Below are 57,671 nucleotides of genomic sequence, written 5' to 3'. Positions count from 1 at the left end.
CAAACGGTAAATCCTGATGCTCCTGTGCCGCCAATGCGGTTTGCCGGACTCGCGCCAGCAACTCAGTCACGGTCAGTTCACCCGATAAATCCATACGCAATGCCAACGTATTGACAAAGAAGCCAATCAATGGCTCCACTTCCTGACGACTACGGCCTGCGCTCGGGGTGCCAATCACCACCTCTTCCTGACCTGACAAACGTGACAGAACCACCGACCAAGCTGACAACAGCGTCATAAATAAGGTGACGCCGTGCTGCTCACTCAGGCGTTTCAGAGACGTCGTTAGCGCCACATCCAGGTTAATCGGCACGGCCTGTCCGGCAAACGACTGCTCCGGCGGACGGGGCCGGTCAGTAGGCAAATCCAGCAAGACTGGCGCGTCGGTCAACATCGCACGCCAATAGTCAGACTGAACCTGAATACGCTCAGCCGACAGCCACTGACGCTGCCAGGCGGCGTAATCCGGGTATTGAATCGCCAACGGCGGCAACGGATCTGATTGCCCTTCCATAAATGCCGTATAGAGCGTGTTCAGTTCCTGTATTAGCACATTGGCAGACCAGCCATCGGAAATAATGTGATGCAAAGTCAGCAAAAACTGATATTCGTCATCAGTGAGCCGGATGAGAGCAGCACGGATAAGCGGGCCGCTTTCAAGGTCAAATGACGCGTGGGCTTCCTCCACGCTCAGACGCTCAAGAACAATATCAGCATCTGGGATCTTGCGCAGGTCATATTGAGATAACAGTAAGCCGCTATTCGGCGCCAACAACCGCACTTGCGGTTGACCATCAATAGAGACAAAGACAGAACGTAACGCTTCATGGCGAGCAAATAAGGTATCCAGCGCCTTCTGCCAAGCCGCAATATCCAGTTGACCACACAAACGCAGGGCCATTGGGATATGATAAGTCTCACTGACGCCCTCAAGCTGCGCCAGAAACCACAAGCGCTGTTGAGCAAATGACAATGGTAATTCCCCTTCACGGGATATCGGCACGATAGCGGGCAGGATAGTATCCGGTTGCTCCTGCCGAACCTGCATGACCTCAGCAAATGCTTTTAACGAAGGGGATTTAAACAGGGTGGTTAATGGCAGTTCAACACCCAAAGCAGCTACCCGGTTCATCACTCGCACCGCCAGCAACGAATGGCCGCCCAGAGCAAAGAAATTGTCGTACCGGCTGATCTGCTCAATCCCCAGGACTTCACGCCAAATCGCCGCCAGAGCCATTTCCGTTTCTCCCTGAGGCGCTTCGTAAACCTGACGGGCAACGGCTTCATTGTCCGGCGCCGGTAACGCTTGACGATCCAGCTTACCGTTCGGCGTCAATGGCAATACGTCCAGCCGCACAAAGACCGCCGGCACCATGTAGTCAGGTAATTGAACACTCAGATGTTCACGTAAACTGTTAATCAACCCTTCGTGGGCTTCTGCCGCCACATAGGCCACCAGCCGTTTTTCCTGCCCATCCCCTTGCGCCAATACCACAGATTCACTCACCGCCGGATGTTCTACCAACCGGGCCTCAATTTCCCCCGGTTCGATGCGGAAACCGCGAACTTTAACCTGCTGATCATTTCGGCCCAAAAATTCCAGATTGCCGTCCGGCAAATAACGGGCTAAATCTCCGGTGCGATACATCCGGGCATCCGGCGCATCACTAAACGGATCAATCAGGAAACGTTCCGCCGTCAAGTCTGAGCGATTGAGGTAGCCACGCGCCACTCCCGCGCCGCCGATATAAATCTCCCCCACCACGCCCAACGGCGCCGGTTGACCATACTCGTCCAACAAGTAAAGACTGGTGTTGGCTATCGGACGGCCGATACTTTCAATGATTCTGTCGCCCCGCTGTATCGGCAACCAAGCAGAATAGGTTGTCGTTTCAGAAGGTCCATAAAGATTACACAACCGCTGTATTTGCGTTTTTTCGAAAATCTGTTCAATTAAGGCGCCTTTAAGCGGTTCCCCCGCCAGATTGACAGTATGAACCGACGCCATCAGCGCCTGAGCCTGCAATAACGGTTTCATTGCCGACGGAACTGAGTTGATTAAGGTCACCGGCAAGGCATGCTGCATTAATGATAGGGCATCATCCACCAGATAAATCGCCGCCCCACGAGACAACGGCACGAAACATTCAAAAATGGACAGGTCAAAATTCATTGACGTTGAGAAAAGTACTTTACGAATCTCTTCCGTCTCAAAAGCCTGCTGAGTCCAATGCAAGAAGTTAACCGTATTCCGGTGCTCAATCATCACCCCTTTAGGCGTTCCCGTAGAACCGGAGGTGTAAATCACATAGGCCAGATGACGAGAAGTCAGCCCAGATATCTGTGGATTACTATCCGGTTGATCAGGCAAGGCATTCGGGTCCAGTACCGTTAATCCAGCCAGCGCTTCCTCGCTTAGTGCAACCCTGCCGGCCTTATCCGCCAGCACAACAGCCGGAGCAGCATCATGTAGGATATGTGCCAAACGTCCGCCAGGATAAGTCGGGTCTAGCGGCACATAAGCCCCGCCCGCTTTCATCACCGCCAGCAATCCCACCACCATCGCCGGTGAACGCGACACGCAAATCGCCACCCGTTGATCCGGCTTTATCCCTAATGTAATAAGCTGATGGGCCAACCGGTTAGCATGAGCATTTAATTCAGCATAGCTGAGAGTCTGCCCTTCACACACTAAGGCTTCCGCTTCTGGCGTTTTCGCTGCCTGTTGTTCAAACAATTGATGAACACATAACGTCTCAGGGTAGGCTGTTGCCGTGGCGTTCCAAGTTTCCAGCAACAATTTGCGCTCTGCCGGAGAAAGGATATCCATTTCTCTGACCGGCTGTTGGGGATTAGCCGCCATCGCTTTCAGCACCGCATGCAGATATTCCACCTGCCGTTCCATTGTCGATGGATCAAACAGAGCCGTAGCATAACTCAATGTACCAACAATCCCGCCTTCCTCTTCTAACAGGTTAAGCTCAAGATCAAACTTAACAACATCAACGGCTTGATCGACCGGCGACACCGCCAGCCCCGGTAATCCCCATTCCGTAGTTTCATTGTTCTGCCAGGCAAACATCACCTGGAATAACGGGGTATGCGCCAGTCGGCGCGGTGGTTGCACGATTTCCACCACCTGTTCAAACGGTAAATCCTGATGCTCCTGTGCCGCCAATGCGGTTTGCCGAACTCGCGCCAGTAATTCCGTCACGGTCAACTCACCTGATAAATCCATGCGCAACGCCAGCGTATTGACAAAGAAGCCAATCAACGACTCAACTTCCCGACGGCCACGGCCTGCGCTCGGTGTGCCAATCACCACATCGTCCTGACCTGACAGGCGCGATAGGACTATCGCCCAAGCTGACAACAACGTCATAAATAAGGTGACGCCCTGCTGCTCACTCAAGCGCTTAAGGGCGGTCGTTAACGCCACATCCAGGTTAACCGGCACGGCTTGTCCGGCAAACAACTGCTCCGGCGGACGAGGCCGATCAGTAGGCAAATCCAACAGAACCGGCGCATCAGCCAACATGGCACGCCAATAGTCAGATTGAGCCTGAATACGTTCAGCCGACAGCCACTGACGCTGCCAGGCGGCATAATCCGGGTATTGGATCGCCAACGGCGGCAATGGATCTGACTGTCCGGCCATAAACGCCGTATAGAGTAAATTCAGTTCCTGTACCAGCACATTGGCAGACCAGCCATCGGAAATTATGTGATGCTGAGTTAGCAAAAATTGATATTCGTCATCGGCGATCCGGATAAGACAGGCGCGGATAAGCGGACCACTTTCAAGGTCAAATGACGCATGGGCTTCCTCCACGCTCAAGCGTTCAAGCACCCCATCCGCATCCGGAACCCCACGCAGATCATATTGAGATAACAGTAAGCCGCTATCTGGCTCCAACAGCCGCACTTGTGGCTGACCATCTACAGAGACAAAGACAGAACGTAATGCTTCATGGCGAGCAAATAAGGTATCCAATGCCTTCTGCCAGGCCATGATATCCAACTCACCACACAAACGCAGGGCCATCGGAATATGATAAGTTTCACTGACGCCCTCAAGCTGTGCCAGGAACCATAAGCGTTGTTGAGCAAATGATAACGGTAACGCCCCATCACGGGATATCGGCACAATGGCTGGCAGAATAGTATCCGGTTGCTTCTGCCGGGTCTGCATAGCCTCAGCAAATGCCCTTAACGAAGGGGATTTAAACAGGGTGGTTAACGGCAATTCAATACCCAAACCAGCTACCCGGTTCATCACCCGCACTGCCAGCAACGAATGGCCGCCCAGAGCAAAGAAATTGTCATACCGGCTGATCTGTTCAACGCCCAGAACTTCACGCCAAATCGCCGCCAGCGCCATTTCCATTTCTCCCTGAGGCGCTTCATAAACCTGACGGGCAACGGCTTCATTGTCCGGCGCCGGTAGCGCTTGACGATCCAATTTACCGTTCGGCGTTAACGGAAACGCATCCAGACGCACAAAAGCTGACGGTACCATATAATCCGGTAACATGGCACTCAGGTAGGTATGTAGACTATTTACCAGCCCCTCATGGGATTCCGCCACTACATAGGCAACCAGCCGTTTTTCCTGCCCTTCTCCCTGCGCCAATACCACAGACTCACTCACTGCCGGGTGTTCCACCAACCGGGATTCAATTTCACCCGGTTCAATGCGGAAGCCGCGAATTTTAACCTGCTGGTCGTTACGGCCCAGAAATTCCAGATTGCCGTCCGGCAAATAACGAGCTAAATCCCCAGTGCGGTACATGCGGGCATCAGGTTTATCACTAAACGGATCAATCAAGAACCGTTCCGCCGTCAAGTCAGGACGATTGAGGTAGCCACGCGCCACTCCCGCGCCGCCGATATAAATTTCCCCCACCACGCCTAACGGCACCGGTTGACCATACTCATCCAGTAAGTAAAGGCCGGTGTTGGCTATCGGACGCCCGATACTTTCAATGATCCGGTCACCCCGCTGTATCGGCAGCCAGGCAGAATAGGTTGTCGTTTCAGAAGGTCCATAGAGATTACACAACCGCTGTATTTGCGTTTCTGCGAAAATCTGCTCAATTAAGGCGCCTTTAAGCGGTTCCCCCGCCAGATTGACCGTATGAACCGACGCCATCAGCGCCTGAGCCTGCAATAACGGTTTCATCGCCGATGGAACTGAGTTAATCAAAGTCACCGACAGAGCATGCTGTATCAATGACAGGGCATCCTCCACCAGATGAATCGCCGCGCCACGGCACAACGGCATAAAACATTCAAAAACAGACAGGTCGAAATTCATCGACGTTGAGAAAAGCACCTTACGGATCTCTTCGGTTTCAAAAGCCTGCTGAGCCCAGTACAGGAAGTTAACCGTATTGCGGTGCTCAATCATCACCCCTTTGGGCACTCCTGTAGAGCCGGAAGTGTAAATCACATAGGCCAAATGCTGGGAGGTCAGCCCAGATACCTGTGGATTACTATCCGACTGATCAGGCGAGATATTCGGGTCCAGTACCGTGAGCCCAGCCAGCGCTTCCTCACCCAGTGCAGACCAACCGGCCTTATCCGCCAGCACCACGGCCGGAGCAGCATCAGTCAGAATATGAGCCAGACGCGTGCCAGGATAAGCCGGATCTAACGGCACATAAGCCCCGCCCGCTTTCATCACCGCCAGCAATCCCACCACCATTGCCGGTGAGCGTGTCACACAAATCGCTACCCGCTGGTCGGGTACGACGCCTTGTGCGATAAGTTGATGAGCCAGACGGTTAGCACGGGTATTTAATTCGGCATAACTGAGAGTTTGTTCTTGATACACTAACGCTGGCGCGTCCGGGGTTTGCTCCACCTGTTGTTCAAATAATTGATGAATGCACAACTGGTCAGGATAGGCGACTTCCGTGGCGTTCCAAGTTTCTAACAACAAGGTACGCTCCGCTTCCGGTAGAATTTCCAACTGTCGTACCGGCATTTCCGGGGCCTGTTCCAGCGCTGTCACCAAGCTCTCCAGCGCCTGCTGCATATAACCGCATAGGCTTTCCGGATCAAACGGCTGCACTACCTGAGCCGTCAGCCCTAGAGCATCGCCAAAATCCTCCACCGATAGCATTAATGGATAGTTGGTCCGCTCCTGCGCGCCAAGAAACTCAATACCGCTTATCAAATCACCTGACGTTACCGGCAAAGTATTGTGCCGATAGTTCAATAAGCTATTAAACAGAGGGATCTCACCCTGCACACCGCTGCAACGCTGGGCCAGCGCCAGTGACGCATGTTCATGCGCTAATAATCCGGCCAATCGGGTATGGGCGGTCTGTACACTGTCCTGTACTGGGGTATCATCCATATTCAACCGCAACGGCAAGGTATTAATAAACAGCCCCATGCCATTGTCAGCCCCGTCTCCCGCTGCCATACGGCCAAACAGCACAGTACCGAACACCACTTGATCTTGCCCGCTAGTACGCGCCAATACCTGCGCCCATGCCAAATGACACAAGGTCGCCAGACTCACACTCAAACGTCGAGCCTGACTACGCAAACGATTATTAAGCTCAGACGCTAACATCCGGTGAGATTCAGCCACCTGAGTGCCATCACGATGCACTTCCGTTAACCCAAACGGTAACGTGGGTTCATCTACCTCCGCTAACATGTCAGTAAAGAAACGGGTATGTTCTTCCTGACTCATCCCCAACCGAGCTTGCGCCACCAGATTACGGAAAGGCGCCGGCGCAGGCAGACTCGCCTCCTGACCTGTCAGGTACGCCTGCACTTCACGGTGCATCACTTCCATCGTTTCATGGTCGCCAATCAGGTGATGTAGCAATTGCAGCAGGACCCAACGGCCATCAGTTTCTTGCGCTGCCACAAAACGTAATAACGGGGCTTCCTTCAAATCAAGGCGATGACGACGCGGATCAAAACGCCGGGTTAACTGGTCGCTGATCGGACCATCAGCCGAGTTTAGTGTCAGTTCCGTCACCGATAAAGTAGCCTGACGCCAGACTACCTGTGCCGGAATTGACAATCCCTGCCAGATAAAAGCGGTACGCAGAATATCATGGCGATCAACCACCCCCTGAACCGCTGTCAGATAACGATCCAACAGATTCCGGTCAGCAAAGGCCATCTGACTGATTAACAGATAGGGATCACCTTCATTCTCCAGCAAATGGTGGAACAAAATACCATCCTGCAATGGCGACAGCGCATAGATGTCCTGAATATTGGCTACCCCTCCCGGCACCTGTCCGACGATGCAATCAATATCAGCTTGAGTCAAATCAATCAGCGGCAACATTGCCGGTGTCAACTCTGTGGTTGCTGGCGTAATGACGTTAGGCGGCACTATCACTGCCTGATGCTGTCCTAACGTTTGCGCCAAGTCTGACAGCACCGGCGACTGGAACAGATCACGCGCCGTCAATGTCAATCCCAGGTGACGCAAGCGTCCAATCATACGCACAGCGAGCAGCGAATGACCACCCAGAGCAAAAAAGCTGTCATACCGACTTATCTGCTCAATCCCCAGTAATTCACGCCAAATCGCCGCCAATGCGATTTCTGTTTTCCCCTGAGGCTCGGCATAAACCTGACGGGCAACCATTTCATTGTCCGGCGCCGGTAGCGCCCGATGATCCAACTTACCATTCGGGGTCAACGGAAAAGCATCCAACCGCACAAAGGCCGTTGGTACCATATAGTCAGGTAAAATGGTACTCAGGTGAGTATGCAAGCTGTCCACCAGACCGTCATTCTCTGATTCCACCACATAGGCCACCAGCCGTTTGTTCTGTCCTTCCCCCTGTACCAACACCGCAACCTCACGCACCGTTGGATGCTCGGCCAACCGGGCCTCAATTTCCTTTGGTTCAATGCGGAAACCGCGGATTTTAACCTGCTGATCATTGCGGCCTAGGAACTCCAGATTGCCGTCCGGCAGATAGCGCGCCAAATCCCCGGTGCGGTACAGACGGGCATCCGGGTTATTACTGAACGGATCGACAAGGAAACGTTCAGCGGTCAATTCAGGCCGATTAAGATAACCACAGGCCACCCCATCGCCACCCACATAAATCTCTCCGACCACCCCCAACGGCACCGGTTGACCATAAATATCCAACAAATAAACCCGCGTGTTGGCTACCGGTCGGCCAATCGGGATGTTGGTCGCTCCCGGCGCTACTGCATTGATACGGTATGTGGCCGTAAAGGTGGTGCCTTCACTCGGCCCATAGCCATTTAATAGCTGTTGTGGCGGATTCGTGCGCAATACCTGACCGATAACATGAGGATCAAGAGCATCTCCGCCAACAATCAGGAGCCTTATCTGCGGCAAAACCGGAGACAATTCCTCTGCCAACTGGTTAAACAATCCGACACTCAACCACAGAACAGTAATTCGTTGAATCTGTAAAACCTGTACAAACTCTAGCGGCGTCAGCAAAGTGGCGTGATCGACAACCACTAATGCGCCGCCATTGAGCAACGGCGCCCAGACTTCAAACGTGCTGGCATCGAAAGCCGGATTAGCGGCAAAGGCCACTCGGTCATCTGGTTCAATTTCAGCGTAGCCATTGTTGATGACCAGCCGGACCACCGCACGATGCGGCACCAGAACCCCTTTGGGTATCCCAGTAGAACCGGAAGTGTACATAATATACGCCAACTCAGTGCTGGAACGCGGTAAGTCAATATTAAGGCGATCTTCTTCGCAGCCCGTATCTGCCTCATCTGAGAGATGAAACAGCGGTACAGCCAGATCCGCCGGGATATCTCTTTGTGTATCGGTGAGCAGTAATTTGGCGGAACAATCACCTATTAGCCAATTTTTCCGCTCATCCGGCATATTGGGATCTATCGGCACGTAAACAGCGCCGGCTTTGAGAATCGCCAATTGGGCCATCACCAGTTCTATTGAACGCGCTAGCAGGAGCGCGACATGATCGCCGGAACATACCCCTTGTGCAATGAGCTGACGAGCCAATCGGTTAGCACGGGCATTTAATTCGGCATAACTGAGAGTCTGTCCTTCACACACTAATGCTATCGCGTCAGGCGTTTTCTCCGCCTGCTGTTCAAATAACTGATGGATACATAACTGATCAGGGTAGACGGTTTCCGTGGCGTTCCAGGTTGTCAGCAACAAGGTACGCTCCGCTTCCGGCAGAATTTCCAATGCCCGAACCGGCATCTCCGGGGCTTGCTCAAGGGCCTCCGCCAGACTCTCCAGCGTCTGTTGCATATAGCCGCATACCCGTTCCGACTCAAACGGTTGCACTACCTGAGCTGTCAGTCCCAGCGCATCGCCAAAATCCTCCACCGACAGCACTAACGGGTAGTTGGTTCGCTCTTGTACGCCAAGAAATTCAATACCGGCTATCAGCTCATCTGACGTTGCCGATAAGGCATTATGCCGATAGTTCAACAGAGCGCTAAAGAGCGGCGTACCGCTGGCAACCCCACTGCAACGCTGAGCCAGCGCCAGTGACGCATGCTCATGCGCTAATAATCCGGCGAGTTGGGAATGAGCAATCTGTACACTCTCCCGTACCGGGGTTTCATCGATACCCAACCGCAACGGCAAGGTATTAATAAACAGCCCCATACCATTGTCAGCGCCATCCGCTGCCTGCATCCGCCCAAACAGTACGGTGCCAAACACGACTTGTTCCTGCCCACTGGTACGCGACAACACCTGCGCCCAAGCCAAATGACATAACGCCGCCAGACTGACGCCCAAACGCCGAGCCTGACCGCGCAGACGCGCATTCAATTCAGGCGTCAACATCCGGTGGAATTCCGTCACCTGTGAGCCGTCGCGGTGCACCTCTGTCAGCCCGAATGGCAGCGTCGGTTCATCCACCTCCGCCAGCATTTCGGTAAAGAAACGGGTATGTTCCTCCTGACTTACGCCCAGCCGAGCCTGCGCCACCAAATTGCGGAAAGGTACCGGCGCAGACAGGTTCTCCTCCTGACCCGTTAGATATGTCTGCACTTCGCGGTGCATCACTTCCATTGTTTCATGGTCGCCAATCAGGTGATGCAGCAATTGCAGCAAGATCCAACGGCCATCCGTTTCCTGCGCCACGACAAAACGCAATAATGGCGCTTCGCTCAGGTCGAGACGATGCTGACGTGGATCAAAGTGCCGGGTTAGCTGGTCACTAACGGGTCCATCAACCGGGTTTAGTGTCAATTCAGTCACCGACAAGGTAGCCTGACGCCAGACCACCTGCGCCGGGACAGACAATCCTTGCCAAATAAAAGCGGTACGCAGAATATCGTGCCGATCAACCACCCGTTGAACCGCCGCCAGATAACGATCCAGCAGAATCCGATCAGCAAAAGCCATCTGCCCCGTCAACAGATACGGGTCGCCTTCGTTTGCCAGCAAGTGGTGGAATAAAATACCGTCCTGCAACGGCGACAGGGCATAGATATCCTGAATATTAGCGATCCCGCCCGGCACCTGCCCGACGATGCGATCAATGTCAGCCTGAGTTAAATCAATCAGCGGCAACATCGCCGGCGTCAGCGCCGTAGTTGCCGGGGTGATGACGTTAGGCGGGACTATCACAGCCTGATGCTGTCCCAATGTTTGGGCCAAGTCTGACAACACCGGCGATTGGAACATATCACGCGCCGTCAATGTCAATCCCAGGTGACGCAGGCGTTCAACCACCCGTATCGCGAGTAGCGAATGACCACCCAGAGCAAAAAAGCTGTCATACCGGCTGATCTGCTCAATCCCCAATAATTCACGCCAAATCGCCGCCAGCGCTATTTCTGTTTCTCCCTGAGGCGCGGCGTAAACTTGACGGGCAAAGGCTTCACCATCCGGTGCCGGTAGCGCACGACGATCCAATTTACCATTCGGCGTCAATGGAAAGGCATCCAGCCGCACAAAGGCTGACGGTACCATGTAGTCAGGCAAAATAGCTTGCAGATGATCACGCAGGCTGTTCACCAACCCGTCACGAGCTTCCGCCGCCACATAGGCCGCCAGCCGTTTTTCCTGACCATCTCCCCATGTTAACACCGCCGCTTCACGCACCATTGGGTGCTCTGCTAACCGAGTTTCGATTTCTCCTAACTCCACGCGGAAGCCGCGGATTTTAACCTGCTGATCGTTTCGGCCCAGGAATTCCAGATTACCGTCCGGCAAATAACGCGCCAAATCCCCGGTGCGGTATAGACGAGCATCCGGGTTATCACTGAACGGATCGACAAGGAAACGTTCAGCGGTCAATTCAGGCCGATTAAGATAACCACAGGCCACCCCATCGCCACCCACATAAATCTCTCCGACTGCCCCTAACGGTACCGGCTGACCATAGGCATCCAACAGATAAACCCGTGTGTTAGCTACCGGTCGGCCAATCGGGATGTTGGTCGCTCCCGGCGCTACTGAATTGATTCGGTATGTTGCCGTAAAGGTGGTGCCTTCACTTGGCCCATAACCATTTAATAGCTGTTGTGGCGGACTGGTATTCAGTACCTGACCGATAACATGGGGATCAAGAGCGTCTCCGCCGACAATCAGCAGCTTTATCTGCGGCAAAACCGGAGATAGTTCCGCTGCCAGCCGGTTAAACAATCCGACACTCAACCACAGAACGGTTATTTGCTGAACCTGTAAAGCCTGTACAAACGCCTGCGGCGTCAGCAAAGTAGCGTGCTCAACAACCACTAACGCGCCGCCATTAAGCAACGGCGCCCAGACTTCAAACGTGCTGGCATCAAAAGCCGGATTAGCGGCAAAAGCCACCCGATCATCCGGTCCAATTTCAGCATAGCCATTATTAATAACCAACCGGACCACCGCACGATGCGGCACCAATACCCCTTTGGGCGTCCCGGTAGAACCGGAGGTGTACATAATATACGCTAACTCGGTGCTGGAACGCGGTAAGTCAAGGTTAAGGTATTCTTCCTCGCGACCTATGTCTGTCTCATCCGAGAGATAAAACAGCGGCACAGCCAGATTAGCCGGAATATCCGCCTGTGTATCGGTAAGCAACAATCTGGCGGAACAATCACTTATTAGCCAGTTTTTCCGCTCATCCGGCACACTGGGATCAATCGGTACGTAAACGGCCCCGGCTTTGAGAATCGCCAATTGGGCGACGACTAGCTCCATCGAGCGTGCTAGCAGAAATGCAACATGATCACCGGGACACACCCCTTGAGCAATGAGCTGACGAGCTAACCGATTGGCGCGGGTATTCAGTTCCATATAACTGAAGATTTTATCTCCCGCTATCAGTGCCGTTGCCTCCGGTTTTTTCTCTACTTGCTGTTCAAACAACTGATGGACACATAACGCCTCAGGATAGGCGGTTTCCGTGGCGTTCCAAGTTTCCAATAACAGCTTGCGTTCAGCCTCAGGTAATAAATTAAGCTGTCCAATGGGGATTTCATCACTCATCCTTTTTGATGACGCCAGCACCTGCAAATGCTCACTCATCCGCAGAATAACTTCTGGACTCAAGCGATTTTCATCATAGATCCAGCGAAAACCGCCCTGCGCATTCATTTGGAACGTCAGCAATTCGCCGGATACCGTCTGATCACACGATTTGTCATCCTGTATCACAGAAACGGCGATCTGCCACGGCTGGCTTGTTCTTAATTCCGGGATAGCCCGCAGTGAAGGAGAACGGGAGAGAAGATCTCGACTAAATGTGCGGTGCCGTGCCAATCGAGCAAGTTCATCATCAACCCAATCAGCTACCACAGACCACGGCTTATCAAACGCCGCCTTAACAACCATCGGCGCCACCGATGACAACCCGGTCAATATATCTGGTTTATCGTTTGCCTCATCCACACACCAACCGATTTGCAGTTCAGTCTGCTGAGTCAAACGCGCAAGATAGATAACGAATACCTGCAACAATGCCTGTAATGGATCTTCTCCAGCGTTTTTTAGCAATGGAGGCTGCCAGGGACTCATTCCCCATCGGGGTTCTGCCTGTTTCCCAATGATTTCAAAAGGTAACTGGAGGGGTTGTAACGAGGCAAGACGCTTATACCAAAATGGTTCACTGGGTGCGAGTGTTTGCAGGGTATCTTTTACATTCTGCGCTTGTTGTGAGGAGAGCAAAGGAAGCTGTTTGCCCGGCCTAAGTTCCGATATATCGGCAAGTTCTTTGGCAGACAACAAATGACCTTCAAGGGTAGCGAATCCCCCGATCCGCACATCCTCACTGCTGGTCGTCACCTGCCAGGCATCCTCCTCCACACTAATCAACGTACCGGGTATCCCCTGAGAGCATGTGTTCAACCGCTCAAGCCAGGAAATTTGTACCGGGCCATGCCTCAGTAACAGTTTCGGGCAACCCAATGGATTTAAATAATTTTCCCCAAAATCCAATGCTCGCACTAAAGCTGACAGGACTTCTGCCGACTGCTCCCAACACAAATATCCCCCCCAATCGGGACGACGCGACTGAGCATAAAAACTCCGTTGCGAGAGATCTTGAGGATAAGTCACCAGTGCGTCGCGCCCCAGATTTTTTAGTAGTTCAACAAATCCTTTCTGAGCCGCTTGATAACACTTCAGATTCAACGAGAAAGCGTTATCCTGTTCTTCAATTGATACTGGCCATTGCACAGCAATATCGCCGGCATCTACACCGCCTTCAATGCAGTGCCAAGAAATAGCGTAATGGGTCTCTCGGGCTAACAACGCCCAAGAAGTCGCATGACTGCCCGCATAACGTGGTAGTGGGCTATTGTGATAATTAAAAGCCCCGCTACGAATTTGTTTAATTAGTGATTCTGGCAAAATGATTGGGTTGACGATTGAAAAAAGCCAATCGACAGGCTGTGACGTGATTTGTTCTTGTAATGCCTCAACCGAATTCACACAAGCAATCCCTTGCTGGGCAGCCCACGTTTGTAGAACATTATCAGTAGGTAGCACTGCTTGTATGGTATGCCCAGCCGCCAGAATTTGCTCGGCGCAAAACACCGCAAGGGTTGTTCCCCCCACCACAACGCATTCTCGTGGTGGAATCGATGTATCATACGTATTATGAGTTATATTTTCACATGACATCTGAGAGAGAGCTTCATCTTTAAGAGCATTTCCCGCTGTAGCAATGTTACCTTTCATTTATTACCTCAACGAATCTGTTAGAAATTTGAAAACTGTCATACCTGACAGCCATCACCAATATTTCTTTCTTACTTCTTGCCCCCAAGAAATAAAAACGGACATATCCGAAATCAATTCAAAATATTAAGACACTTTGCCATCATTCGATTAATAACGGCCAATTGATCATTTTTTATGCCAATCCCCCTAGTAACCGAACAAATAACCAACATTAATTACACAAATAAAAAACTCTATTCTTAATCCTACAAGGGAATTATTATATCCAATACCATAAAGAAACATTACAAATTACAATTAATATCACTACGTATTATTTCAAAATAATAAAATAATGTGACATGTATAATAGTTAACGCAATAAAATATTGATTGTAACGAGATGTATTCCAATTAGAGCGTTTTGTGATGTTATTTTTCTGATGCCCCGCAATATTTACCAACACGTGATGCAAGACAGGATAAATCTTAATATTATTCAATTAGATACTCCTCCCAACATATACATTTACTGCCTATCAAAGAGGGCTATTTTTTTGCTATTTTTTGCCATAAGCGAGGCGAATCACCCCTCACACACTGCGTGTATACGCTGGGTTTTCCGCACTGTCCGTGTTTGCTGTTCATTTATACCCGTCATCTTTCAAGTTGCCTCTTTGTTGGCTGCACTCGCTCACCCCGGTCACATAGTTATCTATGCTCCCGGGGATTCACTCCCTTGCCGTCGCGATGCATCTTGAAATCTATAAGGTATATAAGAATAGCCAGCAACAATTATCTCTAATAGGTAAGGCTTTTAATTATCACAGGTATTTAAAATAAACCTAATATATTCTAGAGCGAGATCATGAAATTAAGGATAATTAAAGCATCCTATATCACTACCCAAAAACACATTGCCATGATCATATCTTCTATTATCTTCTCATAATTATCTATCACAAGAAATATTCCCAACAATAACACTACAATTAAAAATATAATTTTGATACCAAGGCAATCAATAAAACAAAATAAAATCAACAATAAAATCCGTTTGAGATCACACAATATAAAATAGCAACAATAATAACAAAAAAACCTAAAAAAATAACTTATATGTAAATGATAACTTCCCTTATTCTATTTTAATGCATAAAAAATCCGGTATAATAAATACATACCGGATTTTCACACCATAACTAAATAATTGAGTACCTCCTTAATATATCAGTATTACGAAGTCTCCTCGTCATAGTTGGTTGTCAACGCCCTACTCAAAATCTGAGCTAAAGCGGTTCTATTTTCATCATCCTCCAATAAACTAAAATGGTTACCCGGAATAGCAATCAACTGGAGTAAAGTGTCGGGCATTATCCGCCCCCAACCTAATGATGGTTCTATGCTCACAGACTCTGGCTTTTCATCTGCCACAAAAGAGATAGCTGGAGAAGGTTCTACCGCATAGAACTGATGCAGCGTTATTGCTAATGCTGGCGGCTCATAATCCGTAACGATTTGTGTATAACGTTCGATCTGCTGCCAACGTTTTGCGATCACATCAGCACGCAGGTTTGCTGGATATAACGTCAACTCTTGCGCCGCAGCAATAAACTGAACCAAATTCAATTCATCAATTCGCCGGTATAGCGCCGCAATCTCTTCTTTGCACGCCTTCCCTGACTGCCGGGCCAGCTCAGTAAAGAAATGATGTTTGGATTGCATGGCCTCTTTGCCAAAATAATGAGGAGCAGGCGTGTCAATCAACCCCAGGAAATTGACTCGTTCTCCAGTACTCAAAAGTTGCTGAACAATGGCATAAGCCAATATCCCACCGGAAGAGTAGCCGCTTATCCGGTATGGGCCCGCCGGTTGAACAGCTTTCATCAAAGCGATCATTCTGGCAGCTTGCTCTTCCATCGTTAACATCGATTCTTCAATGATGGATGGCCAAGGCAGCGCATAAATCGGATAGCCCGACGGAATATGATTAGCCAGCCCGAAGACATAAGAATAATCACCCATGCCGCTGGGAACAAAGAACAATGGCAATCCGGCGCCATCAGGTCGCACCAATACAGCGCTGCTTTGCGGCTGAGACAATAAATCTGAGGTGATTTTTGCGGCCAGTTCGGACAATCCTGGAAATTGGAACAACGTATTTAACGTAAAAATCAATCCCTGACCAGCGGCAAGATTCATCATTCGCATAGCAAGCAGCGAGTGACCGCCCAACGCGAAGAAATTGTCATACCGGCTAACCTGCTCAATCCCTAACAATTCGCACCAAATCGCCGCTAATACGGTTTCCGTTTCTCCTTGCGGCGCCTCGTAAACCTGACGAACAAACGCTTCACTGTCCGGCTCCGGTAACGCATGACGATCCAACTTACCGTTTGGCGTCAATGGAAAGGCGTCCAGACGCACAAAGGCTGACGGCACCATATAGTCAGGTAAAATGGCGCTCAAGTGGGTACGCAAGCTATTCGCTAACTTCTCATCCGCTTGCGCCGCCACATAAGCCACCAAGCGTTTGTCCTGCCCTTCACCCAATGCCAGCACCACAGATTTACTGACCGCAGGATGCTCTACCAAGCGGGCCTCAATTTCACCCGGTTCAACACGGAAGCCCCGAATTTTCACCTGATGATCATTACGTCCCAGGAATTCCAGCTTGCCATCCGGCAAGTAACGAACCAAATCCCCAGTTCGATACATCCGTGCATTTGGATTATCGCTAAACGGATCGGTAAGGAAGCATTCAGCCGTCAGTTCAGGACGGTTGAGATAACCCCGTGCTACACCAACGCCCCCGATATACAACTCTCCCACCGCTCCTAACGGCACTGGCTGCCCCTGAATATCCAGCAAGTAAACACGTGTATTCGGCAGCGGACGGCCAATGATATTAGCCTGCCCCATCCCCTCGTTTAGGCAGGATGTCGTCGTGGTAATCGTGGCCTCTGTAGGACCGTAGCAATTAGCGAGAACTGGGTATTCACCGTGAGCCGATAACCAACGTTGTAACTCATGATCCGATATCGCTTCCCCACCAATACAAATCGTCCTTAAGCCTTTATAGATATCGCCTTCATTGACATTTGATATTATCCGCCAGAATTGGGCCGGTATCGCAATGTAGGTAATTTGATAAGACTCACATAGACGCCAGAACTCCTGCGCACTCAGAAGCCATTGATTTGTCCTCAAGACTAATTGCGCCCCCTGTGTTATTGCACAAAATATTTCTGATGCGCAAACGTCAAAAGAAGGGTTGCAAAACTGTAATAGACGGTCAGATGCGTTAAACAACCACTTCGTGTTCAGCGAAGTAATTTGACTAACCAGTTGCTTATGTTCAACCATCACCCCCTTCGGCGTGCCGGTCGAACCGGAGGTGTAAATCACATACGCCAGATGTCGTGAGGTCAATTCAGGTCTCTGTGGATTGCTGTCTGGCAGGTCAGGCAATGTATTCGGATCAAGCACTGTCAACCCGGTCAGCACGTTCTCGCCCAAAGCGGTACGCCCAACAGTATCAGCCAGTAAAATAACCGGTGAAACATCGGCCAAAATATGCGTCAGACGTTCGCCCGGATAATCCGGGTCCAACGGCACATAAGCCGCGCCAGCTTTCAGCACCGCCAACAATCCCGCCACCATCGCCGGAGAGCGCGCCACGCAAACCGCCACCCGTTGATCCGGTTCTACACCTAGCGCAATTAGTTGATGAGCTAACCGGTTAGCACAGGCATTCAGTTCCGCATAGCTGAGAGATTGTTCTTCATACACTAACGCTATCGCGTCAGGGGTGTTCTCCACCTGTTGTTCAAATAACTGATGAATACATCCCGGATTAGTATATGGGAGTCCCGTTGTCGCATTCCAAGTTTCCAGCAATAAGGTACGTTCCGTTTCCGGCAGGATGTTCAATGCCCGTACTGGCGTTTCGGGGGTCTGTTCCAATGCCTCCACCAGACTCTCCAACGCCTGTTGCATATAACCGCATACTCGTTCCGACTCAAACGGTTGGACAACTTGAGCCGTCAGCCCCAGTGCGTTCCCAAAATCTTCTACCGATAAAGCGAACGGATAGTTGGTAAATTCCTGTGCGCTAAGGAATTCAACACCGCTCATCATTTCATCCAAAAGATCCGGCTGATCATTATGTCGGTAATTCAACAGAGCGCTAAACAGTGGAATGCCATCCTGTACACCGCTACAACGTTGAGCCAACGCCAGTGACGCATGTTCATGTTCCAACAACCCCGCCAACCGATTATGCGCCGCCAGTACACTATCACGCACCGACGTATCGTCCATGTCCAGCCGCAACGGCAAAGTATTGATAAACAGCCCCATACCGCTGTCAACCCCTTTCCCCACTGCCATACGCCCAAATACAACGGTACCGAACACCACCTTTTCCTGCCCGCTGGTATGTGACAACACCTGTGCCCAAGCCAGATGGCACAAAGCAGCCAGACTCACCCCCAGACGCCGGGCTTGACCACGCAAACGGTCATTCAGCTCAGGCGCCAGCATCCGCTGCGATTCCGTCACCTGTGAACCATCACGATGCACCTCTGTCAATCCAAACGGCAACGTGGGTTCATCCACCTCCGCCAGCATCTCGGTAAAGAAGCGGATATGCGCTGCCTGATTCACCCCGAGCCGAGCCTCAGCCACCAGATTACGGAAAGAGACTGGAGGCGGTAGGTTCTGCTCCTGTTCGGTAAGATACGCCTGAACTTCATTATTCATCACGTCCAGCGTGGTATGGTCGCCAATCAGATGATGCAGCAATTGCAGGACAATCCAACGGCCGTCCCTTTCCTGTGCCGCCACAAAGCGCAATAACGGCGCTTCGCTCAGATCCAGACGATGATGACGGGGATCAAAACGTTCAGTCAATTGTTCGCTAACCGGTCCATCGGCCGGGTTTAGCGTCAGCTCAGTCACCGACAAGGATGCCTGACGCCAAACCACTTGAGCGGGTACTGACAACCCTTCCCAGATAAAGGCTGTGCGCAGGATATCGTGTCTATTAATCACCTGTTGCACCGCCGCCAGATAACGGTCCAACAGAGTCCGCTCAGTAAAGACCATCTGGCCGGTTAACAAATACGGGTCCCCTTCGCTTGCCAGTAAGTGGTGGAACAAAATACCGTCCTGCAACGGCGACAAGGCATAGATATCCTGAATATTGGCAACCCCGCCCGGCACTTGCCCGACGATGCGGTCAATATCAGTTTGAGTCAAATCAATCAGCGGTAACATCGCCGGCGTCAGCACCGTAGTTGCCGGTGTAATGACATTCGGCGGCACAATTACAGCCTGATGCTGTCCCAACGTCTGCGCCAAATCTGATAGCACCGGAGACCGGAACAGATCACGCGCCGCCAATGTCAACCCTAAGTGACGCAGGCGTTCAATCATGCGTACAGCGAGCAGTGAATGGCCGCCCAGCGCAAAGAAACTGTCATACCGGCCAACCTGTTCAATCCCCAGTAATTCACGCCAAATCGCCGCCAGCGTCATTTCCGTTTCACCTTGCGGCGCTACGTAAACCTGACGGGCAACAGCTTCACTATCTGGCGCTGGCAGCGCCCGACGATCCAACTTACCATTCGACGTCAACGGAAACGCCTCCAGACGCACAAAGGCGGACGGCACCATATAATCAGGTAAGATTTTACTCAGGTGAGCACGCAAGTTATTCACCAGATCATCATCTTCGGCTGCCGCCACATAGGCCGCCAGCCGTTTCTCCGCCCCATCACCTAACGCCAACACCGCCGCCTCACGCACCGCCGGGTGCTCTACCAGACGCGCCTCAATTTCTCCCGGTTCAATTCGGAATCCTCGGATTTTAACCTGTTGGTCATTACGGCCCAGAAATTCCAGATTACCGTCCGGCAAATAGCGGGCCAAATCCCCGGTGCGGTACATGCGCGCCTCCGGGCTATCACTGAACGGATCGACAAGGAAACGTTCGGCGGTTAACTCAGGACGATTGAAATAACCTTGAGCGACCCCATCGCCACCGACATAAATTTCACCGATCACCCCCGGCGGTACTGGCTGACCATAAGCATCCAGCAGATAAACCCGCGTATTGGCTATCGGCCGACCAATGGGGATTCGGGTCGCTCCCGGTGGTAACGCCTCGATAGGATACATAGTGGTAAAGGTGGTTCCCTCACTCGGACCATAAGCCTGCAATAATTGCTGTGGCGGACGATTATCCAGAACCTGAGCAATCACCTGTAAATCGGGTATATCTCCGCCGAAAATCAGGATTTTAATTTGCGGCAAAACCGGAGATAACTCTGCCGCCAACCGGTTAAACAACCCGATAGTCAGCCACAGCACCGTGATACGGCGCTCCTGTAAAGTCAGTACTAACTCCTGTGGCGTCAATAAGGTGGCGCGATCGATAACCACTAAAGCACCACCGTTAAGCAACGGCGCCCACACTTCAAACGTGCTGGCATCGAAAGCGGGATTAGCGGTAAAAGCAACTCGATCCTCCGGTCCGATGTTGGCATAGCCATTATTGATGACCAGACGGACCATAGCACGATGCGGCACCAAAACCCCTTTCGGTGTGCCGGTAGAACCGGAGGTATACATGATATACGCCAAGTCGGTGCTGGAACGCGGCAAATCAGGATTGACACGATCTTGCTCTCTGTTCGCACTTTTCTCATCCGAGAGACGCAGTAACGGAATAGTCAAGTTAGCCGGAATATCAGTCCGAGTATCGGTAAGCAACAACCGGGCGGAACAATCACTTATCAGCCAGTTTTTCCGCTCATCCGGCATACTGGGATCAACCGGCACGTAAACAGCGCCGGCTTTGAGAATCGCCAATTGGGCCACCACCAGCTCCATCGAGCGCTCTAACAGGATCGCAACATGGTCATCCGGGCGAATCCCCTGTTCGATTAGCTGATGAGCCAACCGGTTAGCACATGTATTCAGTTCTGTATAGCTTAAGGTTTTATCTCCCGCTATCAGCGCCGTCGCTTCTGGGGTTTTCTCTACCTGCCGCTCAAACAGTTGATGAATACATAACGCATCAGGATAGGCGGTTTCCGTGGCGTTCCAGGTTTCCAGCAACAACGAGCGTTCCGTTTCAGGCAGGATGTTCAACGCTCGTATCGGTGTCTCCGGCGCTTGCTCCAAAGCTTCTACCAGACTCTCCAGCGCCTGTTGCATATAACCGCATAGGCTTTCCGGATCAAACGGTTGCACTACCTGAGCCGTCAGCCCCAGAGATTCACCAAAATCCTCCACCGACAATACAAATGGATAGTTGGTTCGCTCCTGTCCGCCCAGAAATTCAATACCGCTGATAAGTTCATCTGACGTTGCCGATAAGGCATTATGTCGATAGTTCAACAGGGCGCTAAAGAGTGGCGTACCGCTGGCAACCCCACTGCAACGCTGAGCCAGTGCTAATGAAGCATGTTCATGCGCTAATAATCCGGCGAGTCGAGTATGGGCGGCTTGCACGCTGTCCCGTACTGGGGTCTCATCGATATCCAGCCGTAACGGCAAAGTATTGATAAACAACCCCATGCCATTGTCAACACCATCCCCCGCTTGCATACGCCCAAACAGCACCGTACCAAACACGACACTCTGCTGACCACTGGTACAGGATAACACCTGTGCCCAAGCCAGATGACACAGCGCCGCCAGACTGACACCCAAACGCCGGGCCTGACTACGCAAACGGTCATTTAGCTCAGGAACCAACATCCGATGGGATTCCGTCACCTGTGAACCATCGCGATGTATCTCCGTCAGCCCGAATGGTAACGTCGATTCATCCACCTCCGCCAACATCTCGGTAAAGAAACGGGTGTGCTCTTCCTGACTGACGCCCAATTGGGCCTGCGCCACTAAATTGCGGAAAGGAACCGGCGCCGGCAAGCTCTCCTCCTGCCCCATCAGATACGCCTGCACTTCGCGGTGCATCACTTCCATCGTTTCATGGTCACCAATCAAGTGATGATGCAATTCCAGTAACAACCAGCGACCATCAGTTTCCTGCGCGATAACAAAACGCAGTAACGGGGCTTGACTCAGGTCGAGACGATACTGAGCGGGATCAAAACGCTGAGTTAACTGGTCACTGACCTGACCGTCAGCCGGGTTCAACGTCAGCTCCGTCACGGACAGTGGGGCCTGACGCCAGACCACTTGTGCCGGCATTGACAATCCTTGCCAGATAAAGGCGGTACGCAGAATATCGTGCCGCTCAATAGTTCGCTGAATCGCCGCCAAATAACGATCCAACAGCGCCCGATCAGCAAAAACCATCTGGCTGATTAACAGATACGGATCACCTTCCTTCTCCAACAGATGGTGGAACAAAATACCATCCTGCAACGGCGACAAGGCATAGATATCCTGAATATTCGCCACTCCGCCCGGTACCTGTTTGACGATATGGTCAATATCAGCCTGAGTTAAATCAATCAGCGGCAACATTGCCGGTGTCAGCATCGTCGTATCCGGTGTAATACGGTTGTCAGGCACCCGGATTTCATCATGCTGAACCAGAGACTGGGCCAGAACACGAAGTGTTGGATATTGGAATAGCGTTTGTACCGATACACCCAAACCGATACGCCGCAATCGTTCAATCATACGCACAGCGAGCAGTGAATGACCGCCCAATGCAAAGAAACTGTCATGCCGACTAATCTGCTCAACGCCCAATAATTCACACCAGACAGCCGCCAGCATCGTTTCTATCTTCCCTTGCGGAGCTTCATAGACCTGACGAGCAAACGCTTCCTCCCCCGGTGCTGGCAACGCCCGGCGATCCAGCTTGCCATTCGGGGTCTGCGGGAAGCTATCCAACCGCACAAAGGCCACCGGTATCATATAATCAGGTAAAACGGCACTCAGATGTTCACGCAAACCGGCAGCTAACCCCTCATTCGCTTCCGCCGCCACGTAGGCAACCAGCCGTTTGCCCTGTTCATCATCCAGCGCCAGCACCGCCGCCTCTTGCACCGCCGGGTATTCCACCAGCCGGGTTTCAATTTCCCCTAACTCAACCCGGAAGCCACGAATTTTCACCTGTTGGTCGTTACGACCGAAGAATTCCAACTCACCGTTCGGCAGGAAGCGGGCTAAATCTCCAGTGCGATACATCCGTGCATCGAACATCGGACTAAAGGAATCTGGCAGAAAACGTTCCGCGCTCAATGTCAGCCGGTTCAGATAACCTCGCGCCACCCCCACGCCGCCAATATACATTTCGCCTACGCAGCCTAATGGCACAGGTTGGCCGTGTCTGTCCAGTAAGTAGACGCGAGTATTCCTAATCGGCCGACCGATAGAACGATCATCTGCTGGAGATAATATTTCCTTACAAGTCGCCGTCACGGTATTTTCCGTCGGACCATAAGCGTTCAATAGCTGAGGTCGGTGGCCTGCTTGTCTAAACCAGTCCTGAATGGCGTTTCTTTTGACCGCCTCACTGCCAATAATGATGAGTCTGAGATCATCCGGCAGCGGTAATCCATCGTCTCTGGCCGCCAATTCAGACCAGAATAAGGTCGGCAAAAACATCACCGTGATACGGTTCTGCCGGGCTAAAGCAATAAATTCCGGCATCGACGCCAGCCAGCTATCATCGCGAATAATCAGCGTAGCCCCGTTGCATAACGTCGAGAAACACTCTTCTACTGAAACATCGAATGCAAAAGCAGCAAATTGCAATACCCGGTCTTGCGCGGTGATAGCATAGTGTTCATTCACCCCCATATGACGTTGATAGACCGCCTGATGTTCCACCATCACCCCTTTCGGCTGCCCAGTAGAGCCGGAGGTGTAAATCACATAGGCCAGATGCTGCGGCGTCAACGCCAAAACCTGCGGGTTGCTGTCCGGCTGGTCAGGCTGGCTATTCGGGTCAAATATCGTCAGCCCGGCCAGCGCTTCGTCACCCAGCGCAGCCTGTCCAATCGCATCAGCCAATACCACTGATGGGGCAGTGTCATTCAGGATATACGTCAGACGTTCCGCCGGGTAGGTTGAATCCAGCGGCACATAGGCCCCGCCAGCTTTCAGCACTGCCAACAACGCCACCACCATCACCGGGGAACGCGCCACGCAAATCGCCACCGGCTGATTTGGTATTACGCCGAACGCGATCAGTTGATGAGCAAGACGGTTAGCACGGGTATTCAGTTCCGCATAACTCAGCGTCTGATCTTGATACGCCAGTGCTGTAGCCTGCGGGGTTTTCTCCACCTGTTGCTCAAATAATTGATGAATACATAACGCCTCTGGATACGGAGTCTCCGTGACGTTCCAAGTTTCCAGTAACAACGCGCGTTCCGTTGCAGGCAGGATGTTCAATGTCCGTACCGCTGTTTCTGGCGTTTGTTCAAGGGCTTCAACCAAACTCTCCAGCGCCTGCTGCATATAATTGCATAGTCTTTCCGGATCAAACGGCTGCACCACATGAGCGATCAATCCCAATGTAGCGCCATCGTCTTCCACCGACATCCCGAAGGGATAGTTGGTGCTTTCCTGCTCGCCCAAGAATTCAATCCCGTCTATCATTTCATCCAAAGGATCTGACTGATCATTATGCCGGTAGTTCATCAAGGCGCTAAAGAGCGGCGTACCGCTGGCAACCCCACTGCATCGTTGAGCCAGCGCCAGTGAAGCATGCTCATGTTCCAACAATCCCGCCAACCGGGCATGTACAGCCTGTACACTATCTCGTACCGGCGTATCATCCATATCCAGCCGTAGCGGCAGGGTATTGATAAACAGCCCCATACCATTGTCAGCTCCTTCTCCCGCCGCCATGCGCCCAAACAGCACGGTGCCAAACACCACCTTCTCCTGACCACTGGTACAGGACAACACCTGCGCCCAGGCCAGATGACACAACGCCGCCAGACTGACGCCCAAATGCCGGGCTTGGCTACGCAGACGGTCATTCAAGTTGGCCGTTAGCATCCGGTGAGACGCCATTTCCTGAGACCCATCACGATGTACGTCCGTCAGCCCGAATGGCAGAGTGGGTTCCTCTACCTCCGCCAACATCTCGGTAAAGAAACGGGTATGCGCTTCCTGATCCCCCCCTAGCCGGGCCTGAGCCACCAGATTGCGGAACGGTACTGGGTCAGGCAGGCTATTACCTTGTCCGGCAAGCAACGCCTGCACTTCACGGTTCATCACTTTCATTGCGGTATGGTCGCCAATCAGGTGATGTTGCAATTCCAGTAACAACCAGCGGCCATCGCTCTCCTGCGCCACCACAAAACGTAACAGCGGCGCCTGCCCCAAATCCAGACGAGAATGACGGGGATCAAAACGTTGGGCCAGTTGATCGCTAATCGGCCCATCAACTGGGTCCAGCATCAATTCAGTCACGAATAAGGAAGCTTGACGCCAGACTACCTGAGCTGGCACCGACAACCCTTGCCAGATAAAAGCGGTACGTAGAATATCGTGGCGATCAACCACCTGTTGCACAGCCGCTAAATAACGGTCTAGCAAAGACCGATCAACAAAAGCCATCTGACTGACTACCAGATACGGATCACCTTCATTTGCCAGTAAGTGGTGAAACAAAATACCGTCCTGCAACGGTGACAACGCATAGATATCCTGAATATTGCCCACTCCGCCCGGCACCTGCCCGACGATACAATCAATCTCAGCCTGAGTCAGATCAATCAGCGGCAACATTTCCGGGGTGATTTTCGTCGTCGCTGACGTAATCACATTCGGCGGCACCACCATAATCGGGTGTCGCCCCAGTGTTTGCGCCAATTCAAACAACACTGGCGACTGGAACAGGTCACGTACCGCCAGCGTTAAACCCAAGTGACGCAGGCGTTCAACCATCCGCACCGCGAGCAGCGAGTGACCACCCAACGCAAAAAAGCTGTCATATCGGCTGACCTGTTCGATCCCCAGTAATTCACGCCAGATTGCTGCCAGCGCCATTTCCGTTTCGCCTTGCGGCGCAGCGTAAACCTGACGAGCAAAAGCCTCATTGTCCGGTGCCGGCAATGCCCGGCGATCCAACTTACCATTCGGGGTCAATGGAAACCCATCCAGACGCACAAAGGCTGTCGGCACCATGTAATCCGGTAAAATAGCACTCAGGTGATCACGCAGACTAATCGCCAGTCCCTCATGGGCTTCCGCCGCCACATAGGCCACCAGTCGTTTGTCCGGCCCATCGCCTAACGCCAATACAGCCGCCTCACGTACCGCCGGATGCTCCACCAGACGCGTCTCAATTTCTCCCGGTTCAATGCGGAAACCGCGGATTTTAACCTGTTGGTCATTACGGCCCAGGAATTCCAGATTGCCATCCGGCAGATAACGGGCCAAATCCCCGGTCCGGTACATGCGGGCATCCGGTTGATCACTAAATGGATCTGTCAGGAAACGTTCAGCCGTCTGGTCAGGGCGATTAAGATAGCCGCAAGCAACCCCATCTCCCCCCACATAAATCTCACCGATCGCACCTGACGGTACTGGCAGACCGTAAGCATCCAGCAGATAAATACGTGTATTGGCTATCGGTCGGCCAATGGGGATTCGGGTCACGCCCTGCGCTAATGCCACGATAGGATACATAGTAGTAAACGTGGTTCCCTCACTCGGCCCATAAGCCTGCAAGAGTTGTTGTGGCGGGCGATTATCCAGAACCTGAGCAATCACATGTAAATCGGGTATGTCTCCCCCGAAAATCAGGATTTTAATCTGCGGAAGAACCGGGGATAACTCTGCCGCCAGCCGATTAAACAAGCCGATAGTCAGCCACAGCACTGTGATGTGGTTAACCTGTAAAACCTGAACTAACTCCTGTGGCGTTAATAACGTGGCACGATCAATAACCACTAATGTCCCGCCATTGAGCAGTGGCGCCCAGACTTCAAATGTGCTGGCATCGAAAGCCGGGTTAGCCGTAAAAGCAACCCGATCATCCTGGCCGATTTCAGCATAGCCATTATTGATAACCAACCGGACCACCGCACGATGCGGTACTAACACCCCTTTTGGGGTACCGGTAGAACCGGAGGTGTACATGATATATGCTAAATCGGCGCTGGAATGCGGTAAATCAGGATTGAGGCAATCTTTCTCTTTGTTCGTATCTGTCTCATCCGAGAAACGAAGCAGCGGAACAGCCAAGTTAGCCGGAATATCCGTCTGTGTATCGGTGAGCAGCAACCGAGCGGAACAATCATTTATCAACCAGTTTTTCCGTTCATCCGGCACGCTGGGATCAACCGGCACGTAAACAGCGCCGGCTTTAAGAATCGCCAATTGGGCCACCACCAACTCTATCGATCGCTCTAGCAGAAGCGCAATATGATCACCGGGACACACCCCTTGTTCGATTAACTGACGAGCCAGCCGATTAGCACGGGTATTCAGTTCTGTATAGCTCAGAGTTTTATCTCCTGCTATCAACGCCGTCGCCATTGGGGTTTTCTCCACCTGTTGTTCAAACAACTGATGGATGCATGACTGATCAGGATAGACGGTTTCCGTGGCGTTCCAGGTTTCTAACAACAAGGTACGCTCTGCTTCCGGCAGGATGTCCAATACCCGAACGAGCATTTCCGGGGTTTGCTCCAGCGCTTCCACCAGACACTCCAGCGCCTGTTGCATATAACCGCATAGGCTTTCCGGATCAAACGGTTGCACTACCTGAGCCGTCAGCCCCAGTGTAGAACCTCCGTCCTCCACTGACAGTACAAACGGATAGTTAGTTCGCTCCTGTTCACCCAGAAATTCAATCCCGGCCATTGTTTCATCCAAAGGATCTGGTTGCTCATTATGGCGATAGTTCAACAGGGCGCTAAAGAGCGGCACACCGCTGTCAACCCCACTGCATCGTTGAGCCAACGCCAACGGAGCATGCTCATGCTCCAACAATTCAGCCAGTCGCAGATGCGCCTCTCGCACACTGTCCCGTACCGGAGTCTCATCCATATCCAGCCGCAGCGGCAGAGTATTGATAAACAACCCCATTCCTTCCCCCACGGCCATGCGCCCAAACAGGACGGTGCCAAACACCACTTTTTCCTGTCCGCTGGTACGCGATAACACCTGCGCCCAGGCCAGATGACACAACGCCGCCAGACTGACGCCCAAACGCCTAGCTTGACTGCGCAGACGGTTATTTAGCTCAGGAACCAACATCCGGTGGGATTCCGTCTTCTGAGATCCATCACGATGAACGCCCGTCAGCCCGAACGGCAACGTTGGCTCCTCCACTGCCGCCAACATATCGGTGAAGAAGCGGGTATGCGCTGCCTGACTCACTCCCAACCGGGCCTCAGCCACCAGATTGCGGAATGGCACCGGTACCGGCAGATACTCCCCCTGTCCGGCAAAATAGGCCCGTACTTCACGGTGCATGACTTCCATCGTTTCGTGGTCGCCAATCAAGTGATGCTGCAATTCCAGTAAAAACCAGCGACCATCGGTTTCCTGGGCGATCACAAAATGCAGTAGCGGCGCCTGACTCAAGTCAAGACGATACTGAGCGGGCTCAAAACGTCGAGTTAACTGATCAATGACTGGGCCGTCAGCCGGGTCTAACGTCAGTTCCGTCACAGGCAATCGTGCCCGACGCAAGACCACCTGCGCCGGGACTGACAATCCTTGCCAAATAAACGCCGTCCGTAAGATATCATGGCGATCAATCGTCTGTTGTACCGCCGCCAGATAACGCTCCAACAAAGAACGGTTAGCAAAAGCCACTGGATAGAGCACCAAATAGGGATCACCTTCCTGTTCCAACAGGTGGTGGAACAGGATACCGTCCTGTAACGGCGACAACGCATAGATATCCTGAATATTCGTTATCCCACCCGGTGCCTGCTCGACGATGCGGTCAATGTCAGCCTGAGTCAAATCAATTAGCGGCAACATCTCCGGCGTCAACGCCGTGATTGTCGGCACGATGACGTTAGGCGGGACTATTACAGCCTGATGCTGTCCTAACGTTTGAGCCAATGCTGACAGCACCGGCGACTGGAACAGATCACGCGCCGTCAGTGTCAAACCTAGGTGGCGCAAACGCTCAATCATCTGCACGCCGAGTAGGGAATGACCACCCAACGCAAAGAAACTGTCATGCCGGCTTATTTGTTCAATACCCAATAATTCACGCCAGATGGCCGCCAGGGTGATTTCAGCCTTCCCTTGTGGGGCTTCATAAATCTGACGGGCAAAATCGTCTTCCCCCGGTGCAGGCAACGCCCGGCGATCCAGCTTGCCGCTCGGGGTCTGCGGGAAGGTATCCAGACGTACAAAGGCCGCCGGTACCATATAATCAGGCAAAATAGCACTCAAGTATTCACGCAAATCAGCAGCCAATCTCTCATTCGCTTGCGCCGCCACATAAGCCACCAGCCGTTTGCCCTGATCGCCATCCAATGCCAACACTACCGCCTCTTGTACCGCCGGGTGCTCCGTCAGTCGGGTTTCAATTTCCCCCAGTTCAATTCGGAACCCCCGAATTTTAACCTGCTCATCGTTACGGCCCAGAAATTCTAAGTCACCATTTGGTAAGTAGCGGGCCAAATCCCCAGAGCGATACATCCGCGCACCGGACACCGGACTAAAAGGGTCCAATATAAAACGTTCCACGCTCAACGCCGGCCGGTTCAGATAACCTCGCGCCACCCCCACGCCGCCAATATACATCTCACCTACGCAACCTGTGGGTACCAGTTCGCCATATTTGTCCAGCAGGTAAATACGGGCATTTTTAGCCGGTCGGCCGATAGAGCGGGCATCTTCCGGGGATAACACGTCCTTATAGGTCACCGTCACGGTGTTTTCCGTCGGACCATAACCATTCAATAGCCGGGGCTGATGGCCTGACTGCTTAAACCAGTCCTGAATGGCGCTCTTTTTCACCGCTTCGCCCCCAATGATGATAAGACGGAGACAATCCGGCAGCGGTAAACCTGGATCTCTGGCGGCCAGTTCAGACCAGAATAAGGTTGGCAGCGACATCGCCGTAATACGATATTGTCGGGTTAAGGCAACAAATTCTGGTATCGAAGCCAGCCAACTATCATCCCGAATAACCAGTGTGGCTCCGTTGCATAATGACGAGAAAAAATCTTCCACTGAAACATCAAACGCAAACGCGGCAAATTGCAATAGCCGGTCTTGCGCGGTGACAGCATAGGTGTCATTAAAGCCCAGATAACGTTGATAAATCGCCTGATGTTCCACCATCACCCCTTTCGGCTGCCCGGTAGAGCCGGAGGTGTAAATCACATAGGCCAGATGTTGTGGCGTCAACGCCGGAATCTTCGGATTGTTGTCGGGCTGATCAAGTTGGATATTCGGATCAAGTACCGTCATTCCTATAAGCGCCTGTTCACCCAGCGCCGACCGACCAGCTTCATCAACCAGTACCACTGACGGAGCGCTATCACTCAGGATATACGCCAGACGTTCCCGCGGATAAGTTGAATCCAGCGGCACATAAGCCCCGCCGGCTTTCAGCACTGCCAGCAATGACACCACCATCATCGGAGAACGTTCCACACAAATCGCTACCCGCCGGTCCGGTGTGACGCCTAGCGCAATCAGTTGATGAGCCAGCCGGTTAACACGGATATTCAGTTCCGCATAACTGAGGGTCTGTTCTTGATATTCCAACGCTGTAGCGTGCGGGGCTTGTTCTACTTGTTGCTCGAATAATTGATGAATACATAATGGGTCAGGATAAGGGGTTTCCGTGGCGTTCCAGGTTTCCAGTAATAACGTGCGTTCAGCCTCAGATAACAAATTCAACTGCCAGATAGGAATTTCCTCTCCCTGCCTTTTTGACGCTGCCAGCATCTGTAAATGTTCACCCATGCGCAGGACCACTTCCGCACTCAGACGGTTTTGATCGTAGATCCAACGAAAACTGCCCTGCGCATTGACTTGGAGCGTCAGCAATTCGCCCTGCGCCGCCTGATCACACGGTCTATCATCCTCTATGACAGCAACGGCAATCCGCCACGGCTGGTGGATTGTCAACGCCGGAATAACCCATAATGAAGGAACGCGCGAGAGGAGATCACGACTAAATGTGTGGTGCCGGGTCAACCGGGCCAGCTCGCCATCCAGCCAGTTCGCTACCACATGCCAGGGCTTATCAAACTCCATCTCAACGACCATTGGCGCCACCGGCGCCAAATCTGTCGATCTATCGTTTATTCCATCCACGCACCAACCAATTTGGAATGCTGTCTGTTGAGTCAGACGTGCAAGATAGATAACGAATGCCTGCAACAACGTTCGTACTGGCTCTTCTTCACCGTTTTTCGGCAACGGGGAGTACCAGTCACTGATTACCCAGCTAGGTTCCGTTTGTTCTCCGGCGGTTTCAAAAGGTAATTGGAGGGGTTGCAAAGCAGCAAGACGTTCACACCAAAATAATTCACTGGGTGTAAACGTCTGGGGAATATTCTTTACATTCTGAGTCGGTGGTAACGCGTCATTTACGTTGGTTATATTTTCTGACGTTTGAGAGAGGAGTTCAGCTTTAAAAGCACTTCCTACTTGAGCAATGCTATCTTTCATTTACTACCTCAACGAATCTGTTAGAAATTTGAAAACTGTCATTTCTGACAACCATCACCCATATTTCTTTCTCACTTCTTGCCCCCAAGAAATAAAAACGGACACATCTGATATCAATTCAAGATATTCAGATCAGGGATGTTATAGTCCGGTTAACAACAACCAATTAACAATTTCTTGACATTAATTTTCCTGATAACGAAATAAATAATTTATTTTATGATCTGGAATAAGACATTCCATTTTTGTTCCTGTTTTTTTAGATAAGTTCGATTAATTGACTACAATTTTAATTGGCTAATATTGAATTCCATCATTTAAAATGGAACCGTTAACTGCATTTATTTATGCATAAATACCAAATTACCACTGTATTTTATCTATTTCCTATTAATATCTAATTGAAATGATTTCAAAAACAAACAGGAAATTTATAAAGATAAAACGAATAAATTAATCCTCAATGATAAAAAAAGTTTACCTTGATAATTACTTATAAAAAAAATTCTTTATCTCAATAATTAACCAATATCTCAATTACAAATGTAACTTATTCAACATTTACAAACCGCCTTATATATTCAATTTTTTGAAAATATAAGACTGGGTTAAAAGTAATTCATAACACACTATTTTTCAACAAATAAATAATATCCTTAATGTAAATACCGTAAACGAACCAATACAAATTCAAATTAAATCCATTATATTGTTTTATAATAATAAGATTATAAAGTCGATATAAATGTGATTATATTTAATACCAAGAAGAAACAATTTAAAACTAGAAATGACTTTATTACACACTATGATAATAATAAACATTATTGCTATAAAACAATAATCTATACCCTATGGATTTCAAGATGCATCGCGACGGCAAAGGAGCGAATCCCCGGGAGCATAGAGAACTATGTGACCGGGGTGAGTGAGCGCAGCCAACAAAGAGGCAACTTGAAAGATGACGGGTATAGTTTAATTTCAAGACATCAGAGAAATATATAGACATTATTTAGTTAACATTAACAACAGGAAATATATGGCTATTTTCAAGTTTTACATTAATTGTTCTTAATTATTTATGAAAACAACAATGAAGCCTATTTTATATATAGCAAAGAAAATTCATAAAAAAACAAAAACAGATTGAATTAAATCCTAATCAACAATAGCGAAAACTTGACTAAATAATCTATATGGAAATTATCAAGCCTCTTATTTTGTTTTAAAACAAAAACAATCCGGTATAAACAATAAATATCGGATTATCACACCAACGTTAAATTATCCAATATTCCTTATTTATTAGCATCACGCCATCTCCCTTTCAAGACTGATTGCCTGCACCCTATTCAAAACCTGAATTAAAACAGTTTTATTCTTATTATCCTCCAATAAACTAAAATAGTTACCCGATATTGCAATCAGCTCAAAAGAAGCATCAGACATTATCGTTCCCAGCCTAATGACGGTTCTATGCTTATAGACTCTGGCTTTCATCCGTCACAAAAAAATTTCAGACTGATACCGATTTCAATTTAATTCATTGCTAATAATTCGATTAGGTAACTTTTCTAATTGACTAAAATTTTTAAAACCTCCCCCTTGAAAACCCGATTTTATATACCAACTTGAATGTAGCATTCAGAATGCGAAACGTTTATTTCAGAAAGATTTAACCTTACATTTAATTCAACCACTCTGGGAGAGTGGCATTTTTAGCGCTCTCCTTTCATGTTCGTAATGCAGGGGAAATAGATTAAGTAGTAAGAGGTAAACCTGTTAATTCATTTTTTACATCATGGACAAGGTATATGTCTTTAACAGAATGTTCTGACCTTTCCCCGGTCAAAGAAAAAAATAACTCCCCAAAATTCAACTCCGCAACATTTGATAACTATGCTGAACTCTATGAAAAAACGCTCTCCTGGCCGTACCGTAAAGAATTAGAACTTCCAACATTAGAAAGGCTACTGGGTAACTTATCCGGTTTGAACGTTCTGGATTTTGGGTGTGGCCCTGGCGTGTTGTCTCGCTGGTTGAGAGAGCGAGGAGCAGAATGCATTATTGGTCATGATATTTCCGAAGGTATGCTTAATTATGCTCGCCAACATGAGGAAAAAGATCAGCTCGGAATTCATTATATTTCAGATATCAATGAAAATTATAATGAATATTTCGATATCATCCTTGCCGTCTATGTAATGCCCTATGCAACTAATCACGGGGGCTTGCTGGCGATGTGCGAAACCATGTCCAGGGTGTTAAAGCCGGGCGGGCGGCTGATTACATTGCCTATCCATCCTGATTTCAATGCGGAACCAGAATATTATCGTCCTTTTGGCCTTCGTCTGATTGAAGAGAGTCAGCGTGCGGACGGTAGCCCTGTTCTGCTTCATATCTGTCAACCACCTTACGATGTATATCTACGGGCATATTATTGGTCGCGTCAGATATTAGAAAATACGCTACATCTGGCCGGTTTTCAGACCGTGAACTGGAAACCGTTATATGCGCCAGCTAATACTCTGCTATCCGATCTTTCCCTCTACGCTCAATGGCCGCATGCGGCCATTATTGAATGTATTAAGGGAAAAACATGTTAAGTCATTTTTGTCGATCCACCGATCTCCCTTTATTTTCCGACATTGAGCATATTGACCAGCATGAGTGGGATGCACTGGTCACAGACAATGACTTTTTTCATAGCCACAGCTGGCTAGCCGCACTGGATTACGCCCTCGGTAAGGGAGACGTTTTTACTCTGTATGACAATGCCGGGTTGTTGGGCGGCTGTGCGCTTTGGGATGGTGAAGATCAGCCAGGGCTGTTCTATCTGCCTGACTACTTCCCCGGATTGGATGGTCCCTGGCGACAGCCATTTTTGTGGGGTGGGGCTCGCCGTTCCACACACAATGAGATTCTCTGCGTGCAAGGACCACGGCGCGGTGAAGCATTATCTATCATTGCCGAAATGCTGGCCCAGTTGGCAGGGAGCCGAGGATGTTACGCTACCATTGTGCCTTTTATGCCGCTGTACCGGGCGTTGGAGGCAGCTCGTTATTATCCTCATGCCCGTGTACTGATGCATTCAGCAGAGGCAGCTATACTTGTACCTGCCGGAGGACTTGATTCACAATTACAACAACTATGTTCACACCACCGGGTCAGAGCCAACGCGGAATTAGCCGCTTTTTCCCGTTTAGGGAACCGAGTTGAATGGTGCCGATTGGATGATCATCTGTTAGCTCCAGCAATCGAGCTGATTACCAACAACCGAAAAAAATACGGTAGTCCTCAAAGCGTTGACTGGATGCGGCGCATGTTCGATGGACAAAAAAAGTCCTCGGTTATCGACGCCGCCATTGCTGCTGTAGCCAAACGCGGCAATCAAATCTTAGGGATAACGATCTTCTACCAGTTTGGTGAAACCCTTCATGCCCGCTATTACGGCTCAAATTATCAGATAGACGATAACGACTTTCGTTATTTTGTTCTGACTTACTACCATTCTCTTGATTACGCAGCCCAAAATGGTACCCGCGAATGCCGGCTGTCCATTTCTGCCCTGAGAACCAAGACGTTGCGTGGCGCGAAAATAGAGCCGTTGGCAGCATTGCTGCTATTTGACAATACCGCCCCTCTGTCAATCAGCGAATGTAAAAACTATAACCGCCTTTTTTATCAGCATTATCAAAAACAATACGGTGCCCACCTAACCGCCGACTGGGCATTGCTTGATTAAAGGAAACTCTATGTTGCATCTGATGTATTTATTGAAACCGACACTCAAAGCCCATCTGGATATGGCTGCATTTTGGCATTGGGTGGAGAAACGTGATGAGTGGTTCTACCGCACACTGGAAATGGCAGGAGAGCGCCGTTGGCATGTCCGCACTATCGGTAGTGAAGTCCATTGTCTGGAACATTACGTTACCTTTGCCGACGAAGCTGCCTGGGGACAGTACCGCAGAGCCGTGTCAGCCCTAAGCAAAGATCCCCAATGGGAAAAAATCCGCGTCGAACAATATTTATGGTGGGAAATCCTCGATTCCTGTTTGTTGAACGATGCGCCCTTTATCGCTACCCCAAGGAGATAACATGAATCTGACACAACGCAGCCTTTATTTGCTCAACAGCGCACGCTTTTTCACCCTTGCTAGCCAGAATGATGACGGCACTCCCTGGGCTTCTACCGTCAATTATGTACCATTGTTTGAGCCCTTGCGGCTGGTATGGTACTCGATGAGTACCGCCAGACATTCCGAGAATATTCGCTACCGTGCCGAGGTCAGCGGTTCACTGTTTCGTTATGACATGCAGGAAACGTCGCCGTTAGGGCTGGACGGCGCGCAATTTACCGGCCATGCACGGGAAATACCGCAATCCGAATGCGAGCATATACATCGGGATTATTACCGGCTCAATTTCCCCGATGCACTGGCGCGCGCACGCTGGCAGTTGCCCGTACACGAGTTTTATGGCGATGGCGCACGGCGATTTTACGAACTGCTGATCAATGACTGGTGGCTTCTGGATATTGATGGCTGGCTGGAAACCAAAGAAGACAAACGCGTTCCTGTCCCCCTTGCCCAACTGGTTGTACCGAAAAAGGACGTCTAATGAGTCTATATTAGAGGTCCAACGGAGGAATCCCCGAAAATAACGAGTTACCTACTCATAGTGTAAAAACCATGCTGATTACATAATAAATGCACTATGATTAGCACAAAGGTTTTTGTACTAAAAAGAAACCGATTAATGGGATGCTTGATCATTAAAACCACGAGTGTAAAAAGTGTACTTTTTGCACTCACTGTACGGGGTATTTTTTGAAATGCGGTTACCCATTATAACTTGCACAACAGTTTCTCCTGCACCTGACTGTGAGTTCCTGTTTTTAGATAAATTCGATTAATTTTCTGCAATTTAATTGACTGAAAACAAATTACATAATTAAAGATAATCTCATTCTCCACGCTTATTATATATATTCCGCAACAATATAGTCCCAGATTAAAGACAATTATATCTGACATTATCCTATACCCGTCATCTTTCAAGTTGCCTCTTTGTTGGCTGCGCTCACTCACCCCGGGAACATAGTTATCTATGTTCCCGGGGATTCGCTCCCTTGCCGTCGCGATGCATCTTGAAATCCATTGGGTATACAACAATAAAATAACACCACCAACGTAAACATTATAAACAAGAACAGCGTCTAACTTAAAACTGTCTTTAACAGTTCTTTAACCTTTATTACCACTAATCATTTAAAGCAAAACCAATATATACAAAAGAAAAACCATGAAACTAAAACTAATTAAATCAGACTAATATCACTATCAAGAAACACGTTGCCATTATCAAATTTTCAATTATTTTCTATCAAAAAAACATTTCCAACAATAACTTTACAATTAAACATATGATTTAAATTCCACTTCAATCAAAAAAATTAACAATAAAATTCGATTTAGATCACATAACAGATAATAACAATAATAGCCAGTGAGCCTGACCAAATAACTTATATGGAAATTATCACTTCCATTATTTCGTCTCAATATATACCCTTCATCTTTCAAGCTGCTGCTTTGTTGGCTGCTTTCACTCACCCCAGTCACATCGTTATCTATGCTCCTGGGGATTCGTTCACTTGCCGCCTCGCTGCAACTCGAAATCTATTAGGTATAGAAACAATCCAATATAAACAATATATATCGAATTATCATATTAAGGTTAAATTATTCAATATTCCTGACTATATCAGTATTACTCCACCTCCTCCTTACAATTGACTGTTAACGCCCGATTCAGGGCCTGAGCTAAAGTAGTTTTGTTCTTATTATCCTCCAATAAACTAAAACGATTACCCGAAATAGCAATCAACTGAAGTGAAGTATCGGGCATTACTTAAACTTAACCTAATGACAGTTCTATGCTCATGGACTCTGGCTTTTTATCCACTACAAAAGAAATAGCGAGAGGAAGTTCTGATGCCGCGTTACTGATAACACTCATCTGCTCCCAACTTTTGCGATCACATCAACACGCAAATTTGCAGGGAATATAACACCAATTCCTGCGTCCTGAGGGAGTTGCAAAGCAGCAAGGCTGCACACCAGAATGAATCACGTCTGGAGAATATCCTTGACGTTCTGAGTTGATGGCAAAAGTCATTTATGGCCTCAGCGAATTTGTTAGAAATTTGAAAACGATTATTCCTGACTGCCATCACCAATATTTCTCTCTTAACTTATTTCCCTTACTAAAAAATAAAAACTTAAATGTCTGATATCAATTCAATATATTCATAAGCTGAATACTATAGCCAGATTAACAACGACTAATTAGCAACGACCAATTAACAATTTTTTGACACTAATTTTCCTGCAATGAAATAAGTAATTAATTTTATGATCCAAAATGAGATATTTTATTTTCATTCCAATTTTTACGATAATATCGATTAACCAACTGCAATTTTTATTAGCTTTAGCTTGCATCCACCTATAAAAATGACATATAGTTTGATTAAAGCCCGCTCTCTTAATACAAATTATTATTAATTGACTCTGCAAACATCATTTTGCGGAGAGATTTTTTTTTATGCCAACAACGTGAGAACGGTATCACGTGAGGGAAAATTACAATGAATAGGGAAAATATATCTGCCGATGCATTGCCATCCGCTCTTGACTGTTGCCGATTACTGTTGCAATTAGCTAAAGGTGAAGCTCAGGAACCACAACCTTTGCCCTCCCACAGCAAACTGAAACCAGCAATAAAGGAATACGGCGAGGCACATGATGTTAATCTGGCATTGTGCCATTTAAAATTCCTCAAGCTGACTCCCAAGCTACTGCCCCTGGCTTTTCGCGACAAACAGGGAGAATTTGTCGTATTAGCGCGCCTTTCCGCCGATCAGGCCCTGATCCAGTCCCCTTATGCCGTTTCACCCGAAATGCTCCCCATCGATGAGCTAGAAGCCAGATGGAGCGGGGAGGTGATCCAGTTACGAGAAGCTTCCCTCAGGTTCGATGTCTCTTGGTTTATACCCGCGTTTATCCACCATCGCCGCCTCCTCGGTGAAGTACTGATTTTTTCCCTGATGCTTCAGCTACTTGCTCTAGTCACCCCGCTGTTTTTCCAAGTGGTGATGGACAAGGTATTGGTGCACAAAGCGTTGTCCACTCTGGACGTACTGGTGATAGTGCTAGTGGTGGTTGGGCTGTTTGAGGTGGTGCTCCGCGGGCTGCGCGAATACCTTTTTGCCCACACAGCCAACCGCATCGATATCACCCTGGGGATCAAGCTATTCCGGCACCTACTCGGCCTACCCCTGCTCTACTTCAAACACCGTCAAGTGGGCGCTATCATCACCCGGGTGCAAGAGCTCGACAACATTCGTGACTTCCTGACCGGCTCCATGCTAACCCTGTGCGTGGACCTAGTCTCCGCCTTTGTCTTCTTCGGGGTAATGGCCTGGCTGTCGCCGGCCCTAACCTGTATGGTACTGGCGGTATTGCCACTCTATTTCCTGCTAGCTTGGCTGAGCTCCAAACCGCTGCAACAACGCATCGAACAACAGTTCCAAACGGCTGCCCTCAATACCTCATTCCTGAACGAGTCCGTCAGCGGCGCTGAAACCATCAAGAGCCTGGCGGTAGAACCCAGGATGCAACGGCGCTGGGAATCACAGACCGCAAACATGGTCGAAGCCGGTTTCCGCACTCAGACCCTCAACAGCTTCATCAGCCACGGAGTTATGCTGCTACAGAAGGCGACCGGCGTCGGGATCATCTGGCTGGGCGCCAACATGGTGATCTCTCTGGAGCTCACCATCGGCCAACTGATCGCTTTCAATATGATGGTGTCCCACGTCAACCAACCCATCGCCAAGCTAATCGATCTGTGGCAACAGTTTATCCAAACCCGGGTCGCCGTCGACAAGCTCGGCGACATACTCAACCTGCCTGTCGAGCAGGAGCAGGGGAATATCCGCCCTCAGCAACCACTCTCCGGCGATCTACAAATACGCAACCTAGTGTTCCGCTACCAGCCCCATCAAGCCCCAGTGTTGCAGGGAGTCACCCTGCATATCAGGCCCAACGAGAACTTAGGCATAGTCGGTCCCTCCGGTTCAGGTAAAAGTACACTGACCCGCTTGTTACAGAAGCTCTACGCTCCGGACGAGGGGGAGATCTTGATCGACGGCATTCCACTGCATCGGCTGGACCCCAGTTACCTGCGCAGCCAGATCGGGGTGGTACTACAGGAGAACTACCTGTTCAACCGTAGTGTGCGCCACAACATAGCGCTCAAGGCTCCCTCCGCCTCGCTGGAAAAGGTGATGGCCGTCGCTAAGCTGGCGGGCGCACATGACTTTATTCTGCAACTACCTTTGGGTTATGACACAGTACTGGCCGAAGCCGGCAGCTCTCTATCGGGAGGACAACGCCAGCGCATTGCCATCGCTCGCGCGCTGATGGCCGACCCCAGGATCTTGATCTTCGACGAGGCGACCAGTGCCCTTGATGACGAATCTCAAGCACTGATCCAAGCCAACATGGACGAGATCGCTCAGGGGCGCACCGTCATCACTATTGCCCACCGCCTGTCCACGGTACGTCACTGTGACCGCATCATTACTTTGGAGCAAGGACTTATCACCGAATCGGGCAACCATCGCCAATTGCTGGCTAGAGGCGGCTGCTACGCCAGGCTGTGGCAGATACAGCAAGAATTACGCAAGGAGGCGGAATAATGTCACTCAAGAAGCACCTAAAAACCATTCTCCTGGCCTGGCGTCGGGAGCGTAGCGCCCCTAAAGCAATGAAGCGCACCCGCGACGAGTACGAATTTCAGCCCGGCTACCTGGAGATCGTTGAACGTCCTCCCGCTCCTTGGGCAAGGTGTACAGCAATGGCACTGACCCTGTTTCTGCTGGTGGTTCTGCTCTGGTCCATTATCGGTCACCTAGACATCCATGCCAACGCCGCAGGCAAGCTATTAGTGTCCAGTCACTCTAAGGTGATCCAGTCCCTTGAAGCTGGCGAGATTGTGGCTATTCACGTGCGTGACGGACAAAGAGTGAAGGCTGGGGATGTGCTGATTAAACTCAACCCTATAGGAGTCGAGGCCGAGCTGAAAGAGAGGCAGGAGCAGCTAAACTTCAAGCGGTTAGAACTGGCTAGACTACAGGCCCTGCTAACCGACACCCCCACTGAACATTTCACCGTACAAGACGGTATACCTCAGGCACAGGTCGAGCTGGCTAAAGAGCACCTGGTCAGCGTCTGGAAAGAGGTGGTTGCCAACCTAGAAAATCTGGATGGCGAGATGAGCGTCAACCAAGCGAGCCAGAGTGCGCGTAACGCCGATATCACCGCGTTGGAGAAGCTGGCGACCAATATCAAAGTGCGCCTTGATGCCCGTCGTACCCTGGCCGCCAGCAAGTTACTGCCAAAAGTCGAGCTACTGGAGCAGGAGAAGGAGAAGCTAGAGATCGAACGCGCCCTTTCTCAACAACACGCGGAGTTGGCCGTCCTCAAGGCGCAATACCGGGTACTAGAAGAGAGCCGGGACCGCTACCTAGCTAAGATCCACCGGGAATACTACGACCAATTGAACGAAGCTCAGACCTCCATTGCGGTAATGACGCAACAGTTGATAAAGGCTGGCGAAAAACAGCGGCTACAGAGCCTACGGGCACCGGTGGACGGTGTAGTGCAGCAGCTAGCGATCCACACCTTGGGAGGCGTAGTGCAATCGGCTCAGCAACTTATGGTGATCGTGCCCGATGATACCCCCCTGGAAGCCGAAGTGATGGTATTGAACAAAGATGTGGGGTTCGTACACGCCGGTCAGCCAGTGGAAATTAAGGTCGACTCCTTTCCCTATACCCGCTATGGCACTATACGGGGTAAGGTCGCCCACATCTCCAAAGATGCGGTCAAGGATGAGCAGCTAGGACTGGTATTCCCTGCACAAATCCAGATGGAACGCTCCTCTATCGCAGTGGACGAACATGAAGTACCGCTACAAGCAGGTATGAGTGTCACTGCCGAAATCCGCACTGGCGATCGGCGGGTGATCGACTACCTACTCAGCCCACTGCAACAGTACCAGTCCGAAGCATTGAGGGAACGATAATGTCAACCATCGAATCTACTCTGTCAGAATCAATCATCGTCGACGAGTCCAAGGCTGTCGCGGACGGCGGTCTCCTGGCCCTAGCCCATGCTGCCCGCCATTTCAACTTAGCGGTGGAACCGGAACAACTGATCCACCGTCTCGGACGCATTCAAGGGGTCTCGGATAGTCAGGATATATGCCGCTGCGCCCAGTGGATCGGTCTGAGGGCACGCCACATCACCACAGACATGAGCCGTCTCGATACCCTGCCCCTTCCTATCTTGCTGGATACGGAACAGGGCTGGCAGGTGCTAGAGAAAGTCGAGGGTGAATTCGTTACCTTGTATCAGCCAGACATGGGTAAGACATGCCGCTATCCCCGAACCGTCTTCGCTAGCCATTGGCAAGGCAGCGCCGTGCTGCTGGCAGAGGCAACCGAGCAGCCGAAACAACAGCGGTTTGGCTTCGGCTGGTTCGTGCCTTCCATCCGCAAGCATGTCATCCAGTTCAGGAACGTGATCCTGGTGTCTCTGATGCTACAAGTGATCGCTCTGGTGACTCCCATACTGTTCGAGAACGTGATCGATCGGGTGCTGGTTAGCCGCAGTCTATCTAGCCTGCAAGTGCTAGGAATCGCCATGTTGACTCTGGCTTTGTTCGAGCCCGTCTATGGCTTCCTGCGTTCCTGGCTATTCACCAATCTCGCCAGCAAAGTCAACTCCGAGCTCTCCAGCCGCCTCTATCAGCACCTGGTGGCCCTACCTATGGGCTATTTCCAGCAACGTCAGACCGGTGAAATCATCGCCCGGGTGCGCGAGATGAACCAGATCCGCCAGTTCCTCACCGGTTCGGCGCTGACGATGGTGCTGGATCTGGCCTTTGTCGGCCTGTTTGTAGCCGTGATGTTCTCCTACGCCACCAAGTTAACCTGGCTGGTGCTCGGCTCCCTTGTGCTCTATTTCCTATTCTGGTTGGCTGTCGGGCCTATACTGCGAGCTAGGGTGTTGCGGGAGTACGAACTAGGAGCTGACAACACAGCCTTCTTAACCGAGTCAGTCACCGGTATTGAAACCATCAAAACCAGCGCCACCGAAGCGGGCTTCCTGCATCGCTGGGAGCGGCAACTGTCTGCTTTCGTTCGCGCCTCATTCCGCGCCAAAGTGGTGGGGATCTTGGCTGGTCAGGGGATCAACCTAATCCAGAAGCTGACCTCCGCCCTACTGCTGTGGTGGGGCGTTACTCTGGTAATGGAGGGCAAACTTAGCCCAGGCGAGTTGGTGGCTTTCAACATGCTCTCGGAACACGTGACCCAACCGATTCTGCGTCTGGCCCAAGTCTGTCAGGATTTCCAGCATACCCTAATCTCGCTACGCAGGATCGGCGACATTCTTGATGAGAAAGGAGAAAGCGGCAATGGCGGCCTGGCCTCCATACCCAAGCTACAGGGAGGAGTGAGTTTCAGGGGCGTGAGATTCCGCTACGACGAGGATGGTCAGGAGGTGTTACGCAACCTCAACGTCGAGATTCATCCCGGTGAATTCGTCGGCATCACAGGGCCGTCCGGCTCGGGCAAATCCACTCTGGCTCGGCTATTGCAGCGCCTCTATGTGCCTCAGCACGGCCAGGTATTGGTGGATGGAATCGATTTGGCGATCGCAGATCCGGTGGCGCTGCGCCGTAACATGAGCGTAGTGCTGCAAGAAAGCGTGCTGTTTGCCGGCACCATCGCCGAGAACATCCGCTTGTGCCGCCCTCAGGCCAGCGATGCAGAGGTGTATGAAGCCGCGACTCTGGCCGGCGCCGATGGTTTTATCAAAGCGCTGGACCGGGGCTATGAGACTCAAGTCGGCGAGCGTGGCGGTCAGCTCTCCGGCGGGCAACGCCAACGCATTGCCTTGGCCCGAGCGTTACTGACCAATCCGGGGATATTACTACTGGATGAAGCCACTAGCGCCCTGGACTACGAGTCGGAAGCAGCGGTGATGACCAACCTGCAACGCATTACTCAGGGTCGCACAGTGATCAGCGTCGCCCATCGCCTTAATACCCTGCGTCATGCCCATCGGATTCTGGTGATCGACCAAGGTCAGGTGGTCGAACAAGGCAGCCACGAGCAATTGCTCGCCTTGGACGGGCTCTATGCCCGGCTGTGGGCCTTGCAGATGAAGGATTGAGTCCCAGATCGCAGACGGCCAGCCATAGCCATTCTTGAAGAGTTTAACCCATAAATACCAAATTAGAATTTTTCTAAGAGAACCATTATGTCCAATAACAGCTACCAATCGCTGCTCGCGTCCGCGCAGGCGACCCTTAAAGAGATGCAGCACAGACCGAATATCAAGTCGTTAATCCAGGCGATCAAGCAAGGATTTAATAAAAATAATCATAAGTGGACCCCTGAGTTAATCAACAAGCAGAAAACGCTGGAACACACGCTGGAGAAAGACGCTTATATACGTTACAGCAATGATCTTCCGGTTGGCGCCAGCGGCCTCAATGACGGTGAGCAACGGACATTTGTCAATTATATCAAGGCACTGGCTGGGCGTACCACCAAGGTTGATATCTTGGTGCAAGGCAACGAGAAGGCAGCTCTGTCTTCTCAAACCGATGCCATCTTGGGTAGTGCCGATGCCTTCCGAGTGCTTCCCAAGGATTTCAAGCAACGCCATAGTGCCCGAACCAATATAGGCGCAAGACTAACCATCAACGTTGACAAAACACATTTCAACTCGCTTGCCAATGCGTTGACCAAATTGTTCAATCATGACAATCGTAACTGGCTGGAGCAGGCCAAAATCATGGGCCCGAAAAATTTGGGACGCCGTACCGACCAAGCCGTGATTTATCTTTCCAGCGCCGGAGTCGAACATGCTCATACTATCGGCAATAAGCTCAATAAACTGCTACCGGCGACGGCCTTTATTGAACATACTCCGACTGGCATGTATCGCGTAGGCAAAGGCATTGCCTATTCTGAAACAGTTGAAGGTGAATCAAGCAGTCATGGTCAGTCTCGAGCACGCCTGATCGCGGCTGCCGGTACAGAGTCCTTACTTACCAATACGCCGATCGAAAAGACCCTATCGAGAACCTTGCAACAGCGCGGGTACGATATACATAACCCAGCGCTGCTAGCGCAAGCGGTACGGGATCGCGATATCAAGGGGAGGCTGGTGTCCATGTTTGGTGGAGCCGAGCACCGCCAAGGCAGCACCGATATCCAGCAGTTCGCCATCGATCCTGTATTGTTCGCCAGATCCAACACCATCAGTGCCGAGACATTGGTTAGAGCGGGAAGACTCCCGGCAGAGGGACATGCCCAATTGGTGAAAGTTAAAGCCGGATTATACGAGCTCGAATACGTTGCTCAAAGCACGAATAATGTCGCTAAGGGTAACATCGACAGCGTGCCAGCGTACTTCCTCGGCTACAACGGTTCAAACCAAGCCAACGCAATACCAGCCTATGTGGATATTCCTAAACATGCGGTTCCGGGGAGTTTTCTGTTTACTGGAACGTTGTCGGGATGTTCGCTGGTGGTGACCGACCTTAATGCTAATACTTACCGGGTCTACCACGATAGTCGAGTTAACAGTTCGCTGCTGTATGACAACGTAGTCATGGCAGTGGACTATAAGGATTATCAGGTAGCAGGCACTGCTGAAGGCTTCGCCGCGGCATACATGCAATACGTTAATGGTGAATGGCAACTGGCGTTCCAGCGCCAGGAATATCAGCAAGATGGTCAAACGCTCTGGCCGAAGTCGCGCAGCAGCGAGGAACCAATATCAACCCAGGTCGCTAACAGTCAAGTGGCTGAGCGTAACCAAGCCCAGTTCGCGACTTACCGTGAGAGGATTCATCAACAACTGAAAAAGGTCGCTGCCCAGTTCGGAGTGCGAGTCGAAGGGGTCCCTTATGGTGTATACAAAGAGGGAGAATTTTCTCTTCATCATCCGGCGATTGCCGCGTGGATTGAGCTGTGTGATAAGGTTCAAACCAAGATCACGGCAGACACTCAGCAGTTGGTAGACAAACGAAACGAACTTTATAAGGCCCGCAACGGCGCCAGCGAAAATTTTCAGCTTGCCCTGATTGACCAACAGATAAAGCAGATCGATATTACGCTAGAGTACTACAAAGCGCGATACGATTCAGTCTTGCATGAAGCGCTCTCCGTCGAACAAAGCTGGTTATGGCAGCAAATCAAGTCCAAAAGCGGTATAGATGCGGTGGTGCGGATTGACGATACGTCTATCCAGAGCAGCGGCGGTAAGGAGCACACCAGCAACGTGGGTGAGCGTTACGCTATTGTCGAAGCTTACCAGCGAAGCAGACAGAGTGCCGAGTTTACTGATGGCTTGCGCAACTTCCAAGATATCAGTATTCCAGGTTTTGACAATAGGATGTCGGCCCTGGAGATGAAAAGCCTGTTTCTTGACGGCCAACTTACACCTAAACAGCGGGGCGCCTTGAGCAGCCGCATCACTGAAACCAGCCGGGCCGAGTACATCGACAAAATATTGAAACAGACAGCAGTATTCAGCGAAGATTTTCATCGTGCCGGTAGCAGCTTCGATCGTCTGGCGCCGCAAGATTTTTATCTATCGTTGGTCGGAGACGTATCTGGCGGCCGTTGCTATCCCTTGGTCAGAGCGATGGCAGTAGCGCTAGCCAGCGGCGGCGAGGCGGGTATTAACAATCTGGTAGAAAAACTCTTCCTGGCCGCCGCCTCCCCTGAGGCGGGTAGTTCAACGCTGCTAAAAAACAGTCTGGCAAGATTGCACTCCAATATTGAGGCCATACAGGCATCAACGCCTCAAGGGGAGGTTAAATTGTCCAGGGTGGTTTCCCGGCTGAAAAAGGCCACCAAAACCTCGACGTTCGCGCTCAATACCCCGTATCACTCGATGATGGTGGGGAGTACGGTTGGATCTGAAGGGCGCCGTTACTATTTCTATGACCCGAATGTCGGGATTTTTGCCTTCAACGACACGGCCAGCTTTTCCCTAGCCCTGAAGAATCACTTAGTGAGACGCAGACTGGCCGCCCACTACGGTTCGCTTGGCAGCGAATTATCCCCAATCTTCAATCTGGTGGAGATCAATGCTGGCAAGATGGCTGAAGCGCAGGTGGGTAACGGCCTGAACGTAGCCGACCTGACCCTCCCCGGTGAACTGGCCGCAGTTATAGAGCAACAACGGCAGATTGAGCAAACGGTTAACGCCCAAGAACGGATTGCCGAGGACACCCGGTTGCGCTCCGCGTTGGTGACTCTCGATGCCGAGCAATGGGGAACAAGGTTCGACGAGGCCAGTACACGGCTCGCTCAGGAAAACAATCTTGACCAGCACTGGATGCCGGTAATCAGCAATACCGAGGACCAAGGCGAAGGCCGCTACCGAGTCCAGTTCATTAATCGCAACCAACCGGAAGAGACCCGTTGGGTGAACAGCGGCGATGCCACCTTTATCGAATTCCGCCGCTTCGTCAATGAACATATGCTCACCCTGGGCCAACATTTCACCCTCGAACACGGCCAGGTACGACTCAAAGGCAATGTCGGCGAGGTAGCTCTGGTTGATGGGCTGAACGCCGGGTTTGCGATACAGACACTGATCCAGTGGTTTGCCGATAAGAACCGCCACGATGCGGCACAAGGGATCGATTCGCCCGACCTGGCTACCGCGCTCAAGGTCCACAGCTACCTCAACTTTGTTCAGATGGCTCACGGTAGCGTGCAAGATGTAGTCAAAGTTACCGCACTGGTGCGTACAGCGTTGCACGGCGAAGTAGTGGCAGCCAAAACGTCACTCAAGGATTTTACCTCCACCCTGGGGCACACCGTCAATGAAGGCGCCGGTTTATTATTTGGCGGCGCTATGGTCGGGCTGGATGCTTATGAGCTAGCCCACGCCGAGAACGATATACAAAAGGCGGTGTTTGGTACCCAGTTGGCGTTTGACTCGGCTAGCTTTGTTACCGGTACCACCGGGATAGGCGCTGGATTGCTCGGCGCTTCGACAGCCAGTGCAGTACTCGGTGGAGTCGGTGTGATCCTTGGCGGGCTCTCGGTGGGCTTTACAGCACTGGCGCAAGCCTTTGGCGCGGTTGCCGAGGATGCTAAGGCGGTGGGCCATTATTTCGACATGGTCGATAAAGCCTATAAAGGCAATGGCTATCAATATGACAACCAGAAAAAGATGCTGGCGCCTCTAGCCGGAGCGGTAATTAAGACCTTGGATCTACGCAAGAATCAGATTGACTTCGACAGCCAGTATATCTACCGCACTCATTCCGGCCCTACCGGTTCGGGGAAAATCAATTACTTCTTCTGGATCGGTGACTTTCCACGAATGGTCCATGACCGTGATCAGGCGATCGAAGTGCGTAGCGGCATTGGTTACAAAGATATCTCCCGGTCCCTCGAACATGGCGACAGCAAGGTTGTGATCCTGCCGGGCACGCCCAAATCCTACATCAGCTACGAATACATGCTGCTTCCCGGCGCCACCACACGCCACGACGCCGGCTTTGATGTGATCCGCAGGCTCGAGGAAGACAAGCGGTTCGACTACGACTTCTACATTTTCCCGGGAGAGGAGACGATCCGCAGAATTTATCATGAGTACGTCAACACCTCGATCGAAGTGGTGCTTGACCAGCGCAGCAGGCAACTCATCGTGCCCGAGCTACCCAAAGAGCTGCATGGCTACCTGCATTATGAGATCAAGGGCGCAGGTGGTGAGTACCTGATTGGGCTTCACGAAGGTACCAGCGTGAAGCTTTCGAGCGACGTCTCCCACAGCTTAGCTGGTGGCGTACCGTCGCGCTGGATCATCGATAGCAGCCAGCTCGCCAGTGACAACATCAACATCACGAAGAACCAACTGATAGTTGGTGGTGTAGTAATTGAACTCGACCCGGCCCAGAAGGAACAAGTGCTGGTGGTCAACCGCAAAGGCGAGGTGCGCAAAGTCGACTTCTCCAACCTGACAACTCAAGTGGTAAGCGAAGATGCGAGCAAGTGGCAGGTTCCCGGCCAGCAAATCGAGCAGTACCTAAGTGATCTAGCCAAGGCGCATCAGTTGCACGGGCAGTATGTGGTGGTAGAGAACTACAACCATAACGGGCGTAATGTTGGTCGGGCGTTCTACGACGTAGCCAACGAACGAATGTTATTCACCGACACCGCCCACGAACAGGCCAAACATGCCCAACTGGGTGCAGTGATGGGCGGCCATGCCTATTTCTTTGATGCCGACAACGCGGCAGCATGGCGGGTAGACATCGCCACCGGACAGGTCGAAGCACAGTTTGAGCCCTGGTTCAACCAGAATGCGGGCAAGATCAGTCGGCTATGGCAAGAGGGGGATGCCGTCTATCTAACGCGCCGTTATCAGCTAAAAGAGAAGGAAGCTGAACTGAGATATCGGCTCCTCGGTGACCGAATGGAATTGGTCAGCGTAGTGGGTGATGATGCGCTGCTCCAGCTTTCGGCACGTACCAGTCAGCATGGTGATGAGTTCAAAGCCATACTTCAAAGCTACGAAAACAGTAGCACCCAGCGTGAAACTCCGACGTATACACTGGGCGCACGGCTGATCCAGCCGACCAATGCAGAGCTGGTCACGGTGTTCAGCGTGGATGCGGCTGGCGCTCCTCGCCGTTACTGGATACGCACCAGCGACGATACGCTAATCAAGCCGAATCTGGCGCCGCCAGCGGATCAGATCTTGCATATCAAAGAACACGAACAGACCCGCAGCGCCTGGCCGATCCCAGCCGATCTCGTGTTGGCGGGCAGCATTCCCCGCCCCGCAAGTACAGAAGTGTTCTTCTTCTATAGCAAGGAACAGAAGGCTCTATTCCGCCAGGAAGGTCCCGGCCAAGCTGTTCTCGGCGCCAGCCATCCCAGTGCATTGCGCATCAATACGCCAGCGTTGGCTAACCTAGTCAACCTGAATGGTAGCCTGCTCGCCATCACCGACGATGGACGTGTGGCCCGGCTCGACGCTCAGGGGCAGCTTCACTATGAAGCGGTTAACGAACATTGGCTCAAGGGACGTACCCACTGGTGGCAGGATCTGGCTAGCGTCACCGATGGCAGAACCACTCTGGCGGTGTTCGGAGTCAAGGGCGCCGACGGCAATAGCCTGCTGCCGGTGTGGTACCACAACGGCCAGGTAGTGGTGGCTTCCGCTCCCTTGCAAGACAAACATCTACAGTTCCTGGGATTCGAAGAGGATGGCGCCTCCGCGCGGCTCTTCGAGGCCGAAAGCGGCAAGCTGTATCGTCAACCAGCCATGACCGCGAATGCGTTAGCCACGGCTTTTGGTGACACCGGCCAGATGCTTAGCGCCTCGGCGCAACTTCCCGCTGCCAGTGAATTGACGCCAGATTTGCATCTCAAGGCGGCGCAACAAGTCGATACTGACATGCGCCTGACCACGGTCAAAGGCGAGATCTTGCTGCGAACCAACAATGACGAATTGCAGTTAGTTGGTGTTGACAAAGGCTGGCAGCAGGACAACTTGGCTCAACTGCCACAGGCGCTCACCAAACTCGCCAACCAGTGGCAAACCAAAGGGGCTCTGACTTTGCAGGACAACCAAGAGCTAGGCTGGTTCGATATCGGTAGCGGTCAGATATTTTCGGGTAATGGAATCCCTGTCTCGAATAATCTGCGCTTCGTAGGGATCGCCCCAGACGAGAAGGCGGCATATGTGTATAGCCCGACGAGCCAGGCGCTGTATCAGATCAAAGACGGCAGCGCGCAAATACTTAACAAGTTTACGGGAGTGGAACGCGTCGGTTCTTCCCTTCTGCTTCAAGGCGGAGGTGCAGGCGGCAGCAAAGACGAATTGACTCCACCAATCATTGCCGGTGTCGACAGCGTGGTGCTGCATGGCGGAGCCGATAACGATACCTACCGCCTCAGCCAAGCGATGTGGTCCCATTACCATACGATAATCATTGACAACGACGACCGGGGCCAAGCCCTAGACAGCTTGATCCTACCATTGGCTGATCCAGAAAATATCCTGGTGAATCGCCACGATGACGACTTGATGTTGACCGACTCCAACAATGGAACGGCCTTAGTAGTGCGTCAGGTATTTGGCAGCCAACCTATGGCCCATCGGCATCTGGAGATAGAGCTGGCAGGTGCTTCTTCAGCGGTCAGTGTGGACCATCTGGTCAAGAACTTTACCCTACGGGGTTACACTAAAAGGAGACTGGTGGATCTGTCCTGGGCTAGCAAGCACCCCGTCATGGCGACCCGTGCAGTTGACGCTGTTCCGGGTGCGGAGAAGCCGAACCTAGCCAAGCTAAGCGGGGCTATGGCTTCGTTCCCTGATACCGGCGGCGCCAGCGAACATCTGTCGCAAATCCGTCAGGCTTCTGAGACGGCACTGGTGCCATCACTGTCCTAAGGTAGCACGAGAAATAATAGAAGGGGCGGCATGCCCCTTCTGTCCAAATTGCTGACAAACCTCGTTGAAAATAAACTGCCTTCCAAAAAATTCGCTTAAAATTAAGTGGGCTGAGTCCGGTAGAGCTCCCAACTCAAACATTATTAATGCTAGTATAACCTGTCCAACTTTTTGGGGTTACTTCTCTAAGGTTGGGATCTGTATCAACTCTATTGCAATTGCTTAATCTCTCTATCTAACCAGTTACGATGCTTTTCTATCAATAGGTGGTAATTCTCTTCCGAATAGTACTCTGTCGGTGAAAGATTATTACCAACACCCTGGACTATATTTGGTGAATCAACACTATCTCCCCAAAGGTTCCAAAACTCGTTTAATTTGAGAAGACCATATACATAATCATCAGGCAATTCATTGAGTAATAGGATATATAAAGCGACATATCTCCATTTCCTTTCTGATAACTGTATATTTATATTTTTTTTATCACATATGACTTCTAAGCTATCGATCACTTCACGATTGATTTCTGTGCAAAATGCAGCTTCAGACACCTCGACCAGAATTGAATCAGACAGATCAAGTTTTGTTAATTCATTACATGCAAACTCACTTATATTAGGAGCAGATAAACGACCAACAGGATTTCCCTTGGCTCCAAGAAAAATCATTCCCCAATCAAGTAATTCCATTTTTTTAGCTAACAAGTACATATCATTCATCATGGTTTTGATGGCACTCCATTCACTGTTCCGCCAGTAACAAACATTCTATGGTTTACACCACCTAATTTTGGATCTACTATCCACTCAAATCGTCCTTCAACCCCATTTAATTTTCCTGGCAATTGATAAAGAGTGGCTCCATTTTTCAATTTCGTTTGTGTTGCTAAGCCAGCATAATTGTCAACAATATCATTGAAACCATGAGCCTTAGCTACTGAAGGAAATTCTTGTGTCGCTGTTGGCTTACTCCTATTTGGATAAACAGATATTTCTCTCCCATCAATATCAACAACAGTTTTATTAGGTAGTTGATCTACTTTATTTCCACTACCAGTTCCTTTCTCGCCACTCCCAACCCTTTGATGCTCTAATACGTCATTCTTGATTGTCTTGTCACTTGCAATGTTTTCTTTTCCATTAGGTAGTGGCTTCCCATCAAACTTACCAACCGGATGCTCAACATTCGTCACCGTACCCTGATCCTTCAGACTGAATTTCCCTTCTCCTACTTTCCATTGTGGTGATGAACCTTCTGCTTTGCTACCCGAAACAGGATTTTTAGCCAGCGCCAAGAATGCTTTAGCCGCCACATATTGCATCACCTTCGCTTCACTGGTCGGGATGCCACTGGACACAATTTCAGCGGCTTTCTCCGGCGTCATTTTCTCATTGGACATCACCACATCCAACGGGACACCGAAGAAGTTCCCCCACGCCACAATCAGCCCTCTGGCTGGATCTTGACCTTCGGGATGGGTTCCCCGGGCTTGCCTCGCCAGCTCTTCGGATAGCTGATCCGGTGTAGCACCTTCCTTGTACACCTCCCTTTCAGCTCGGCTATCACCCCGCCCAGAATCGCATACGCCACCACGTTTGTCGCTTTTTCCTCCGGAGTTAATTGCTCATATGCCTTATCTCCGTAGATCACCTTTTTCACCGCATTCGACAGATAAGGGGCCGCTCTGCCGGCTATCGCGGCCTTAATATCGCCACCCGCCAAACCCTGAAGCGCCGCAACCACCGCGGTGCCTGACGACGATTGCCACCAATATCCGCCCCCTGCCCTTTGATGGCGCCGTCATAAGCTATCTTATACGCCCTGTCCGCAATGGCTTCCACTGTGACAATACCGTTTTCCTGCTTTAACTGAGCCTCCGCTTGCTGTTTCAGCGCCTGCTGCCTTTCCGGGTCTTTCAATGCTTCCGTAGCTTTTTTCGTTGCAGTGATGGCTTCCTGCGTATTTCAGCATTGAACACGGGCCGTTGATTATCCGGCTCGTTGAGAACAGCGGAGGGTTAAAGGGAAAATCCTAGCACTTTGGCTGGGATTTTTCTCACTAATACATATCAAATAGCCAAAGTAAAAACCCAGCTAAAGCACCTGCTGCTCCAATTTGCAAATGAACCCCTATATTGTCTTTGATGGAACAAAAAATATCGGCTTTGTCTATAAACCATAAACTGAAAGCTTGTGAGATAACACTCAGCAAGAAAACAGCCAAGAAAAAAGAAAATGATAGATAACACATAATCACTATTGATTTCATTTTATTTTTTTTCATCTTGTTGCTGTTTTCCTTCTTGTACTGCTCCCCCAACAGTAGAGTTGAACCAACCTGATACGGCTGAATCACCAACGTTACCAGCCACTGATGGGACTGAACTTTGTCTCGCAGGCTTTGTAATTGTCCAAATCCCGATTGGTTCCCATTCAAGTTGTTTCGATATTGGATTGAAAATCTTCTCCATTGGAATTTTCAGAACATTACCAGCCGTGTAACCTGCACTGGCACCTCCTTTACTCAATATCGCATTTAAGAACGGATCATCCCCTTTAATTTCCGCAGTGTAGTAACCACCTATTGCATTCCACGTTACAGTGGGGTTGTAACCTTTTCCAGCAGTAATGGCGCCAACAACACCTGCACCAATCAAATCAGAGAGTTTTACTTCTTTCGTCGTACCATATTGAATAGCCGCATTCATACCACTGGTGATCCCTGCTGCAAGTAACTGTTCTTTGCCTTTTGCTCCCTGAATCATCGCCTTTGCACCAAAGACCATTACAGGCCATGAAGTTGGATCTAAGGCGACAGCGGCAACTCTGTCAGAAGTGGTAATATTATCCTTCAAAAACTGCAAATCCTTACCATTCAAATACTGCACTATCTTGATGGCGTCGGGATCTTTTAATTTCTCTGACAATCGAATTTGTAACGATCCCTCATCAAGCGCAACATTCGTATTTGCTTGAATAATTTCTTCATAAGTCACGCAGGTAATACCCCCTCCTTTGCATTTTTCCTCTAATTCGGCGCTATTCTTATTGCTGGTGTCCAGATACTTCTGAATGACAGCACCGCAATCCCCTCCTTTAGACTTACACTCGGCCAGTTCTTTATCAAAACTGCGGCTTTCATCTTCGTGCAAGTAGTTATTCTCAATCGCATTCTTCGCCGTCTGCGCTCCATCAACGCCGCCCGCTGTCGAATCCGTCACCAGCCCTGCCGCTATCCCTCCTGCCAGCGTAGACAAATTACTGATTTTTTCCTTCTCATCCGCTATCAATTCGTTCAATTTCTTATCCGGGTAAAGCGCTCCGGCGATAACTGAGGCCGCCAGCTCGCCACCCGCAGCCCCCACCGACCCTGCAATAGCTGAACCCCCTTTCAGCTCAGCTATCACCCCGCCCAGAATCGCATGCGCCACCACGTTTGTCGCTTTTTCCTCCGGAGTTAATTGCTCATATGCCTTATCTCCGTAGGTCACCTTTTTCACCGCATTCGACAGATAAGGGGCCGCTCCGCTGGCTATCGCGGCCTTAATATCGCCACCCGCCAAACTGGTTGCAAGAAGCGGGATTTGCCACCGGGCAGCCGGTGCAGGTCAGCATTGAACACGGGCTGTTGATCATCCGGCTTGTTGAGAACAGTTGACGGTTAAAAGGAAGATCCCAGCTCTTGGGCTGGGATCGTTTTTACGTTCTCAACAGGGTACAGTGCTAAGCATAACGCTCTGTCAGTGCTTTCATATGTCTTTCTACCGTTTCTTTACTGTCAGGAAAGGCAGTGATATAAGCATCAGATATATACTGCATCAGCATCACAAATTGATTTGGCGTAATTTCTGAACTTTCAAATTCCCCCAAGAAAAAGGTGACGTAATCAAAATCCTCAGGAATATCCCAATCCTGATCCAAAGAGTAACCAAATCCTTCAGATGGAGAAAAACCATACCCCTTGCTGGCATTGAGCAAAAAGTTCATAAAGGAAATTTTGTTGTTATATAAAGATTCATAAAGAACTTCATATAAATCCCTACCCTCATTTTGAACAAGGTAATGTTCGATATTTTTTAACCAATTTATGTGTTGATCACTCATTTAGAAGTCCTCGCGGGCATAGTAATAAATGCATTATTAACTTGCCCTGTCTTAGCATCTCTGGTTACTTGAAACCAATATCCATCAACTTTTGCGGAATACTGTCTATGATTAGGATTATCCCTAAAATAATTTTCTGCTTGCTTAGCTGCCTTATTAGACATATCAGCAATTTTGGTATCGGATAACACCTTAGGATCATAAGTTGTTTTAACCGTTTCCTTTTTAAAGCCTATTTGTTGACCTCGTCCATTTATTGCAGGAATTTGATATTTGTACTCGATTAATCCCGGATAACGTTTATCGGTAATTTTGTGGTTAATTTTCCCACCCGTCATTTCAACAGACTCTAAGAACGCATCCTGCTTGTGAGCTCCAGAAATTGTTCCCATCTTACGATTAACAACGCCTAATTGGGTATTATGTTTAGTTACATCGGCAACAAAACTTTCTGGAATTAAGTGATTAGTCGTTTTCCCTGTTTGATTTTGTGGTGTTTTCACCTCACTATTTCCAGCATTAACCTGCTGGCCTGTGGATGTGTTAGCACCTTTATTATCCTTTACTACGTTTGAAGATGATGGCTTACTTCCTTTGCTGCCCATGCCGCCAGTCATAGCAGACATTGCCGCACCCGCCAAAATTTCCGCACGCTGCTTATCCAGACCAAACTGTTTCTCAAGTTTCTGCGCAAATTCCGTACTGTTCACAATCCCTGATTCATCCATTTGCTGCATCAGCAAAACAGACAGATCATTCTTCATGCTCCATGGAATATCTTCACCCAGTGCCTTATCAACGGCCTGACGGACTAACATACTATTGGCAGGGAGTTCACCGTATTTTTCTTTACAAGCCGCCGGATCTGAAGCACAGGTCGCAATCAACTCGTTGCGCTGCTTCAGACTCAAATCTTCCATTTCTTTCACGATTTGATTGCAGTCGCCACGCGCCTCACACCCTTTTGCTTTCGCCACAAAGTCATCGATTTGCTTCGCGGTCAAAAAGTTATTCTCAACCGCATTCTTCGCCGTCTGCGCTCCATCAACGCCGCCCGCTGTCGAATCCGTCACCAGCCCTGCCGCTATCCCTCCTGCCAGCGTAGATAAATGACTGATTTTTTCCTTCTCATCCGCTGTCAATTCGCTCAATTTCTTATCCGGGTAAAGCGCTCCAGCGATAACTGAGGCCGCCAGCTCGCCACCCGCAGCCCCCACCGACCCTGCAATAGCTGAACCCCCTTTCAGCTCGGCTATCACCCCGCCCAGAATCGCATGCGCCACCACGTTTGTCGCTTTTTCCTCCGGAGTTAATTGCTCATATGCCTTATCTCCGTAGGTCACCTTTTTCACCGCATTCGACAGATAAGGGGCCGCTCCGCTGGCTATCGCGGCCTTAATATCGCCACCCGCTAAACCTTGAAGAGCCGCAACTACCGCGGTTACCGCCTGACGACGGTTGCCACCAATATCCGCTCCCTGCCCTTTAATGGCGCCGTCATAGGCTATCTTATACGCCCTGTCCGCAATGGTTTCCGCTGTGACAATACCGTTTTCCTGCTTTAACTGCGCCTCCGCTTGCTGTTTCAGCGCCTGCTGCCTTTCCGGGTCTTTCAATGCTTCCGTAGCTTTTTTCGTTGCAGTGATGGCTTCCTGCGTATTATAGATATCCATCACTTGTATACCAATATTTGCAATAGCCTGCGCCTGGGCCAGACGCCGCTGTTCTTTTTCCTTGTCAAAAATCGGGGTCAGACCATTCGCCGCGTTTTCTGTATCACGGCTGAGGCCCGCTATATCCTGTTTCTGTTTATCCGCATCACGCACCGTAATCGTACCGTCACTCACCGCAGCATGAGTGGTAGACGATTTACTGTCACTGTGGTTGGCGCCGGACAGCATATTCGATGACAGATTAGAAACCAGCTGGCTGCCAACCGCACCGCCTGTACTCATGCCAACACTTTGATGTTCGGTCTTGTATTCCGCCTTGTTCCGGATGTCACTAAAGCCCAACGTCCCCGTCTCCAGACGGTTCCGGTCTTTGTCTGCCGTACTGCCAATGACTGCGCCATCAAGCTGGGTATGCTCACCTACCCTGATATCAAACCCGCCTTTGCCCGCAAAAATACCCGTCTGTTCTTTCACCGATTCGAACTTGCTGTGCATCTTGTCACGGCTGGCATTTACACTCGCCGAACCACTCATAGAGCCATAGGTGAAGCCGGCGCCAGCACTGACATTCTCCTGT

General features: G+C 50.4%; 19 protein-coding genes (1 of these 19 running past the window's edge). 9 read left to right on the top strand and 10 right to left on the bottom strand.

What is annotated here, in order from left to right:
• The 3 genes from V2H77_RS16895 to V2H77_RS16885 form a co-directional block, all read right to left on the bottom strand.
• Window positions 1-14,143, bottom strand: partial view of a non-ribosomal peptide synthase/polyketide synthase gene (locus V2H77_RS16895; RefSeq protein WP_341499733.1) — the 5' end (the start) only. It extends 22,262 nt beyond the left edge of the window; only the first 14,143 of its 36,405 coding nucleotides appear in the window; the start codon lies at window positions 14,141-14,143; the stop codon falls past the left edge of the window.
• A 1,218-nt stretch (window positions 14,144-15,361) separates the two neighbouring features.
• Window positions 15,362-31,735 (bottom strand): non-ribosomal peptide synthetase, encoded by a 16,374-nt coding sequence (locus V2H77_RS16890; protein ID WP_341499732.1) that lies wholly within the window; start codon window positions 31,733-31,735, stop codon window positions 15,362-15,364.
• 1,311 nt (window positions 31,736-33,046) lie between these two features.
• The gene (locus V2H77_RS16885; RefSeq protein ID WP_341499731.1) at window positions 33,047-33,184 is read right to left on the bottom strand and encodes a hypothetical protein; all 138 of its coding nucleotides are present in this window, start codon (window positions 33,182-33,184) and stop codon (window positions 33,047-33,049) included.
• A gap of 365 nt (window positions 33,185-33,549) precedes the next feature.
• On the opposite strand from V2H77_RS16885, the gene V2H77_RS16880 reads away from it, so the two are divergent.
• From V2H77_RS16880 to V2H77_RS16845, 8 genes are all read left to right on the top strand, one after another.
• Window positions 33,550-34,341 (top strand): class I SAM-dependent DNA methyltransferase, encoded by a 792-nt coding sequence (locus V2H77_RS16880; RefSeq protein ID WP_341499730.1) that lies wholly within the window; start codon window positions 33,550-33,552, stop codon window positions 34,339-34,341.
• Window positions 34,335-35,480, top strand: a complete 1,146-nt coding sequence (locus tag V2H77_RS16875; protein WP_341499729.1) for a hypothetical protein — start codon at window positions 34,335-34,337, stop codon at window positions 35,478-35,480. The genes V2H77_RS16880 and V2H77_RS16875 overlap by 7 nt, the downstream gene beginning before the upstream one ends.
• 10 nt (window positions 35,481-35,490) lie before the next feature.
• Window positions 35,491-35,835: a hypothetical protein gene (locus V2H77_RS16870; RefSeq protein ID WP_341499728.1), complete on the top strand. Its 345-nt coding sequence runs from the start codon at window positions 35,491-35,493 to the stop codon at window positions 35,833-35,835.
• A 1-nt stretch (window position 35,836) separates the two neighbouring features.
• Window positions 35,837-36,358, top strand: coding sequence for a pyridoxamine 5'-phosphate oxidase family protein (locus V2H77_RS16865; protein ID WP_341499727.1), 522 nt, complete (start codon window positions 35,837-35,839; stop codon window positions 36,356-36,358).
• Between the two features lie 2,032 nt (window positions 36,359-38,390).
• Window positions 38,391-40,505 (top strand): type I secretion system permease/ATPase, encoded by a 2,115-nt coding sequence (locus tag V2H77_RS16860; RefSeq protein WP_341499726.1) that lies wholly within the window; start codon window positions 38,391-38,393, stop codon window positions 40,503-40,505.
• Window positions 40,505-41,893, top strand: a complete 1,389-nt coding sequence (locus tag V2H77_RS16855) for an HlyD family type I secretion periplasmic adaptor subunit (RefSeq protein ID WP_341499725.1) — start codon at window positions 40,505-40,507, stop codon at window positions 41,891-41,893. Before V2H77_RS16860 ends, V2H77_RS16855 begins: the two co-directional genes overlap by 1 nt.
• Window positions 41,893-44,049 (top strand): type I secretion system permease/ATPase, encoded by a 2,157-nt coding sequence (locus V2H77_RS16850; RefSeq protein ID WP_341499724.1) that lies wholly within the window; start codon window positions 41,893-41,895, stop codon window positions 44,047-44,049. Before V2H77_RS16855 ends, V2H77_RS16850 begins: the two co-directional genes overlap by 1 nt.
• Window positions 44,050-44,136: 87 nt before the next feature.
• Entirely contained in the window at window positions 44,137-51,315 is a 7,179-nt protein-coding gene (locus V2H77_RS16845) for a TcdA/TcdB pore-forming domain-containing protein (RefSeq protein WP_341499723.1), read from the top strand.
• Between the two features lie 209 nt (window positions 51,316-51,524).
• Here V2H77_RS16845 and V2H77_RS16840 read toward each other — a convergent pair whose 3' ends face one another.
• From V2H77_RS16840 to V2H77_RS16820, 5 genes are all read right to left on the bottom strand, one after another.
• Window positions 51,525-52,040 (bottom strand): DUF2247 family protein, encoded by a 516-nt coding sequence (locus tag V2H77_RS16840; protein ID WP_011144917.1) that lies wholly within the window; start codon window positions 52,038-52,040, stop codon window positions 51,525-51,527.
• Window positions 52,037-52,861, bottom strand: coding sequence for a hypothetical protein (locus tag V2H77_RS16835; protein ID WP_341499722.1), 825 nt, complete (start codon window positions 52,859-52,861; stop codon window positions 52,037-52,039). The genes V2H77_RS16840 and V2H77_RS16835 overlap by 4 nt, the downstream gene beginning before the upstream one ends.
• 148 nt (window positions 52,862-53,009) lie before the next feature.
• Entirely contained in the window at window positions 53,010-53,237 is a 228-nt protein-coding gene (locus V2H77_RS16830) for a hypothetical protein (protein WP_341499721.1), read from the bottom strand.
• 139 nt (window positions 53,238-53,376) lie between these two features.
• On the bottom strand, window positions 53,377-53,601 hold the full coding sequence (locus V2H77_RS16825) for a hypothetical protein (protein ID WP_049584802.1): 225 nt from the start codon (window positions 53,599-53,601) through the stop codon (window positions 53,377-53,379).
• Window positions 53,588-54,880 (bottom strand): VENN motif pre-toxin domain-containing protein, encoded by a 1,293-nt coding sequence (locus V2H77_RS16820; protein WP_341499719.1) that lies wholly within the window; start codon window positions 54,878-54,880, stop codon window positions 53,588-53,590. Before V2H77_RS16820 ends, V2H77_RS16825 begins: the two co-directional genes overlap by 14 nt.
• A gap of 5 nt (window positions 54,881-54,885) precedes the next feature.
• Between V2H77_RS16820 and V2H77_RS16815 the strand changes: the two genes are divergently transcribed.
• Window positions 54,886-54,975 (top strand): SymE family type I addiction module toxin, encoded by a 90-nt coding sequence (locus V2H77_RS16815; RefSeq protein WP_341499718.1) that lies wholly within the window; start codon window positions 54,886-54,888, stop codon window positions 54,973-54,975.
• Between the two features lie 65 nt (window positions 54,976-55,040).
• On the opposite strand, the gene V2H77_RS16810 is transcribed toward V2H77_RS16815, so the two are convergent.
• The gene (locus tag V2H77_RS16810; RefSeq protein ID WP_118988289.1) at window positions 55,041-55,421 is read right to left on the bottom strand and encodes a hypothetical protein; all 381 of its coding nucleotides are present in this window, start codon (window positions 55,419-55,421) and stop codon (window positions 55,041-55,043) included.
• A partial coding sequence (locus tag V2H77_RS16805) for a VENN motif pre-toxin domain-containing protein (RefSeq protein ID WP_341499717.1) occupies window positions 55,418-57,671 on the bottom strand: 2,254 nt, incomplete at its 5' end. The genes V2H77_RS16805 and V2H77_RS16810, both read right to left, overlap by 4 nt.

Origin of the sequence: Photorhabdus sp. P32, assembly GCF_038085095.1 — a bacterium.
Lineage (GTDB): Bacteria > Pseudomonadota > Gammaproteobacteria > Enterobacterales > Enterobacteriaceae > Photorhabdus > Photorhabdus luminescens.
The sequence above is the reverse complement of the archived record's forward strand: the minus strand, read 5'-3'. Positions and strand labels throughout refer to the sequence as shown.

Bases quoted from the DNA above. Each gene is read 5' to 3' on its own strand.
- V2H77_RS16890 (WP_341499732.1), bottom strand. From the start codon at position 31,735: ATGAAAGATAGCATTGCTCAAGTAGGAAGTGCTTTTAAAGCTGAACTC.
- V2H77_RS16885 (WP_341499731.1), bottom strand. From the start codon at position 33,184: ATGTCTGATGCTTCTTTTGAGCTGATTGCAATATCGGGTAACTATTTT.
- V2H77_RS16880 (WP_341499730.1), top strand. From the start codon at position 33,550: ATGTCTTTAACAGAATGTTCTGACCTTTCCCCGGTCAAAGAAAAAAAT.
- V2H77_RS16875 (WP_341499729.1), top strand. From the start codon at position 34,335: ATGTTAAGTCATTTTTGTCGATCCACCGATCTCCCTTTATTTTCCGAC.
- V2H77_RS16870 (WP_341499728.1), top strand. From the start codon at position 35,491: ATGTTGCATCTGATGTATTTATTGAAACCGACACTCAAAGCCCATCTG.
- V2H77_RS16865 (WP_341499727.1), top strand. From the start codon at position 35,837: ATGAATCTGACACAACGCAGCCTTTATTTGCTCAACAGCGCACGCTTT.
- V2H77_RS16860 (WP_341499726.1), top strand. From the start codon at position 38,391: ATGAATAGGGAAAATATATCTGCCGATGCATTGCCATCCGCTCTTGAC.
- V2H77_RS16855 (WP_341499725.1), top strand. From the start codon at position 40,505: ATGTCACTCAAGAAGCACCTAAAAACCATTCTCCTGGCCTGGCGTCGG.
- V2H77_RS16850 (WP_341499724.1), top strand. From the start codon at position 41,893: ATGTCAACCATCGAATCTACTCTGTCAGAATCAATCATCGTCGACGAG.
- V2H77_RS16845 (WP_341499723.1), top strand. From the start codon at position 44,137: ATGTCCAATAACAGCTACCAATCGCTGCTCGCGTCCGCGCAGGCGACC.
- V2H77_RS16840 (WP_011144917.1), bottom strand. From the start codon at position 52,040: ATGATGAATGATATGTACTTGTTAGCTAAAAAAATGGAATTACTTGAT.
- V2H77_RS16825 (WP_049584802.1), bottom strand. From the start codon at position 53,601: ATGAAAAAAAATAAAATGAAATCAATAGTGATTATGTGTTATCTATCA.
- V2H77_RS16810 (WP_118988289.1), bottom strand. From the start codon at position 55,421: ATGAGTGATCAACACATAAATTGGTTAAAAAATATCGAACATTACCTT.